Raw genomic sequence first — 55,161 nt, forward strand, 5'->3', positions numbered from 1 at the left:
ATTACAGCCTAGTTAGAATGCCGGAGGCACACCGAGCCCCTCAAGCGTCTTGCGCACATAGCTACTCGTGAGTGCTTTCTTGAGTGCCGCGATTTCCGGCGAATCGGCGTTGTCTTCGCGGGAGACCAGAGTGACCGCGAACTGCGGATCATCTTCCACGGCGAGCCCATTCTCCTCCGGAGTGAGGTCAAGCAGGCGCGCAAACGACGGCAGGTTGAATACGGCATCCGCTTCGTCGTAGGCCGTGTTTAACTGCAGCAGGTCCACCTGGGTAATCTTCAATTGGAGCGGGTTTTGAGTAATGTCGTCGACGGTGGAGGCGAAGCGCTCGACGCTCGGGTCCAGTGTGATGATGTCGTTGTCTGCCAGCATTTGCAGGGCGCGTGCGGCGTTTGATTTGTCGTTGGGAATGACGACGCTACCGTTGTCCGGCAGTTCCTTCAACGAGGAGAGATTCTTCGAGTAGAACGCTACGACCGTCGAGTACACCGGCTGCACGGTCACCAGTGTCGCATCGTTCTTCTCGTTGAAGTCCTCCATGAACCCGGGAAACTGTACGAGGTTCGCATCGATCTCGTCGTGCTGGAGTAAAACGTTTGGCTGTACATAGTCAGTGACAGGCACGAGCTCGACCGTGTAGCCGGGCCCGATAACCTTGGCGGCGGCCTCAACGGCGTCCGTCATGGGGGTGACTGTCGCTGCGACCTTGATGGTCACGATTCCGCTCGTCGCCGAGTCTTCGGCTTGAGCGCATCCGGTCGTAAGCAGAATGACGGATGCCACGGCGAGGGTAACAATGGGACGAAGTTTCATGGACAACTTTCTGTATGGATCAACGTTTGTCGAGCGCGGCCGACACTCTTTCACCGGCTACTTGGAGCAGCTGGACGCAGATGATGACGATCACGATCGTCGAGTACATCAGGGGATAGTCATACTCCTGGTAGCCATAGCGCAACGCGAAGTCGCCGAGGCCGCCGCCCCCCACGATGCCGAGCACCGTTGAGTATGAGATGAGGCTGATTGCGGCGGAGGTGAGCACGTAAACCAGTCCGGGACGCGCCTCGACCAGGAGGAAATGGATGACGATCTGCGTAGCATCCGCCCCCATCGACCGCGCCGCGGAGATCACACCGGGCGATACCTCCAGGAGGGTCTGCTCGACGAGGCGGGCGTAGAGTGCGACGCCCACGAAGCACAGGGGGAATGTTGCGGCGCCGGTACCGAAGGTCGTACCGAAAAGAAGACGGGTAAAAGGGATGAGGAAGACGACGAAGAGTAGGAACGGGAATGAGCGCACGATCGTGACATAAAGATTCGCGACTCTCCACACGTGGCGGTTCTCTCGAACGCCGCCGGGGCGAGTGAGGTAGATGAGTACGCCGAGCGGGAGGCCCAGTAGAACGGCCGCCGCGAGGGAGAAGGCGAGCATGTAACCGGTCTCAGCCAAGGCGATACCGATCTTGTCGGCGTTTCCGGTGAGGGAATCGATCAGGCCGTTCATGCGCCGAGTACCCGTCGGGCGTGGTCGAGGTAGCTGACCTCGTCGTCGCGCTGACGTTCGGCGCGAATGATGGGGATAATGTCCCTGAGTACGCCGCGTTCGAGTACCGCGGCCCGGTCGCAGATCGCCGCTACTGCGTTAAGTTGGTGCGTGACGAGCACGATTGTCGTGCCGAATTCGTCGCGGGTGTGAGCGAGCAGCTTCAGGATGTCGGCCGCCGTTCTCGTGTCGAGGGCGCTCGTTGGCTCGTCACAGAGCAGGAGTCCCGGTCGTGTGACGAGGGCACGTGCGATCGCGACGCGCTGCTTTTGGCCGCCGGAGAGTTGGGCGGGGTAGTTGTTGGCGCGGTCGTGGAGGTCGACGTAGTCCAGTAGCTGGTTCACCAGATCGGTATCTTTGCGGCGCTGGAGCCTGAGTGGCAGTGCTATGTTCTGTCGCACGGTGCGGTTGGAGAGCAGGTTGAAATCCTGGAAGATCATTCCGATGCGGCGGCGCAATAGGCGTCTCTCGCGGGCACCAATCGACTGAGGATCCGTGTCTTCGATGAGCACGCGACCGGAGGTCGGATGATCGACAGCATCAAGCAGGCCGAGCAAGGTCGATTTTCCCGCGCCGGATTCGCCGATGACGCCGATGATCTCGCCGCGTGCGATCGTGAGATTGATGCCCTCAAGTGCGGTCGTAGCACCATAGCGTACGGTGACATCGTCAAGTACGGCAACCGGGCCTGCCTCCGGCATGCGTCGCCCCGCTTTCGCATTCGAATGATTTCTGGGCTGAATCCAAGTATACGGTCGCAGCGGGAGTGTCGAATTACTTCGTCGGCCTCACTGTCGTTCCGTTGAACGTGTCCGTGTCGCTGACCGCGATTCTGGATTCAGACGAGGCATCGGTCGAAGAAATATGGTGATCAGTGGTGCAGTTAATCCGCACCAAGATCAGTTGATAATGGTTTTGACAATCATTATCAACAGGGCTAATCTCAAAATATGCACAAGAGATATTTCGCCATTCCCGCACTCTTCGCGTCCGCAGCCCTTGCCCTCTCCGGGTGCTCGGCCGGCACAACCGCCAGCGCCGACAGCGGGGCAGACGACCTCAAGGTCGTCGCCACAATGACCCAGGTCGCCGATTTCACCCGCAACGTGATCGGTGACGCGAGCAATGTCACGCTCACGCAGCTGATCCAGCCCAACCAAAGCGCCCACAGCTACGACCCCTCGGCGTCCGATCTCACCACGCTCGGTGCGGCTGATGTGCTCGTGATCAACGGTGTCGGCCTCGAAGAATGGCTCGATGACGCCATCGCGGCGTCCGGCTTCGACGGTGTCACGATCGATGGGGATACTGGCATCACCATCGCCGAGATTGGGGCCGGCGAGGAGCACGCCGAAGACGAGCATGCCGAAGACGAGCATGCCGAAGACGAGCACGCCGAAGAAGAGGATGCCCACGCTCACGAAGGTGGCGACCCGCACATCTGGACCGACGTGCACAACGCCGAGACCATCGTGCAGACGATCACCGACGGCCTGGCGAACGCCGACAGCGACAACGCTGCCACCTTCGAAGCCAATGCTGCCGCGTACACGGCGCAGCTGACTGCGCTCGATGAGTGGATTCGCACCAATGTCGACACCGTGCCAGAGAGCGAACGTTTGCTCGTGAGCAACCATGATGCCCTCGGCTACTTCACCGCCGCCTACCACATCGACTATGTCGGCTCAGTCATTCCAAGCTTTGACGATAACGCGGAGCCGAGCGCTGCCGAAATTGACTCCCTCGTTGCCGCGATCACGGCCGTCGGTGTCAAAGCCGTCTTCTCCGAGGCATCGATCAGCGCCAAAACCGCCGAGACGATCGCTACCGAAGCTGGTGTCACGGTTTATTCCGGTGACGATGCCCTCTACGTTGACTCGCTCGGCCCTGCTGAAAGCGACGGCGACACCTACATCAAGGCACAGCTGCACAACACGACGCTCATGCTCGAATCGTGGGGCGTCACCCCGTCTACCCTGCCCGCCAACCTGCAATAGTTAACCAGTGATTGAGAACACTTCCGTTGAAACACCGTCAATGAACGTTGCCGCCGCTCTTCGAGTGGCGGCAGCGTCGTTCGCGTACGGCGCAGAACCGGCGCTCACCGGAATCGACTTCACGGTGTTTCCCGGCCAAGCCGTCGCACTGATCGGCCCGAATGGCTCCGGCAAGTCCACGCTACTCAAGGGCATTCTCGGGCTCAACACCCGCACGACTGGCACCATTGAGGTGCTTGGGGCGTGGCCGGCTCCGGCCGGCTACATCGGCTACGTTCCGCAAACTGACCAGCTCGACCCGAATTTCCCGATCTCTCTCGAACAGGTCGTCATGATGGGGCGCTACCGCTCGCTTGGCTGGTGGCGCATGCCAGCTCAGGCCGATCGCCTGGCGGTCGCCGAGGCGCTTGAGACCGTTGGCCTGAGCAGTCGGGCAAAAACTCGTTTTGGTGAGCTGTCGGGCGGGCAGCAGCAGCGCGGTTTGCTCGCGCGCGCCGTGGCATCCGCCCCGCGGTTGCTTCTACTCGACGAACCGTTCAATGGCCTCGACCAAGTGAACCGGGACGCCCTGATTGAAACCGTGAAGCGGCTCAAGCAGGAGGGCGTCGCTGTGCTCGTATCAACGCATGACCTCGATCTCGCTCGCGCCGTCTGTGAAAGTGTGCTGCTGCTCAACGGTGCCCAGGTGGCCTTCGGCCCCCGTGACGAGGTATTGACCCTTGCCAATGTGCAGCAAGCCTTTGGCTCGGTCGGTGTGGAAATGGACACGCACACCATCGTGGTGCCCGGCCACGGGGGTCACTGAGTGGATGCCTTGATCACCGCGTTCGAGCTGCCATTCATGGCCAGGGCGCTGCTCATACTCGTCGTGCTGAGCCTGGTCGCCGGGCTAGTGGGCGTGCTGGTAAACCTGCGCGGCCTCGAGTTCATCAGCGACGGACTCACCCACGCTGTCTTTCCCGGTATCGTGATCGGATTCGTTTGGGGCGGCCGAGACGGCCTGTTCGTAGGCGCGATGGTGGCTGCCCTTGCCGCCGCCGTGGTTCTGACCGTGATCGTCAGACGCGCCGTCACTTCGGACGCTGCGATCGCCATCGTGTTTACGGCGATGTTCAGCGTGGGAATCATCGTGGTTTCACGGGAAACAAACTTTGTCGGCCAGTTGGACTCCCTGCTCTTCGGGCGGCTGCTCACCGTCAGTGACGTCGAGGTCGATCAGGCCGTAGTGGTGTGCCTGATTGCGCTGGCTATCGTGGGTTTCACGATTAAGGAGCAGGTGTTTCGAGCCTTCGATCTTGAGGGGGCCCGGGCTGCCGGGTACCGGCCACTGGTACTGGACATTCTGCTCAACGTCGCCATCGCACTGGTGGTGGTGGCCGCGAGTAATGCGGTCGGTAACCTGCTGGTGCTCGCTGTGCTGATCGTGCCGGGCGCTGTAGCCCGACTGGTCACGAATCGTCTGTGGCTGCTCTTTCCGGTGGCCGCCGGCTTTGCGATTCTCGCCGCCTGGGTGGGACTCGCGCTCGGCTATGCAGCCTCGGTGAATGGCGGCGTCGACCTGCCGAGCGGGGCAACCGTCGTGCTCCTGCTCGTCGCTGGCTACGTGCTGGCCTTGGGTGCTCGGCTCGGAATCGACCGGCTCGGTGTTGGCCGGATAGGCGGCCCGCGTCGGTCGAGACTTCGCGCTGAGCAGGGGGCACTCTGATGGGATACTTCGAACAGGCCCTTCTGGCGGCGTTATTGATCGGGGCGCTCAGCGGCCTGGTTGGCACCCTCGTTGTGCTGCGCCAGCGCACCTTCTTTGCGCAGGCACTCACTCACGCGACCTTCCCTGGAGCGGTGGGCGCAGCGATTCTTGGTGTCAGTATTCCGCTCGGGGCCGCCGTGGCGAGCGTGTTCATCGTGGGCATCATGACCATGATTGGGCGCGTCAAACGACAGGGAAATCAGGTGGCATCTGGCATTTTGCTGACAGCAGGGTTCGCCATCGGTGTTCTGCTTCAGGCGCTGAACCCCTCTCTGCCGGTGAGAGTGGATTCCTATCTGGTCGGTTCCATTCTCACGGTGACTACCAAGGACGTGACGCTGGTGATCACCGTGCTGGCCTTCGCCGTGCTGGCGATCGTGTTTTTTGGCAGACAGATCATGTTCTCTACCTTTGACGTGAACGGATACCGCGCCGCCGGTTACCGAGAATGGCCAATCGAAATGCTGACCCTGGTGCTGATCACCGCGACGGTCGTTAGTGCCATCCCGGCGGTCGGCGCCATCCTCGCGATCGCTTTGATCGCCGCCCCCGCGGCGGCCGCCCGTCTCATATCGCGCACAACCGCGCAGATGTTTGTGATCGCCCCCGTGCTCGGGGCGGTTTCAGGCGTGAGTGGTGTGCTGCTCTCCCGCGCGCTCAACGTGGCCGCCGGCCCGACCATCGCGCTGGTGGCGGCTGCGTTCTTTGTGGTTGCCCTCGTCGCCCGGCGAGTGCGGGGTGCCGTGCGAGCGCCCCGCCAAGGAGAAGCTCGCCGCACCGCGCGAACATCACTACGGTTGAAGACATGAAGCGAAACACCTGGCAGCGCGAGGCCGTGCGCGGCGCCCTCGACGGCAACGACGGATTCGTCAGCGCGCAGGGGCTGCACTCGGCACTGCACGCGGCCGGATCCCCGATCGGTCTCGCGACGGTCTACCGCGCCCTGGCCGACCTCGCTGTCACGGGCGAGGCAGACTCACTCCAATCGCCAGAGGGCGAAAGCCTGTATCGCGCCTGCAGTACCGATGAGCACCACCATCACCTGATCTGCCGCAACTGTGGCTTGACCGTCGAGATCGAAGCGGATGCCGTCGAAACGTGGGCGAAAGATGTCGCCGCCCAAAACGGCTTCACCGGAGCTGCCCACGTCGTGGACGTCTTCGGCCTCTGCGCCGAGTGCACGGCCAAGTTCGCCGCATCCGCTTAACAACTTTCGGGTGGATTTGCTCTAGGCGGGGAAGATCTAGTAGCGTGAATAGCTGCTACGCCTGTGTGCGTACATTGCGGGTGCACTCCCCAGCTTTGGCTGATGTGGGTTGCGCCCGTCGACAAGGGATCTTGGGAAGGGCATTCGCCCTTCGGTAATGGAGGAAACCATGGCATCTGTATGCCAGGTGACCGGAGCTGTTCCCGGCTTCGGACACAACATTTCACACTCGCACCGACGCACCAAGCGTCGTTTCGACCCGAACGTTCAGAAGAAGACGTACTACGTGCCGTCGCTTCGTCGCAAGGTCACACTGACCCTGTCCGCAAAGGGCATCAAGGTTATTGATGCTCGTGGTATCGAGAGTGTCGTCAAAGACGTTCTCGCTCGTGGGGTGAAGATCTAATGGCTAAGGCTCATGACGTACGTCCGATCATCAAGCTTCGTTCCACGGCTGGAACCGGTTACACCTATGTGACCAAGAAGAACCGCCGTAACGACCCCGACCGTCTGGTACTCAAGAAGTACGACCCGGTCATCCGTAAGCACGTTGACTTTCGTGAGGAGCGCTAAACATGGCGAAGAAGAGCATGATTGCCAAGAACAACCAGCGCAAGGTCATCGTCGAGCGCTACGCCGTCAAGCGCCTGGAGCTCAAGAAGGCTCTGGTTGACCCTGCTGGCACCGACGAGTCGCGTGAAGCCGCTCGCAAGGGCCTGCAGAAGCTGCCGCGCAACGCGAGCCCGGTGCGCCTGCGCAACCGTGACGCCGTTGACGGTCGTCCCCGTGGCCACCTCTCCAAGTTCGGCATCTCGCGTGTTCGTTTTCGCGACATGGCGCACCGCGGTGAGCTGCCCGGCATCACTAAGTCCAGCTGGTAACTCCTTCTGGCAGCCGCTGAAGCTTGTCTTCGGTGGCCTCTGAATCATCCAAATGGGATGTCGGCTTCGGCTGACATCCCATTGTGGTTTAACCTGCCTTGTCCCCTGGTCGGTCTGCTGCTTGGCCCTCGGCGGTTTCGCGGAGAGCGAAAATCGGGTGCTCCAGAGGGAGAAACTACCCGAAATGGCCCAAAAACGCCGTAAATCCGGGGATTTTGGCGGATCAATGCTAGATTTCAACTCGGTCGATCCGACCAGCGGGGCTTCTCTTCGAGGAGCATCCGTATTACGAATATCGCTGTTTTTACAGACGAAGGTCCGAGGAGGACACTCAATGGCTGACAAGTCGCTGAACAAGACCGAGCTCGTTGCCAAGGTTGCCGCTGACTCCGGACAGAGCCAGGCCGCCGTTGACGGCGTTCTGAACGCATTCTTTGCAACCCTGGCCGAGACCGTTGCCGCCGATGGCAAGGTCACCATCCCCGGGTGGTTGGGCGTCGAGCGCACCGCAACCGCTGCTCGCACCGGCCGCAACCCGCAGACCGGCGAAGAAATCGCCATCGCTGCCGGCCACCGCGTCAAGCTGACCGCCGGAAGCAAGCTCAAGGCTGCCGCTAAGTAGCTTTAGCAGTAAAAAAGGGGCGTCGACCACGGTCGGTGCCCCTTGTGCGTCCCCTCTGGGCATCCGTTCGCCGAGCCGTGAGTCGCGGTGTGAAACCTCGTAAACGGGCCACGACTCACGGGTCGACCTCGGTTCGGACCTTCGGCGCGACGGATGCCCAGAGTTGGGCGAATAAACTGGGCTGGTGCCCCGTCTCGTTCGCGTTCTTGGACCGGCAGCTCTGCTGCTGGTCGCTGTGCTGTCCATCCTTGTTGCCCTGGCCTATGGCGGCGGTGCTTCGGCGCAGTTGCTCGCCGACCCGGGGCCGGTTGTGCGGTGGGGGCTCCCGATCGCCAAGCTCGTGGTCAACATTGCGGCGGCGGGCACCATCGGCGCCCTCGTGCTCACTTTGTTCGCGCTCAGCCCCCAGGAACGCGAGTTCAACACTGCCTTGGACTTCGCCGCGGCATCGGCGGCACTGTTCGCCGTCGCATCCGCTGTTACTGGTTTTCTGACCTTTCTGCAGGTCACCAATGTGCCATTCGGCGTCAGCGACCAGTTCAGTGCCACACTCGGCCAGTTCTTCAGTCAGATCGAAATCGGGCAGGCCTGGCTTGCGACGACGCTGATCGCCGCCGGTGTCACCGTGCTGTGCTTCGCCGTGCGCAACCACACTGCGCTGATCTTCGTCACGGTGCTGGCCCTGTCCGCGCTGCTTCCGATGGCCCAGCAGGGCCACTCGGCCGGCGCATCTGGGCATAACGCCGCGATCACGGCGCTTGGCCTGCACCTGGTCTTCGCGGCCATCTGGCTGGGCGGCCTGCTGACCATCATCGTGCTCCGCACCCACCTCGACGGCGAACGCATCCGTCGGGTGATTGGTCGCTATTCTTCACTTGCGCTGGTTTCGTTCATCGTCGTGGCCGCCTCCGGCTATGTCAGCGCCGAACTGCGCATCGGTAGCTGGGACAACCTAGTCAGTCCCTACGGCCTCCTCGTGCTGGTCAAGGTCACAGCCCTCGTCGCCCTCGGCGGTTTCGGCATTCTGCAGCGCCAATTCTTCATCAAGCGGATGCAGCGGAGCGGGCCGGCGCGCGGCCGCTGGTTCTGGTGGCTCGTCGTGACCGAGCTCGGCTTCATGGGTCTGGCCTCTGGGGTGGCCGCAGCGCTCGCCCGCACGGCGACCCCCATCGTTCAGGTGGTCACGACCGAGATTCCGCAATCCACGCCCGCGCAGATTCTCACCGGCGAACTGCTGCCGCCCGAGCTGACCTTCTCGCGCTACTTCACCGAGTGGAACTTTGACCTCGCCTGGATTTTGTTTTGCGCCTTCGGCATCTTCTTCTACCTGGCCGGTGTCTGGCGGCTGCACCGTCGCGGCGACGCCTGGCCGATCTACCGGAGCGTGCTGTGGATCTTCGGCATGATCACCCTGTTCTACATCACCAACGGTGGCGTGAGCGTGTACGAGCAGTACCTGTTCTCCACCCATATGCTCGTGCACATGGTGCTGACCATGCTGGTGCCCCTGATGCTCGTGCCGGGCGCCCCGGTAACGCTGGCCGCCCGTGCCATTGCCAAGCGTCAAGACGGCAGCCGCGGAGCGCGCGAGTGGATCCTCACCGCGGTGCACTCGCGCTTCGCTGGCATCGTCGCCAACCCCATCGTTGCCGCCATATTGTTCGGTGTGTCACTGTGGATTTTCTACTACACCTCCATCTTCAGCTGGGCGACGACCGACCACATTGGCCATCAGTGGATGATCGTTCACTTTCTACTTACCGGCTATCTGTTCGTACAGTCCCTGATCGGCATCGACCCGGTGCCGTTCCGGCTGCCGTACGCATTCCGCCTGCTGCTGCTGCTGGTGACGATGGCGTTCCACGCGTTCTTTGGCCTCGCCTTGATGAGCGGTACCGGGCTTCTGCTGGCCGACTGGTACGGCGCGATGGGCCGCACCTGGGGCCTCTCTCCCCTCGCCGACCAGCAGATGGGCGGCGGCGTCGCTTGGGGAATCGGCGAGCTGCCCACCTTCGTGCTGGCCGTCGTCGTGGCGGTGCAATGGAGCCGTGACGACACCAAGGTGACGAAGAGGCTCGATCGCAAGGCCGACCGCAATGAGGATGCCGAGCTGATCGCGTACAACGCGAACCTGGCCAGGATCACCCAGCACGACGCCGAGAGCCCGCGAGGCTAATGCAGCTGGATGGCCAGGGCGCCGCTCGGCTGCACGGTGACACTGAGTCCCATGGTGAACGGCACGTCTTCGTCGCGGGTGTTGATATCGCCGTCGAAGAGCGACTGCACCTCCACCACGATGTGGGCTTGGCCGGCCGTCGCCACCATCTCAAATGAACGCTCGCCGGCGGTGAGTTCAACCACGGGATAGCCGGTGATCGACCACGCCGGCAGCCCCTCGATGCGGTCATCAATGGTGATTCCCCACGGGCAGCTGGTCGGTTGCAGCACGGTTTGGATGGCGCACTCATCGAGGAACTTGTTCAGCTCCGACTGCACCTGCGCAATCATCACGTCATTGGGCAGGGCGTCGATCTCGACGGCGGTGAGTCCGGAGGTAGTCACTGTGACGCTCGTCTTCTTCGCACTGAGCATGGTGGACGAGTGCTCAAACGTGTAACGGTTCGGGGCGAAGGCGAGATATGCGGCGGATGTCGAGAACGTGGCTGGAGCATCCGTTACAGCGTGCGCGCGGGTATCAAGCGTGAGGCCGTTGACCGTGAATGTTCGCTCGTGCAACACGGATACCTGCAGCACGGCGAGCGGGCTGACGGCGAAGCTCCAGGCATCGAACACGCCGCCGAAGGTGCCGGCCCGTTCTACCGTGAGAGCCATGCTCGAGGCTGTACCGTTCAGATCAAAGTCGAACACGACCGTGTGCGTCGTTCCATCGCCGGTCGGTGTGTCACTCGTGAGCTCGATCCCGCTCAGACCGTCGAGAACGGATGCCCGCAGCAGCGTCTTTGGCAGTTCTCCCGTCGTCGCCTGCTCCAGGTTTAGCGCAGCCAGCTCGGCCGTGGTCGGCATGACGCCGCCGAGCGCCAGGGCGCCGACGGTGTCGCCCCTGGCCAAGGCGTCGAGGTACTGCCGGGCAAAGCCGCCGGCGCTATAGACGGTGCTATTGAGGGCACCGATCGTCGCCACGAGCACGGCGGCCAGGAGCGCAACGACGACGAAAATGGCGATAACGGCCCGGAGCATTCTGCCGCGGCGCCCGCTCGCTCGCTTCGCTTCGGCCGGGATGGTCATTTCAATAGTGTACGGGGGTGGGTTGAGGAGGGCGCCAATGCCCTCGTCTCGCGCTCGGGCAGTTACAGTGGAATGTCCCCGTTGAGCCCTGTGCAGCATTCGCCTGCCAAAGAAAGTATGCCGTGTCCGAGATTCCGCTCAGCCGTGAACAGGCCTTGGTCTTCGCGGCAATCGAGGGCACCAAGCAGAACGTGTTCGTCACCGGTCGGGCCGGAACGGGTAAATCCACACTGCTGAACCACTTGTCGTGGAACACCAGCAAACAGATCGTGATCGCGGCACCCACCGGCGTTGCGGCCCTCAACGTCGGTGGCCAGACCATTCATTCGCTCTTTCGCCTGCCGATCGGGGTCATCGCCGACAGCCCGATCGACCAGAACGACCAGGTTCGCAAGCTCCTCAACACCATCGACACCCTCGTCATCGACGAGGTCTCTATGGTTAACGCCGACCTGATGGACGCGATCGATCGCAGTCTGCGCCAGGCTAGGCAGAAGCCGTTCGACGTGTTCGGCGGGGTGCAGATCGTACTGTTCGGCGACCCGTACCAGCTCGCCCCTGTACCGGGTGGCCCCGATGAGCGCGCCTACTTCGCCGATCATTACCGGTCCATGTGGTTCTTCGATGCCAAGGTCTGGCGTGACGCCGAGCTGCGCATCTTCGAGCTCACCGAAATTCACCGCCAGCGCGACAATGACTTCAAGCTCATGCTCAACGCCGTGCGCCACGGGCAGGTCACCGCCGAAATCGGTGGTGCGCTGAACGGTGCGGGGGCTCGAACTCCGCCGAGTGAAGGCGTGATCACCCTCGCGACGCGCAATGACGCTGTCAACCGCATCAACGCATCCGCATTAAAGAAGCTGTCGGGCAAATCGCTCACCGCGAAGGCCGACATCACCGGAGATTTCGGCGGCAAGCAATTTCCAGCCGACGAGGTACTCGAGCTCAAGGTGGGAGCGCAGGTGATGTTTTTGCGCAACGATTCCCCGCTCGATGGTGGACCGCGCTGGGTGAACGGCAGCATCGGCACGGTAACCAAGGTCACCTCGACGGTGTTCGTGAACATCGACGGTGATGTGCATGAGGTTGAGCCGACGGTGTGGGAGAAGTACAAGTACACCTACAACGCCGCGACCAAGAAGCTGAGCCGGGATGTCGTGGCGGAATTCACGCAGTTTCCGCTGCGGCTGGCGTGGGCGGTCACCATTCACAAGTCACAGGGTGCCACCTACGAGCGGGCCATCGTCGACCTCGGTGCACGGGTATTCAGCCCCGGCCAGACCTACGTGGCGCTGAGCCGGCTGACCAGCCTGGACGGGCTGTACCTGACCCGCCCGCTGCGGCCGAGTGACATCATCGTCGACGAGAACGTCAAACGGTTCATGAACATTGAGATCGTTCCGCCGGTGGCTGACCTGGCCGGGCTTGACACGTCGGGCCACGAGTCAACCGGCCCCGCAACCGGGCTGCCCGCCTGACCCGTGGTGTCGTGTGTTTTTGAGCTCCGCGAGGGACTCTAGTGTGCGTCGTGGCCGCCCGAGTTGGGGACGGTCGGTTCGGTCACTTTGTGCGAGCCGTGGGGCACGGCATGGGAGCCGACCTCCGTGGCGGCGAGGGCCGGGGTGGTGAGCGCCGAGATGAGAAAGCCTCCGACAATGAGGCCGGTGAGAAAACGCCAGCCGCTGGGTGTGGCAGCGCCGACTGCGGAAGTGCCGACTACGGAAGTGCCAAGGGTCGCGGGTGTGGGAAGCCCGGGCGGTGAGTGGCGCAGTGCGATGGCCACAGTGGCGGCCAAGAATATGTTGAACAGTGAAGCCACGGCCATCGGGTAGAGCAACAGACCGGTTTGGCTGCTGGTCACCCCGAGACCGCTGCCGAGGACGACGGTGGTACCCCACATGAAGACCGGGATGAGCGCCGCTCCGACGATGACCCGGGGCACGAGCACCCGGCCAGCGGCGAGGGTGGCGATTCCCCAACCGAGTTCGGCAACGCCGAACCCGAGCAGGAGAACCGACAAGGTAAGCGGAGCGGTCACACCCACGGCCAAATGGATCAGGGCGGCGCCGAGAGCAGCGAAACCGAGCCAGGTGCGAACGACCGGGGACATGATGCTCCTGCTATCTTGATGCGCGAAGGGATGGAGGGCGGTGCGTTGTGGTGGGTTAGACGCTGGTCGTACTGCGAACCGTTTTATCAGCGGTGAGACCGACACCGAGGAGCACGATCGCACTGGCGAGGTGCAGGAAGTGGTCGGCGGTGTTGAGCGCCAGGATGTTCAGCGAGGTGCTCGCAATGAAGAATCCGACGATGCCGAGGAGCAGATAGACGGCACCAATCGTGGTGTTGGTGGCCTTGGCCGCCATGACGTTGGAGAGGCCGGCGATGAGCAGCGCGGCGCCGATCAAGAGGTGCGCGATGTTGTGTAGCGGGTTGACCTCAAAGATGCCGAGGAGCAATCCGCCCTCGGTGGCAATAAAGCCGACACTGCCGGTGACGGCAAAGCCGAGTAGGCCGACGAGAACGTAGACCGCGCCGAAGACGGTGGCGATTAGGCGATTGGGTGATGTGCGCATTTCAGGTGCCTCCTATGTGATTCACGGCTAAGCGTGGTTGCTATGTGTTCGGAGCTCCATCTGCTTCGGATTGGTACTAATTGTGGCCCTGATCTCCCCGTTTGGGGGAAGCGGACATGGTGAGATAAAGAAAACAGCGCGTCACCCAAAAAAATTGGGTGACGCGCGGGCCGCGACTCGTGTTGAGACGGATCAGGCCTTGCGGCGGTTCGTGATCGCGCCGTAGATGAGCAGCACAATCAGCGAACCAACGATGGCCAGGGCCCACGTGGTCAGTGAGAAGAATTCGCCGAGGTTGACATTGAACAGCAGCCCGCCGAGCCACCCGCCGAGGAAGGCGCCGATGACTCCAAGCAGCAGGGTGATAAACCAACCACCACCCTGGCGGCCGGGGAGGATCGCCTTCGCGATGGCACCGGCGATAAGACCGAGCAGGAGGAATCCGAAGAAACTCATGAGATTACCTTTCCGTTTGTTGAGGTGCGGTCTGCACGCATGCCGTGCGAGTGAATTTACCCGCGGGCATCCGGGGCGTCAATGGCGTTGGCAGGCAGTCGCAATCAGCGGATGTTTAGTCCAGCCAGTAGTTGTCATCCAGGTACTGGGTGCTGGTTACCGTCGTGTCGTCGCCCAGATCGGGGAGGTCGATCGCGTTGATCGTTTCGATCTTGACCGTGGAGTGCGCGGTGATCAGCATTGAGACGTGCGACCGCATAGAACTGACCACGTCGACAAAGCCGCCCCCACTGTGCACGGCGGCGGAGAGCGCCGTCTTCAGGTCGGCAATGTTGTACTCCGTAGACAGGTAAAACCAGTCGTCATTGATCGTCAACCTGTAGCTCTGCATTGCATGGTCCATTTCATTGAGACAAGGGCGTAATCGCGCCGCCGGGTAGAGACTGCGGGTGGCTGTGATGCCATCGAACGAGTGCGCGTCGCTGGACCGGAGCGCGACATTCAATATACGGGATTTATCTCAAACAGTAAACTATTTAAAAATAAAGAAACTTACAAATTGATCTAGCCGCTACACTGACAAAACAGGATGCCCTAACGGGCGATTGTGCGCGCCTGAAGTTGGGCGAAACGGACAGGCCAGAGGTCAGGAGAACGAATGTACGGTCGGGACAGTTCCGGACGCACCCCAGACGCCTTGTCGGCATCCGCTTTAGCTTTTCTGCGCGCCCTGGATCGCAATCGAAACCGGGTCGCGACCGAGAGCGGCCTGACTGGTAGTGAGCTGCGGGCCGTGGCTCGGGTGGCCGAAGCGGGAAGTATCACCCCGAAATTGCTCGCGCTATCGATGGAAATGACCACCGGGGCCGTCACTGCCATCTCGAATCGCCTCGTGGCCTTGCAGCTGCTAACGCGCGAGGCTCACCCGCACGATCGGCGCAGCCTGCTGTTGACTTTGACGCCCACCGCAGTGCAGCTCACGCAGAGAATTTACGACGACTTTGAGGCGCTCATGGCCCACTCCATGCGCGATGTGAGTCCGGCGGATCAGGCGCGGCTGGGCGCCATGCTGGCCGCAATAGCGCAGACCGTGGATGCGGACGCCGATCTGAGCCTGGTCGTTTAGGCCACAGTCACGAGTGGCGGATAGCGTGCCCCTGCAGGATGGCGCGGTAGCCCTCCCGATAGGTCGGGTACGTGAAAGTGAAGCCGGTAGTCCGCAGTAGCTGGTTGCTCAGGAGCTTGTCGCCACCGCGCTGGCTTTCCCGGGTGGCTGATTCTCGGGCCGGCTTCTCCTTCAGGGTCGGTACTGCCAGGGTCGGTGCTGGCAGGCCGAGCTCGGCGGCCAGAAAGGTCAGCACCTCATTGCCGGTCGCCGGGGCGTTGTCCACGCCGAGATAGAGTGTCGCCGGCTGCTCGGAGCGCAGCAGCAGGTGCACGATCGCGGCGGCTGCGTCGTCCCGATGGATGCGGTTGGTGTGACGGGACTGGGCGGAGAGCTCGGCACCGGCTCGTACCTGCCTGATCAGGCGTTCACGGCCGGGGCCGTAGACGCCGGCCAGACGCAGAACGGTGGCGGCAGGGAGGCGCGAGTGGAGCATCCGTTCGGCATCGAGCACGATTGAATCGGTGCCTGGCCGAGGATTTGCCGGGGTGTGCTCGTCGACCCGGCTGCCATCGTTGACGTCGTAGACGGCCGTCGACGACACCAGCAGCACGCGGCGCGGCGTGACCTGAGCCTCATCGAGGGCGTCGAGCAGGTTGCGCAGGCCGTCGAGGTAGGCGGCGCGATACGCCGCGACCGTTGGGCTGTCGGCCGAAATGGCCACGACCACGAACTCGGTGTCCGGCGGAATGACCGGTTTCGTGAGGCTCAAATCGATCGATTGGCCGGTGATTTCTGCGGGGAGCACACTGGCGTTTCGGCGCAGGCCGACCACTCGGTGGCCCAGCCGGGCGAATCGCAGGCCAACCTCGGTGCCGAGGTCGCCGCATCCGGCAATTAGTACGGTCATCTGTCTCCTCTGCTGGCGCGGGCGTCTGTCGGACCCAAACCTCAATCTAGCTTCACGTTTGCCTTTGAGGTGACGCGTGTGCTGTGAACGTCAATTTTGAGATCGACGCGCGGAAAAATGTGGCCGGTACCATGAAGCCATGGCTATTGTTCCTGACACGTCTGACTGGACCTGGGTGCTCGAACGCCCCTGCCCCGACTGTGGATTTCGGGCGAGCGAGGTGGCCTTCGACGACCTGCCCCGCTTGATTCGCGAAAACGCCGCAGCCTGGAGCGCGGTGCTGGCGCGAGCGGATGTCGCGGTGCGCCCGAACGACCACACCTGGTCGCCCCTGGAATACGCGGCCCACGTGCGCGATGTTTGTCGTTTGTTCGATGAACGACTGCGCCTGGTGCTCACCGAGGAGAACCCGATGCTGGCGAACTGGGATCAGGACGCCACGGCTATTGCCAAGCGGTACGAGCTACAGGTGCCGGAAACGGTGGGCCGCGAGCTGGCTGCGGCTGCGGCATCCGTTTCTACGAGCTTTGCCGTTGTGCCAGCGGATGCCCGGCAGCGCACCGCGCGCCGCAGCGACGGTCCATCGTTTACCGCGGCGACGCTCGGGGCCTACTTTCTGCATGACATCGTGCATCACCGCCACGACGTGGGCGCCAACTAGCTGCGTCGTCGTCTCTTGACAGCACGATCGTGAGTGGCAGCATGTTGGCACAAGCCACATGACAGGAGGCCGACATGTCCGGGCGAATTCACATCGACCTGTTCACCACGCTCGACGGAGTTTCCCAGGCACCCGGTGGCCCCGACGAAGACAGCGACGGCGGATTCGCCTTCGGCGGCTGGCAGGCACCTCTGATGGACGAAACCGATGGTTCTCAGGTGGGCGAGGGGATACAGACCATGGATGCCCTGCTTCTGGGGCGGCGAACGTATGACATCTTCGCGGGATATTGGCCGCAGCACCTGGATGGCCCGGACGCTGACATTGCGCACAAGTTCGACGCGATTCCCAAGTACGTCGCATCGCGGGGTGCACCACAACTTGACTGGCGCGACTCGCACCTGCTCGGCAGTGATCTGGTATCGGAGCTGGCCGCACTTCGCGACCGGCACCACGAGATCCATGTGATCGGCAGCATCGACTTCGCTCGTACCCTCGTCGCTCACGGCTTGTTCGACCAGTTGAACCTGTGGGTATACCCGATCGTGGTCGGTGCCGGCAAGCGCCTGTTCCCCGCCGACGGCCCGCCTGCGTCGCTGGAGCTGATCGCTGCCGAGCGCGCGTCACAGAAGGGCGCAGTTCTGCTGCGGTACGGCTGGAAGGGCTCGGTGCCGGTGACGGACGACATGGGCTCAGCGGAGCGTGCCAACTGATACCAGCCGTCTGATCTGGCGACGCGACTGCTCTGTAGGGAGCGGATGACGGGAATCGAACCCGCGCTATCAGCTTGGGAAGCTGAAGTTCTACCATTGAACTACATCCGCGCGCCCGACCATGGCTGATCAACAATCGGAACCGTGCCAGCATATCAACTCACCGCCGCTAGGCTAAAACCGTGCTGCTCTCCGATCGCGATATCAAGGTTGAACTCGACGCTGGACGAATCGGTTTGGAGCCGCTCGACCCGGCGATGATCCAGCCATCAAGCATCGACGTGCGCCTCGACCGCCTGTTTCGACTGTTCGACAACCACAAGTACGCCTACATCGATCCGGCCGAGGACCAGCCAGAGCTGACCCGCCTGATCGAGACCAAGCCCGACGAACCGTTTATTCTGCATCCGGGCGAGTTTGTGCTCGGCGCCACCTACGAGCAGGTCACCCTGCCAGACAACGTGGCAGCACGGCTCGAGGGTAAGAGTTCACTCGGGCGCCTCGGTCTGCTCACGCACTCCACCGCCGGCTTCATTGATCCTGGCTTCTCTGGGCACGTCACGCTGGAGCTGAGCAACGTCGCGACGCTGCCGATCAAACTGTGGCCCGGAATGAAGATCGGCCAGTTGTGCTTCTTTCAGCTCAGCTCCCCGGCCGAAAAGCCATACGGCTCGAGCGAATACGGTTCCCGCTACCAGGGCCAGCGTGGCCCGACGGCCTCGCGCTCGTTCCAAAACTTTCACCGCACCACCATCGACCGCTGACCGGCCCCAGTAATCCGCACGTAACGTCGCATCGGGTAAAATCCGTATATGACCTCTATGCCCACCCGATTCGACGAGGCGCTCATTGCGCACGGTCCAACGCCGGAATATCCCGGGCGCATGCACCGTTTCGGCCAGCTGGTCGGTTCCTGGGCTGCCAAGGGCAGCCGGCTCGATGAGGCGACCGGTGAGTGGGTCGAACGCGACTTCGTCTGGATGGTCGCATTCATCCTCGACGGCCGGGCCGTGCAAGACGTCGAGATCGTTGCGAGCACGACGCATCCGTCTGGATTTGAAACCGTCGCCACCACCGTTCGCGTTTACGATTCCCTCGCTGGCGCCTGGCGGGTGAGCTACTTCGCTCCAGCGCAGGGCGAATACTGCCAGCTCGTGGCTACCCCATACCGGCACGGCGTGAGGCAAGAAGGCACTCGCACCGACGGCCGCCCGATCCGCTGGAATTTCACCGCCATCACGCCCGAGAGCTACAAGTGGGAGGGGTGGGTGTCGGCCGACGAGGGCGCGACCTGGCAGCTCGTCGCGCACAACGAGGCCACCCGCATCCGCTGAAAACGGATGACGATGGCCTCGATGCACGGGCGGCTTACAGGGCGAACGTGAACCCGAGGTCGGCCGGGTAGTCGCCGAGGGCGGTGAGGTTCGTGGCTGCGGCTTGCAAGGCCGCGAGGGTCAGAGCGAGGGTGCCAGGGCCAAAGCTGACTCGGCTGATCCCCAGCTCGGCGAGGCGCCTCAGGGGAACGAGACCCGGCGCGCCGATCACCGAGATTTTGCCCTTGACCTGTTCTATCGCGCGCGACACCTTGTCTTCGTCGGTTAGGCCGAGGAAGAAAATAACGTCGGCACCGGCGCCGAGGTAGGCGTTGGCGCGGGCGACGGCTTCGTCCCAATCGCCGCCTCCGGCCAACGTGTCGACGCGGGCATTGATAACGAGCGGAATGCCGCTCTGCTCGGCGCCGGCCCGGGCCGCGGCAACGCGGGCTGCTGCGGTCTCGATGTCGAACTGTGGGGCCTTCTCGGCGCCGATGGAGTCCTCAATATTGAGGCCGACGATGCCGGATTCCTCGATGAGGCGACGCACGTTGCGGGTCACGCCGGCAGCATCCGGTGCGTAGCCCTTCTCGAAGTCGGCCGAGACCGGCAGGTCAACGGCGCCGGCGATGACTGTGGCCGCACGGATTGCCTCGTCCAGCGAGATTCCCTCGCCATCTGGCAGGCCACGCACGTTCGAGATGGAATGGCTCGCGGTGGCGAGGGCCTTGACGCCGGGCGCAGCGGCCACGACCTTGGCAGTGATGGCATCCCACACGTTGGTCACGATGAGGGGCTCGCCGGGCACGTGCAGCGAGAGCAGGAGTTCGGCTTTCTGGAGCTGGGTAAGTGTCATGCGTTTCAGTCTGCCGGGCTTTTTACGCTTTGGCGAGGAAACTGTCTGCCGTTAGCGGATCTGCTGCTGCTTGGCCGAGACCGGAATGAGCAGCAACAGGCCGACGAGCAGCACGAGCATGATGCCGAGAATGCCCCAGTAAGTCTCGCCGAAGATCGTCACCGACAACGCGAAAGCAGCCGGCGCGAGAAAGCTCACGGCCCGGCCGGTCGTGGCATAGAGCCCAAAGACCTCGCCCTCGCGGCCGACCGGAATGAGTCGGGCCAGAAAGGTACGGCTGGCCGATTGGGCCGGGCCAACGAATAGGCAGAGGGCCAGACCCGCCGTCCAGAACACGATCTGCCCGCCATCGTGCAAGAAAAACACCAGCAGGCCGCTCACGAGAAGGCCGACCAGAGCGGTCATGATCACGGGCTTGGCCCCCAGCCGATCGTCGAGCGCGCCGACACTCATTGTCGCGATACCGGCGACCACATTGGCCGCGATCGCGAAGATAATGACCTCGCCGGGGGAGAAGCCGAAAACGGATGCTGCGAGCACGCCTCCGAAGGTAAATACGCCAGCCAGACCGTCGCGGAACACCGCGCTGGCAATGAGAAAGTAGACCGTCTGGCGGCTGGTCTTCCAGAGCCGGGCAATATCGTGGCCGAGCACGATGTAGCTGTGCAAGAAGCTGACTTTTTTGCGACGGGCGGCCCGGGGCGCTCGGTACTCGGGCACCCGCAGCAGCACGGGTAACGCGAACAGGCCGAACCAGACAGCCGCGAGCAGCATGGAGACCCGCACGGCGAGACCGTTCTCACCGGTCACGCCAAACAGACCGACCTCGGGCGAGATGAAACCGAAGTAGACGATGAGCAGCAGAACGATGCCACCGAGGTAGCCCATGCCCCAGCCGAATCCGCTGACCTTGCCGATCGTGCGTGGCGTCGACACCTGCGCGAGCATGGCGTTGTAGTTGACGCCTGCGAATTCGAAGAAGACGTTGCCGGCCGCAACCAGAAACAGCCCGAGCAACAGATAACTTGGGCTGGCCTGCACGAAAAACATGGCTGCGGTGAGCAGGACGACTATGAACGTATTGATGCCGAGCCAGAACTTGCGGCGGCCCGAGGTGTCTGAGCGTTGCCCGGTGATCGGGGCGAGGACTGCGATCACCAGGCCGGCAATCGCCAGCGCCCAGCCGAGCTGGGCTGAGATGACGTCTTCGTCGCCAAAGGAGGAGCCCGTGATGTACACGGTGAAAACGAAGGTCGTGACGACGGCGTTGAACGCCGCCGAACCCCAGTCCCAGAATGCCCAGGCCACCACCCGCCCGCGCCTGGGAGTGGTACCGGATTCTACGGCGACTGTCTCGATCATGTGCATAATCTACTGCTCAGTGGTAAACATCGGGATGCGTCGGGATGCGGCATCCGCTCGAACGAAACTTGAGCCACTCACACTCAACTTTCAGCCGCAGAAATTGACAGGGACGCTCGGGCGCTGAAATACTTGAGCCAACGAGACTCAAGTCTTGAAAATGCTTTGTTTGTGAATAAAAGGAGAACAACCCAGATGGCTCGTGCAGTAGGTATTGACCTCGGAACCACCAACTCTGTGGTGGCCGTGCTCGAAGGTGGAGAACCCACCGTCATCGCCAACGCTGAAGGCTTGCGCACCACCCCATCGGTGGTCGCGTTCACCAAGGACGGCGAGGTTCTCGTCGGAGAAACCGCCAAGCGTCAGAACGTCACTAACGTCGACCGCACCATCTCCAGCGTCAAGCGCCACATGGGCACCGACTGGAACGTCGCCATCGACGACAAGAAGTACACCCCGCAGGAGATCTCGGCGCGTATTCTCGCCAAGCTCAAGCGTGACGCCGAGCAGTACCTGGGCGAGAAGGTCACCGACGCCGTCGTGACCGTGCCCGCGTACTTCAACGACGCCGAGCGTCAGGCCACCAAGGAGGCCGGCGAGATCGCCGGACTCAACGTGCTGCGCATCATTAACGAGCCCACCGCGGCCGCACTGGCGTACGGCCTCGACCGGGGCAAGGAAGACGAGCTCATTCTGGTCTTCGACCTCGGAGGCGGAACCTTTGACGTGTCTCTGCTCGAGGTCGGTAAAGACGACGACTTCAGCACCATCCAGGTGCGTTCGACCGCCGGCGACAACCGCCTCGGCGGCGACGACTGGGACCAGCGCATCGTTGATCACCTGATCAAGCGCTTCAAGGAGACGACCGGCGTTGACGTGTCCAAGGACAAGATCGCCAAGCAGCGCCTCAAGGAAGCCGCCGAGCAGGCCAAGAAAGAACTCTCGAGCAGCATGTCGACGAGCATCCAGCTGCCCTACCTCTCGCTGACCGAAAACGGCCCGGCCAACCTCGATGAGACGCTGACCCGCGCCCAGTTCGAGAAGATGACCGAAGACCTGCTCGACCGCACCAAGAAGCCCTTCCAGGACGTCATCCGTGAGGCCGGCGTCAAGGTCGGCGACATCGCCCACGTCGTTCTCGTCGGTGGTTCCACCCGGATGCCCGCCGTCTACGAGCTCGTCAAGAGCGAGACCGGCGGCAAGGACCCGAACAAGGGCGTCAACCCCGACGAGGTCGTCGCCGTCGGCGCCGCTCTGCAGGCCGGCGTGCTGAAGGGCGAGCGCAAGGACGTTCTACTCATCGACGTCACCCCGCTCAGCCTCGGCATCGAGACCAAGGGCGGCATCATGACGCGCCTGATCGAGCGCAACACCGCCATCCCGACCAAGCGCAGCGAAACCTTCACAACGGCCGACGACAACCAGCCGTCCGTTGCGATTCAGGTATTCCAGGGCGAGCGCGAGTTCACCCGCGACAACAAAAACCTCGGAACCTTCGAGCTCACCGGCATCGCGCCGGCGCCGCGCGGAATTCCGCAGGTCGAGGTGACCTTCGACATCGACGCCAACGGCATCGTGCACGTGTCCGCCAAGGACAAGGGCACCGGAACCGAGCAGTCGATGACCATCACGGGCGGTTCCTCGCTCGCGAAGGAAGACATCGAGCGCATGGTGCGCGAGGGTGAAGAGCACGCCGCCGAAGACAAGCGTCTGCGCGAAGTCGCCGAGACCCGCAACACGGCCGAGCAGCTTGCCTACTCGATCGAGAAGCTGATCAAGGACAACGTCGACAAGCTTCCAGAAGACGTGAAGAACGAGGTGCAGGGCGATGTTGATGCCCTCAAGTCCGCTCTCGCTGGCGACGACGACGACGCGGTCAAGACCGCGTTCGACAAGCTCAACGAAAGCCAGGGCAAGCTCGGCGAAGCCATCTACAAGTCCAGCCAAGCGGATGCCGCAGCCGGCGCCGAGCAAACCGGCGCCGACGAAACTCCCGCCGAAGAGAACAAGGACGAAGACGTTGTCGACGCCGAGGTTGTTGACGACGACGAAGACGAGACGAAGAAGTAGGCCGCAACTATGGCTGACAAGAAACATCCGGGTAACGACGCGTCCGCTGCGGGGGTGCCCGATGACGGCGCCGCCGCGGCGGACGCGGCAGCGGCCGCATCTGTACCCGACAGTGCCGAAGCTGACGATTCGGCCGACGGGATCGAAGAAGATGAACTGACCGTTCAGGACATTCTCGACGCGGCAGAGCGCGAAGTTGCGGAGCCGACGAGCGAACACCTCGCCGACCTCAAGCGCGTTACGGCCGAGTACGCTAACTACCGTCGGCGCACCGAAGCCAACCGAGCGATCGAGAAAGAGCGCGTGACCGGGGATATCGTCAAGGTGCTCATTCCAGTCCTCGACGATATCTACCGTGCTGAGAAGCACGGCGACCTCGTGCCAGACTCGGCCTTCGCCACGATCGCGGCCAAACTGCGCTCGAGCGTTGAACGCCTCGGCCTGACCTCATTTGGCGCCGTGGGCGACCCCTTCGACCCGACCATGCACGAGGCGATCTTCCAACAGCCGAGCGCAACTGTCGATGTTGAAACCGTCGGCGACGTCGCGGAGACGGGGTACTACCTCGGTTCAACGCTGCTGCGCGCGGCCAAGGTCGTCGTTCAGGTACCGAGCGATGGCTAGCCAGGACTGGTTCGACAAGGACTTCTACAAGGTTCTCGGGGTGTCGAAAGATGTCACTGCGGCCGAGTTGAAGAAGGCGTACCGCAAGCTCGCGCGCAAGTACCACCCGGATTCCAATCCGGGCAACCCTGCAGCTGAGGCGAAGTTCAAAGAGCTGTCCGAGGCGCACTCGGTGCTGGCCGATGCCGCGCAGCGCAAGGAATATGACGCCGTGCGGGCCATGGGAAGCGGGGCGCGGTTCGCCGCGCCCGGCGGCCGGGCCCAGAGTGGTGGATTCGAGGACGCCTTCGGAGGCATGTTCGGCGGCGGAAGCCGTCAGCAGAGCTATTCCTACGAGCAGGGCGGCTTCGACGATATTCTCGGGGGTATGTTCGGCAGGGGTGGTGGCGGTGGTTTCGGCCACTCGACCGGCGGGTATCGCGGCTCGGGCGCTCCGACTCGCGGCCGCGACGTGATCGCGTCGACGACCGTCGACTTCATCACGGCCATTCAGGGCGACCAGATCAGTCTGCAAACCCAAGATGGCCGCCCGATCAAGGTGAAGATCCCTGCCGGAGTCGCCGACGGGCAGAAGATTCGCCTGCGTGGCAAGGGGCAGCCGAGCCCCGACGGCGGTGAAACCGGCGATATCGTGTTGACGATTACCGTGCGTAAGCATCCGGTTTTTGAACGAGAAGGGCTGAACCTGCGCGTGACCGTGCCGGTAACGTTCGTGGAGGCGAGCCTCGGTGCGACAATCGAGGTGCCAACACTCGGCGGCAGCCCGGTCAGGCTGCGCGTTACTCCGGGCACTCCGGGGGGCCGCGTGCTGCGAGTCAAGGGCCGGGGTGTTACAACGGCCAAGGGCGCTGGCGACCTGCTCGCCGTAGTACAGGTCGCGGTACCCTCGCACCTCTCGAAGGATGCGGAAGAAAAACTCGCCGCCTTCGCCGAGGCGCTACCCAAGGAGAATCCGCGTGATGACCTACTCAAGCGGGCACAGGACTGAGTATGGACGAGAACACCCGGGTCTTCGTGATTTCGACGGCGGCGGAGCTTGCGGGAATGCATCCGCAAACCCTGCGCCAATACGATCGCCTGGGCCTCGTCAGCCCGGAACGCACCCCCGGTAAGAGCCGCCGTTACTCCATGCTCGACGTGGCAAAGCTCCGTGAAATTGCGGAACTGGGCTCTGAAGGTGTGAGTTTGGAAGGCATCCGTCGTATCCTCGAACTCGAGGATCACGTGCGCGGGCTCGAAAATCGCGTACGCGAGTTGGAATCGACACTCGCTGACGAGCTACTGAACCGTCCGGGCCGCCGCGTTTTCGCGGCTGGCTCGGCCGGTGATGTTATTTCGATGAAGGCGGGCACTCGCACCAGACGTAGCAATCAGATTGTCATCTGGCGGCAGCCCAGACCATAGTTAGTTCCAACACATTTTTTTTCAGCTTGTTGCACCAGCACAACTGCACCACTCTCAGGGGGATCGATGTCCGAATCGGGCACACCAGCCAGTTCCGCACCGCGCAAAGACGACGCTAACGAATTTGATTTCGACCGTTTGCGGCGTCGCCCGGACATCGAAGCGGAGAATCTGTTCGCCGTCGACGCGAGCGACCGCCTCATTCTCGATGAGGCCGCCGGCGCGCTGGCCGCCTACCGTTCCGGTGGAGTCGTCGTGCTCGAGGACCGCTATGGCGCCCTCACCCTCGGCGCCGCCGCGCTGCACGATGCCCGCAGCATTCGCGTCTACCAAGACGCCCTCTCCGGCGAATACGCGCTCGACAGCAACGCCTCCGGCGTCAATTTGACGGATGCCTACCGATCACTTCCGCTCGGCGAAGAACTGTTGAAAGACGCCCACGTCGTGCTGCTGCAGCTGCCGAAAAGCCTCGACGCACTCGACGAGATCGCCGGCGCCATCGCCAAGTACGCCGCCCCCGACGTGATCGTCTTTGCCGGCGGTCGGATCAAGCACATGACCGTGAGCATGAACGAGGTGCTGCGCCGCCACTTTGGCGCGCTCAACGTGCGCCCAGCCCGCCAGAAGTCCCGCGTGCTCATTGCCTCCGCGCCGCTCGCCGCCGAGGCCACGGATCGGCCGCACACCGGCTGGCCCCACACAGAACGCCACGACGATGTCGACCTGACCGTGCGCGGACACGGCGGAGTCTTCGCCGGCACCAGTATTGACATCGGCACCCGGGCGTTGCTCGAGGTGCTCGACCGCATGAAGCCCGACGCCGAGCGCGCCATTGATCTTGGTTGCGGCACCGGCGTGCTCGCCGCGGCTCTCGCGGCGCAGCGTCCGCTACTGCGGGTACTCGCGACGGACCAGTCAGCCGTGGCCGTCGCATCCGCTCGGGCGACGATCGATGCCAACGCGCTCGCCGAACGGGTGACCGTGGTACGTGCCGATGGCCTGTCTGGTCAAGCGGATGACTCGGCCGACCTGATTCTGCTCAACCCGCCGTTTCATATTGGTGCCTCCGTGCACGCTGGCCTGGCCGAGAAGCTGTTCATCGACGCGGCGCGGGTGCTCGCGCCCGGCGGGGAGCTGTGGACGGTATGGAACACGCACCTCGGCTACCGCCCAATGCTTACCCGCATCGTCGGCTCGACCCGTCAGGTCGGCCGCAACACCAAGTTCACGGTGACGGTGTCGACCGGTCGGTAGCTTTTTCGGGGCGGCTTGCGGCGGTTCTCTGGTGATCTCGGTGGGCTCGATCAGTGCATGGGGGCCTTTTCGGCACCGGGTGCGGATCTAGCGGGGCCGCGGCATCCGTTTGTCGACGTCGTGTGCGCGGAAGTCAGACTCGAACGAGGGCTTCACCGTTGAGCAGGTCGAGCTGCCAAGCGACCTGGCCATCGGCGTGTGCGCGATGATGTTGAACGAGGTTGAGCGAGGCGTTGCTGATGCTGCCGATGGGCTGGTCAAGGGCGTTTTCCAGGCTCAATCGAATGAGCGTGCCGTGGGCGACCACGATGATGCGGGCTCCGGGGTGTTCGCGAGCAAGCTCGCGTAGGGCGTCGACGCCACGAGTGGCGACGGCCTGTTCGGTCTCGGCGCCGTGGAATCCGCCGGGAAAACGCAGGGCATCAAGGTCAGCGCCGGCACTTAAGCCCTCAGCCGGACCGTAGTTGCGCTCGACCAGTGCTGGCAGGCGTCGCGTCGCGGCCAGGCCGAGTTGCGCGCCGATCAGGTCGGCGGTTTCGGCGGCGCGGGAGAGCGGGGATGACACGATGAAGTCCCAGTCGTAGCGATTGAGGGGAGCGACGGCATCCGCTGCCTGGCCGCGTCCCACGTCGTTGAGCGGGATGTCGGTGGCGCCCTGGATACGCGCGGCGGCGTTCCAATCGGTTTGGCCGTGGCGAATGAGGGCGAAGGTAGTCGTCGTGGTCACCCCTCTATTCTGCCTTGGCTGACGGGGAGTGCGCGCCGGGCCGGTGCGACGGCCGCGCGCCGCGGCGCGGCCCAGACCAATTGGGCAAGCGCCATAACGGTCCAGCCGAGCAGCACGATGAGCAGTGTATTCCGTGCCGTGAGCAGCAGCAGCGAAAACAGATCGCCGTCGATGAGCGGGAGGTAGAAGATGGGAAAGACCAGGGTGGTCAGGGCCGAGATGGCCAGCATCAGCATGGCGGGCACCCGCCATACCGACCAGCTGCGGCCAACGCCGACCGCGACAATCGGCACGAGCCAGAGCATGTATTGCGGGGACCCGACCTTGTTGAAGACGATGAATGCGCCCACCAGGGCGAGGGATCCAAGAAGTAGCAGCTGAGCGGTATCCGCTTGCCAACGGTGAGCAATGACCATGAGAACGAAGATCGCCGCGATGGCGGCAAACATGACCGGCGTCATGAGCGAGGCGACCAGACCGGTACCGGGGCCGCTCACCTCGCGGGTCGCGATGGCGAAGTTTTCGTAAATGACCGTGTCGTGCTGGCCGAGCGTGGCCAGCCACACCCACGGGGTGGTAATGGGCGCTTCGAGTTGCAGGGTGCGGTCGGTCTGTTCGGTCACGAATCCGGTGAGGTATTGCACACCGCCCAGCAGCCACACGGATGCCGCTACCCCGGCCGACACGACCGCCCCGGTGAGCACCACCGTGCGTCGGCGTGGCGACACGGTAACCACGGCCAGGAATACGGCGGCCGGCCAGACCTTGATCCAGGTGGCGAGGGTCAGCACTGCTGCAGCGACGATGGGGCGACGCGCGAGCAGTACGAGCCCGACGATAACCAGCGGGGCGGTGAGTCCTTCCAGGCGCAGCAGCCCGACCGGGCTCAGCAGGAACGAGGCGAGCAGCCAATACCAGGCCGACTTGTAGCCGCCGCGACGGCGACCCCAGTCGGTGAGAGCCCCGACGGCGACGCCGTTCAGCGCGGCCGTCATCAGAAACCAGAGCAGTTGGTAGAGCAGGGGACCTGCAATGCCGGCGAAGGCGATCGGCAGCATCGCGCCGATCGGGTAGACCCACACGGTGTCGATGCCCTGCCAGAACCCGTGCTCGAGGCCAAGTTCGGCCCAGGTGCGGTAGAGCGGCAGATCGCCGAGCACGCGGCCGGTGAGGATGGTGGGGAGCAGGGCGATGAGAAAAACGGCGTGCAGGCTGAGAAACCCCAGCGCGAGGGTACGCGGACGTTGCAGGGCGAGACGGCGGCCTGGGGTGAGTGTCCGAGTCAGGCGGGCGTCAACGCGTTCGACGATTGTGGACATGTTACCTTTTCTGCAGGGCGCGGGGCGGGCTGTCGCCTGCAGTGTAGGCGTGATGGGTAAACCTTGGGTGTCGAGTGGGGCGCTCGTGCACGGGGCCCATGTTCGGAACACGCCTGCTGGCTTATGGGCGCGGGTTTTCACGCCCGGCACGGAAGCTTAGAAGTGGATGCCGGTGCGTTCGCGGTCGACGGGTGAATCCGGGCAATGCAGCGGCTGGTTAGGCGAGGAGTTCGCGGATGTCGGCGGCGGTGAGGGCTGTGCCTTGGGGGGCGCCGTCGGTCATGACGCTTTCGAATAGGCGGGCCTTGGTGGCTTTGAGGGCCATGACCTTTTCTTCAATGGTGTCTTTGGAGACGAGGCGGTAGACCATGACGTTTTTGGTTTGGCCGATACGGTGCACGCGGTCGACGGCCTGCGCCTCGGTCGCCGGGTTCCACCACGGGTCGAGCAAAATGACGTAGTCGGCTTCGGTGAGGTTGAGGCCGAAACCGCCAGCCTTGAGGCTGATCAGAAAGACCGAGCTCGAGCCTTCCTTGAAGTCGCTAATGGCCTTGGCCCGGTTGCGGGTCTTGCCATCGAGGTACGAGTAGCTGATGCCGGCCGCGTCGAGCCGGTCGCGGGCCTTGCCGAGGTACTGGGTGAATTGGCTGAAGATGAGGGTGCGGTGCCCCTCGGCGACGGTGTCCTCGAGTAGTTCAAGCAACGCGTCGAGCTTGGTCGAGGGAATGGCGTCGTACTTCTTGTCGTACAGGCTCGCGTCGAGGCTCAGCTGGCGCAGCATGGTGAGCGAGCGAAAGATTTCAAACCGGTTCGCGTTCATGTCCTCGATCAGACCGAGCACCTTCTGGCGTTCCCGGGCGAGGTGCATGTCATAGACCTTGCGGTGTCGGGGGTGCAGGGTGAGTTCGAGGACCTGCTCCTGCTTCTCGGGTAGGTCGCTGGCCACCTGGGCTTTGGTGCGTCGCAGCATAAAGGGACGGATGCGGCGGCGCAGCTGCGCGAGCCGGTCGCTGTCGGCATCCGTCTCAATGGGTTTGCGATAGTAGTCGGCGAAACGGCTGGGGCTCGGGAACAAGCCGGGCGCGGTGATGGAGAGCAGCGACCACAGTTCCATCAGGTTGTTTTCCATCGGGGTGCCGGTGATGGCGAGCTTGAACGGGGTGCGCAGGCGGCGGGCGCAGACGTGCGCCTTGCTCTGGTGGTTCTTGACGAACTGGGCCTCGTCGAGCAGTAGTCCGGCCCAGTCCTGGGCGTTGTACTCCTCGAAATCGAGCCGAAAGAGCGTGTATGAGGTGATTACGACATCCGCTTCACCCATTACGTCTTGCAGGCCGGTGCCGCGCTTGCCGGCGGTCTGCGTGATGGCTGCTGTCGCCAGCTCGGGAGCGAACCGGGCGCACTCGGTGGCCCAATTCGAGACCACGCTGGTGGGTGCGACGACGAGGAACGGCTTGCGGGCGGCGCCATCCACGGCGCGTTGGCTGTCGCGGGCATGAACGATCAGCGCGATGGCCTGCAGCGTCTTGCCGAGCCCCATGTCGTCGGCGAGAATGCCGCCGAGCTGGTGGTCGTAGAGAAAGCTGAGCCAGTCGAAACCGGACTGCTGGTATGGCCGCAGGGTGGCGTGCACGGCCGGCGGGAGTGGGCGCTCGGCGATAGGCGCGGCCTCCGACAGCCCTTCGACGGCGCTCCGCCAGGTCGCGGCCTGTTCGGCGACGACACCGAGCAGCTGCAGTTCGTCCCAGAGGTCGGCCTGAAAACGGCTGAGACCGAGCGTACCGGCGTTGCTCTCTTGCAGGCCGCGCGCCTCTTCGATCAGGCGCCGCAACTGCTGCAGTTCCGGCCGGTCGAGGCTGAAATAGGTTCCGCTGTCGAGGATCATCAGGTCCTGATCGGTGGCCAGCGCCCGAAACAGGTCGTCGAAGGGAATGTCTTCGCCCTCGATTGTTACGGTGACGGCGAGATCGAACCAGTCCCGAGTGTCGGTGCTTTCGGTCGTGGCGAGGCTGATCACGGGCGCTTCGTCGGCCTCGCGATAGCTGGGCGCGTCGGCCGAGACCTGCACGACGATGCCTTCCTCGGTGAGCTTCGGCACGGCTTCACCGAGGAAGGAGATCATGACGGCGCCCTGCAGCTCGGAGTGTTCGAGCAATCGGGCGGTGCTGATCGGCGTGGCGAGTTGCCAGAGCTGTTCGAACGAATGGATCGTGCGTTCGGCGTCTCGCAGCGTGTCGCGCTCTCGGGTGGCATCGCGAAAGCGGGTGTCTCCGGGGGTGGGGCGCAGGGGGTGGCGGTAGAGCACGGGAGTGGGGGCGATTTCGGTCGCTGGGGCCGGGTCGACTTCGGCAGCGGATGCCGCGGCCGCGCTCACCGAGGCGGCCGCGGCCTGGTCGGTGGGCGCGACATACTGCCATTCCCAAGCCAGGGTAATGCGGGCATCCGTTAGATGGGTGATGGCGAGGTGGAGCTGCGGGCGTGCGGTCTTGGGCAGCTCGAATGAAGCATCGTGGCTGGTCAGGGCGAGCTTCTGCTGCAGAAAGGGGTAGAAATCCGCGAGGAATGCTGGCTCGTCGTCGGCCGGAATGTCGAAGCCCCCGGTCACGGCGAGGGCACGAATCTCGGAACTTACCGGGGTACCCAGCGGCGCGAGGGTGAGCTGCATGCCAGAGGCCAGCGGATCGGCGGGGTTTGTGAAGGTGTACGCGCCGTGCGCCGGATCACCGATGAAACCAAATTCGGCGCCGCGGTGGAGCTTCTCGTTCAGCACGAGCAGCGGGGTCAGCTGAAGGCCAGCGTCGTCCCGCCGGATGTCGACTTCGAGCGAGGCCGGCGACGGGGAGAGGAGAACGGGATTCTGGGCATCCGTTGCGCAGACCATCGGCAGGCCGCTCAGCTGGGCTTCGTGCAGCAGATCCCAGAGGGCCTTGTTTTCGAAGTGGTCGAGGTAGAGCCAGTGGTCGGTGTAGCTGTAATAGCGCTGCCCGGTGGCCGAGAGGGCGTAGAGGGCGTTGAGAATTTTGCGGTGCCCGCGATTGTAGGTGCCGGGGGTCCAGGACAGGTTGTCCCAGGTGAGGTTGCCGCGAATCCACTTGCCCTTTTTGCCCATGACCATGGGACGCGCGCCGAGGCGACGGGGTCCGGGTCGTCGGCTGGGGCTGTATGCGGGGTCGAGCAGGTCGAATTGCAGCGCGAGGGCCGTGCTCGTTGCCGTCTCGCCGCCGGTCGGCTTGGCGAGCGGGGTCAGGGCTGCACGCCAGGCGGGTACCGGTGGGCGGATGGGGATGACGGGGGCGGGGCTTGGTGGTTGGTAAGCGGACGGCACGAAGGTCGACTCGAAGACGGGGGTGCGACGGTCACCAATAGCGCGCACGTTGGAGGCGGTGCGCTCGGCGTTCAACTCGGCGGGGGTGCTGCGGCTGGCGAGAAGCAGGGCGGCGACGTGCTTGCAATTGCTGCCCATCGGGCAGGTGCAGGTTCCGCTGGCCCGAACCGCCTGGCCAGCGGCATTGAGCGTGAAGGAGACGAGCACGGTGTAGGGCTGTGGACTGGTACCGCTGACGCGTCCGGTGAGCTGTGTTCCCGACGGGGCCCAGGACTGTTCGGTGACGTGTCCGTTGCGGGCGTATCGTTCACCGCGCGAGAACGACTGGCTGCCGACGATGCGGGCGATCTCGTGGGTGCTGAGGGAATGGGCCATAGGTGGGGGAGCTCCGTAGGAAAAAGGGACCAACCCTCAGTGTCTCACGCGAGGCTGAATGGCCTCGCTGAACATGGTGTCGCCCCGCCGCCGCTCTCGCGGCACTCCTTGGCGATGGCGGCACTCCGAACTAGGAGTGCCCCGAACTCTAACGAGTGCCGCGATACTGGTGGGGCGAAGTGCGAGGCCTGCTCGGCCGCTAGTAGGCGGCGCCGTTGGCGTATAGAACCTGGCCGTTGACCCAGCGGCCGGGGCCGGCGAGAAAAGCGGTCGCCTCAGCGATCTCACCGGGGTGCCGAGGCGTTGCATGGGGATAGGGGCGAGCGCAGTGACCCTAATATCACGACCATGAAACAGGGAAGGCGATCTCGAATGCTGCGCAGGGCGGACCACCGGTGGGGACCACCGCGGCTGAATTCCAGGTGGACGGTGGCACTATCCCCACCGTTTAGGCAATGCCAGTAAGTCGACCCGGCTGGGGAACGCGTCTTTAGTCGGCAAGGCCGCTACGGAATGAGTACCGCGCGGCCGGTGATGCGCCCAGCTTCGAGATCGTCGAAGGCTCGTTGAAAGTCACTGAGCGGGTATTCGTTTATTTCAACACCAAGCTTGCCCTGCTGGGCGAGCGCGATAACTTGCTGCTGGTCGGAACGTGTTCCACCGTACGACATCTGCACATCCATGCCCCAGGGCATCGATTGGCCGATACCGACCGAAAAGGTGAATTCACCGCCACCGAGGCCGACGAAACGCAGCGCACCGCCGGGAGCGATAACAGCCCTGGCGAGGTCAACGGTTGGCTGAATTCCCACGAAGTCGAATACCGCGTCGGCGCCATACTGGTCGGTCTCGTCAAGAATGCGCTGGGCTGCACTGCCATCGCTCTTCAGTACGAGGTCAGCGCCGAGCCCTTTCGCGAGTTCAAGCTTGGAGTCATCGCTGTCGAGCGCAATAATGCGCACGCCGCTGGTAGCTTTCAGAATCTGCAGTCCGAGGTGACCGAGGCCACCAACACCGATGACAACCGCGGTTGAGCCGGGGGTGAGACGCGCGCGTGCGGTGTTGATGGCGTGCATCGGGGTCACACCGGCATCCGCAAGCGGGGCCGCTTTGACGGGATCGAGGCCACCGATCTTATCGACGTGGCGTGCCTTCACGACCAGGTATTCCGCCATCGCACCGTCGGGGCCGATGCCAGGCGTAGTGGGGAATTGGAGTCGACTTCCATTTACCTGGCATTCATTGTCGCGCCCCTGAATGCAGGCGCGGCAGTGGCCACAGGACCAGATAACACTGACGAGTACAGCGTCGCCCTTGGCGTAGCCTTCGACGGCAGATCCAACTTCCTCCACCCAGCCGGCACCCTCATGACCGACGGTGTTGCCAAAGAATGGCCAATCGTCGCCTGCGTGCAGAAGATGGAGGTCGGAGTGGCATAGCCCAGCGCCGGCGACTTTCATCAGAATGTCTTCAGGCCCGAACTCAGGCAGCGCAACGTCTTGGAGTTCCATCTTTCCGGAGCTTACGAGCTTCAGTGCTTGCATTTGCTAAATCCTCTCAAGGTCGAGGCTGAGGTGTGCAGCCTCTCTTTCACCCTACGCTTATCTGACACTTGTCAGATAAGTGCTGTCGGATAAAATTCACACATGGACGCCCGTACTCGTCGCTCGCGCAACGCACTTGTTGCCACCGCCTACGCGCTGGCCGAGCAGCGAGACATCGGCGAAATCACTGTCACCGACATCACGAAAGCGTCGGGCATCAGCAGAGACACGTTCTACCGTCACGCGAGCGATCCGGTTGATCTGATCGCGACGGCCTTGCACACCGAGTTGGCAGATGCCCTTGGACAGTTCGGTGATCTTCTGAACTCAGCAACGGCCCACTCCGAGCCGAGGCCTCTGAGTTCAGATAACCACGTTTTTGCGGGACCCACTCGCATCTTTCTGACCCACGTGCGCACACACGCAACGCTGTATCGGATGGCAGCAAGCGGAAGCCTCAGTGGTCGCCTCCGATCCGTACTCATTGAACCGGTGCGGGAAATGCTCGCGGTCCACCTCCGTCGCCATCCCGAAATCATTCCCGTCGATCTCGCTCCACTCTCTGCGTCAGCCTTTGAAATGGCGGTCGCTTACGCGGCCGGCGGAACCGTGGCTGCAGCCGAAGCGTGGCTCACCTCCGGTGGTCTTGACGACCTCGACGGCGCGGTAGATATCGTGCTCGCGGTGAGCCCGCAGTGGTGGGATTCATGGGATTGATATCACAGGAGCCACCCTCTCGTCCAACACTCCACGATAGGGTTTCTAGCGTGCCGAGTGCACAAAACGTCGGCTTGGCTCTAGCCGGTCGGCTGCTACCCGAGCAGCGCCCGATCGTCGAGGGACGCGCCCTTGATCTTCGCGAACTCGGCGAGGAGGTCTGGCACAGTCATCACGGCCTTGCGCTCGGCATCGACGTCGAGAATGATCTGGCCCTCGTGCATCATGATGAGCCGGTTGCCGAGGCGCAGAGCCTGTTCCATGTTGTGCGTGACCATGAGGGTGGTCAGGTGGTGCTTGTCGACGATGCTCTTGGTGAGCGTCGTGACCAGTTCCGCCCGCTGCGGGTCGAGGGCGGCAGTGTGCTCGTCGAGCAGCAGAATGCGCGGCTGGGTGAAGCTTGCCATGAGCAGCGACAGGGCCTGGCGCTGGCCGCCGGAGAGCAGCCCGACCCGGGCCTTGAGCCGGTTTTCGAGGCCGAGTTCGAGCGAGAGTAGTTCCGAGCGAAAAAAGGCGCGGCGCTTGTGCGTGACGCCCCAGGACAGTCCGCGCCGCTGGCCGCGGCGCAGCGCGAGTGCGAGGTTCTGCTCGATGCTCAGGTCGGGCGCTGTGCCGGCCATCGGGTCTTGGAACACGCGGCCGACGTAGGCGGCGCGCGCGTAGTCGGGCATCCGCTTGACGGAACTGCCGTCGATTGACACGTCGCCGGAATCGATGGGCAACTTGCCACTGATCATGTTGAGCAGGGTGGATTTGCCGGCGCCGTTGCTGCCGATGACGGTGACGAAATCGCCGGTGTTTAGATGCAGCGACACGTCGTTGAGGGCGACGCGTTCGTTGACCGTGCCGGGAAAGAAGGTCTTGGTGATGTTCTGGATGAGCAGCATGAAACTCCTAGTTGGCTTTGACGGCGGCAGCGGAACGCATGTGGCGCAGCGATGGCACGCGTTTCAAGAAGCCCCAGCGCGGCAGCAGCAGCGCGGCGACGACGAGCAGCGCCGAGATGAGCTTCATGTCGTTGGGGTTGAGGCCGGCACCGAGGGCGAAGAAGATCACTAGACGGTAGATAACGGCGCCGCCGATGACGGCGAGCGAGGCGAGAAAGATGGTGCGACGCCCGAAGACGGCCTGGCCGACAATGACCGAGGCGAGTCCGACCAGAATGAGGCCAATGCCCATGCTGACGTCGGCGAAGCCCTGATACTGCGCAATCAGCGCGCCGCAGAGGGCAACGAGTCCGTTAGAGATCGCGAGCGTGAGAATCGTCGTGCGGTGGGTGTTCACGCCGAGGCTGCGGATCATTTGTTCGTTGTTGCCGGTCGCCTGAATGGACAGGCCGAGGTCGGTGCTGAGAAACCAGTCGATGGCGAACTTGATGACGAGGGCTGCGACGGCGAAGATCAGGATGCTCCACACCCCGCCGAGCAGACCGGCGTCACGCAGCGGGGTCATCATGGTGTCCTCGCGGAGCAGCGGCAGGTTCGATTTGCCCATGATGCGGAGATTGATCGACCAGAGGGCGATCATGGTGAGGATGCCAGCGAGCAGGCCGTCGATGCGGCCTTTGGTGTACAGCACGCCGGTGACCAGGCCAGCCACAGCTCCCGACGCCGCCCCGGCGAGGGTGGCGAGGGGAGCTGGCACGCCGTTGATGATGAGTGATGCGGCCACCGCGGCTCCGGTCGTGAAACTTCCATCGACCGTGAGATCGGGAAAGTTGAGGATTCGAAACGTCAGGTAGACACCCAACGCCATGATTCCGTAGAGCAGGCCGAGTTCGAGAGCCGCGTTCATCTGGTCAGTCCCTCTATTCGATGATTCGGTCGGCTTTGGCGATGAGTTCCTCGGTGAGGGTCACTCCCATGCGCTTCGCAGCGGCCGGGTTGAGGATGAACTCGATCGTGTCGAGGGTCTCGACCGGCATCTCGGCGGGGTCTTCGCCGTCTTCCAGGATGCGGATGGCCATCTGGCCGGTTTGGTAGCCGAGGTCGGTGTAGCTGATGCCGTAGGTGGCGATGGCGCCGCGCTCGACCTGGCCGTTTTCGGCACCGAACAGCGGAATCTGGTTCGCCTCGGAGTACTGGATGACGGCTTCCAGGCCCTCGGTGACACGGTTGTCGGTGGGAATGTAGATAGCGTCGACGTCGCCGAGCGACACGGTGGCCTGGGCGACCTCGCTCGAGTTGGTGACGGTGGCTTCCGTGATGGTCAGGCCGAGGTCGTCGGCCGCTTCCTTGGCGAGTTCGACCTGTACGTCGGAGTTGACCTCACCCGAGCTGTAGATGATGCCGACCGACTTCGCATCCGGCAGAATCTCCTGAATCAGTTCGAGCTGTTCCTTGACCGGGTTGAGGTCGCTGGTGCCGGTGATGTTGCTACCCGGCGTCTCCCAGCTCTCGACCAGTCCGGCTTCCTCTGGCTCGGTGACCGCGGTGAACAAGACCGGAATGTCGATGATGGTTTGGGCCGCGGCCTGCGCGGTTGGTGTGGCGATGGCGAGTACGAGGTCGACCTTGTCGGCGACGAACTTGGCCGCAATGGTGCTCGCAGTGGCCTGCTCGCCCTGCGCGTTCTGCTCGTCGAAGGCAATGTCGGTGCCCTCGACGTAGCCGGCATCGGCAAAAGCCTTCTTAAAGCCTTCACGGGCGTCGTCGAGCGCCTGGTGCTGCACGATCTGGCTGATGCCGATCGTGATCATCTCGTCTGAAGTGGATGCTGCCGGCTCGGTGGGTGCGCAGCCGCTCAGCGCAAGGGCGCCCGCGGTGACCAGGGTGAGGGCTGACAATGATTTCGTGTGCTTCATGCTGGAAAATTCTCCTTTAAATGTTGGTAACAGAGCTGTTAGACGGCGGTCGGTTCGAGGGCTGCTGCCGCTGCGGCCAGGAATCGGTTGTTCTGCTCGGCCGTGCCGATGGTCACGCGTAATCCCTCGCCGGGAAAAGCCCGGGCCAGGATGCCGTCCCGAATGAACACGGCGTTTACCCGGTCGGTGTCGACATCGGTGCGCAGCCAGACGAAGTTTCCCTGCGAGTCGGCGACGCGCCATCCGCTCGCCCGCAGTGCAGCAAGCACCCGGGTGCGTTCGATGACGATCTCATCAATGCGCAGGGTGAGCTCGGCCTCGGCGTCGAGGGAGGCGAGAGCTGCGCGCTGGGCGAGCGCGGTGACGCCAAATGGCAGGGCCACCCGACGCAGGTTGGTGGCGACGGCGGTGGGTGCGACCGCGTAGCCGATTCGCAGCCCCGCCAGGCCGTAAGCCTTGGAGAAGGTGTGCAGCACGGCCACGTTGGGGTAGCGGTGAAAGAAGTCGATGCCAACAGCCGAGGAGGGATCGCGGTTGAAGTGCACGTAGGCCTCATCGATGACGACGAGAACGGTGGCTGGCACCCGCGCCAGAAAGGCATGCAATTCGTCGGTGGTGACGAAGGCACCGGTCGGGTTGTTCGGGTTGCAAACCAAAATGAGTCGGGTTTTCGCGGTGATCGCGCTGGCCATGGCATCCAGGTCGTGGCGTTCATCGGCAGTGAGGGCGATCGGAACGGGCGTTGCACCGGCGACCTGAATGAGAATGGGGTAGGCCTCGAACGAGCGCCAGGCGAAGATGACCTCGTCGCCGGCCCCGGCGCTCGCGTGAATGATCTGCGACAGCACCTCGACCGAGCCAGCGCCAAAGGCCACGTTTGAGGCGTCAACATCAAACCGGGCGGCAATGCGGTCGGTGACCTCGGCGACGGCCATGCTCGGGTACAACTGAATGTCCCCCAGAGTGGATGCGATGGCGTCGATCACCGAGGCGAGCGGCGGAAATGGATTCTCGTTCGAGGACAGCTTGAATGCTCCCGAATCGCCCGCTGCAGCGCCCTGCTTGTAGGCGGGCAGCCAGCTCATGGCTTCGCGTTGTTGCACCATAACTACAGAACCTCACTCTTAACCGGCGTGCCAGACATGCTCGGCGAGTAAAGCGTCGGCAATGACGGGTCTGATTCAGAGCGTAGTGATCCCGCAGAAGTTTGACAATTCGATCAATCAACACGTCACAAACTGCATTATCTGACCGGTGTGTTGCGCGCTTTGCCAAACAAATTGCTCAGTTTTCGCCGACTCACCGGCTTTGCCCGGTGGCCAGCTATCGGGTACTAAACTTGAGTCTGCAAGGCTCAACTTTAGAGGAGACAGCTCATGCAGGCCGGTCAGCAACCACCGCAGAACGACGCCAAGACGGCCCTCGAGCTCTACGGGGTGAACCTCACCGACATTGCTCGCAGCGGCAAGCTCGACCCGGTGATCGGGCGTGACGCCGAAATTCGCCGGATCAGCCAGGTGCTTACCCGGCGAACCAAGAACAATCCGGTGCTGATCGGCGAACCCGGGGTCGGAAAGACCGCTGTCGTCGAGGGTCTCGCCCAGCGCATCGTGGCTGGCGACGTGGCCGACTCGCTCAAAGACAAACAATTGGTCTCGCTCGACCTGGCCGCACTTGTGGCTGGAGCCAAGTATCGCGGCGAGTTCGAGGAGAGGCTGAAGGCCGTACTCAAGCAGATCAACGACGCCGACGGCCAGATCATCACCTTCGTGGACGAACTGCACACCCTGATGGGTGCTGGCGGCGGCGAAGGCTCCGTCGCGGCGTCAAACATGCTCAAGCCCATGCTCGCCCGCGGTGAACTGCGCCTGATCGGAGCCACGACTCTGAACGAGTACCGCGAATTCATTGAAAAGGATGCCGCGCTCGAGCGCCGCTTTCAGCCGGTGCTCGTCGACGAGCCATCGGTCGAAGACACCGTCGCTATTCTGCGCGGCCTCAAGGAACGCTACGAAGCCCACCATAAGGTGACGATTGCCGATTCTGCCCTCGTGGCCGCGGCATCCCTCTCGAATCGGTATATCACCGCGCGGCAGCTGCCGGATAAGGCGATTGACCTCATCGACGAAGCCGCGAGCCGGCTGCGAATGGAAATTGACTCCTCACCGGTAGAGATCGACGAGCTGCGGCGCAGCGTCGACCGGCTCAAGCTCGAAGAGCTTGCGTTAAAGAAGGAGAAGGACGACGCTTCGAAGGCGCGGTTGGTGAAACTGCGCAGCGATCTGGTGGAGCGCCAGGCCAATCTCGCGGAACTGCAGGCGCGCTGGGACCAGGAACGTGCCTCGCTCAACCGGGTCGGCGAGCTGCGCGAACGGCTCGATACCGCCCGTATCGAGTCCGACCGGGCTCAGCGCGAGGGCGACCTAGAGAAGGCATCGCGGCTGCTCTACGGTGACATTCCGATCATGGAGCGGGCGCTCGCCGACGCCGAAAAAGAGGAATCCGTTGGCCCGCGCATGGTCAACGATCAGGTAGCGAGCGAGGATATCGCCGCCGTTGTCGCTGCCTGGACTGGCATTCCGGTGGGACGCCTATTGCAGGGCGAAACCGAGAAGCTGCTCAACCTCGAAAATGAGCTCGGCCACCGTCTGATCGGCCAGAAGCGCGCCGTGCGCGCGGTCGCCGATGCCGTGCGTCGTTCGCGCGCTGGAATCTCCGACCCCGACCGGCCGACCGGATCGTTTCTGTTTCTCGGGCCGACCGGCGTTGGCAAGACCGAGCTGGCCAAGGCGCTCGCCGAGTTTCTGTTCGACGATGAAAAAGCCATGGTGCGCATCGACATGAGCGAGTACGGCGAGAAGTTTTCGGTCAGCCGCCTGGTCGGGGCGCCTCCGGGCTACGTCGGCTATGAGCAGGGCGGGCAGTTGACCGAGGCCGTGCGGCGTCGTCCATACTCGGTGATTTTGTTTGACGAGGTCGAGAAGGCGCACCCCGAGATCTTCGACGTGCTGTTGCAGGTGCTCGACGACGGCCGGCTCACCGACGGCCAGGGCCGCACCGTGGATTTTCGCAACGCCATCCTGGTGCTCACGTCCAACCTCGGTTCGCAGTTCCTGGTCGACCAGAGCCTCACGGTGGCGCAGAAGGAAGAGGCCGTGCAGCTGCTCGTGCGGCAGTCCTTCAAGCCCGAGTTTGTCAACCGACTCGACGATATCGTGGTGTTCTCCTCGCTCACCACCGATGAGCTCGGAGAGATCGTCGAGCTCGACGTCGACCGTCTGCAGAGGCGTCTGGCCGAGCGGCGGCTCGAGCTTGCCGTGACACCGGATGCCCGCCGATGGCTGGCCGAGCGCGGTTACGATCCGATCTACGGCGCGCGTCCACTGCGGCGCCTAATGCAGCGCGAAATCGACGACCGCCTCGCACGGGCGGTGCTCTCGGGGGACATTCGTGACGGAGACACGGTGCTGGTGGCGCTCGCCGAAGGCGGTGACGCACTCACCGTGGCATCCGCCCCCGCCCTGCGCGACGTTCCCCTCGAGGAGGATCTGCTCTAGACCATTTACTCGCTCTCGCGGAAAATATGCACCCCGAAAGGGGGTATATTCTGGATCGTCGGGTTAGGGTTATGGAATGCTTGCTACCGTAATTTACGGCGAACGGGATGTTCGCCTTGAAGAAGTTCCTAACCCTGTACTCTCGACCGGTGGCGACGCTATCGTTCGCGTGGTCGCGGCCTGCGTTTGCGGGTCTGACCTGTGGCCCTACCGCGGCGTGAGTGCCACCAAGGAGCCGCACCGCATCGGCCACGAATTCGTCGGCATCGTCGAAGAAATCGGCCCCGACGTTTCCACCATCAAGGTGGGAGACTTCGTCATCGCCCCGTTCTACGACTGCGACAACACCTGTGTCAACTGCCGCAACGGCGTGAGTTTTTCCTGCCTTCACGTCGTTCCGTGGGGCGCGAACGACGACATGGGCGGCTTCGCTGACGGCGCCCAGGGCGAGCGAGTGCGCGTTCCTCACGCCGATGGTTCGCTCGTGGCTACGCCAGAAATGCCCGACGACAGCCAGATTCCGGGACTGTTGACCCTTTCCGACGTCTTAGGCACCGGGCACCACGCGGCCGTGTCGGCCGGCGTCACCGCCGGAAGCACCGTTGTTGTCGTCGGCGACGGAGCCGTCGGGCTCTGCGCCATCCTTGCGAGCAAGCGCCTCGGCGCGAGCCGCATCGTCGCCATGTCCCGTCACGCCGACCGCCAGGCCGTGGCCCGTGAATTCGGTGCGACGGACATCATCGAAGAGCGCGGCGATGCGGGTGTTGCAGCCGTGCAAGCAATGTTTGACGGAATCGGCGCTGACTTTGTGCTCGAGTGCGTCGGTACCAAGGAATCCATGGATCAGGCCATCCGGTCGACCAGGCCTGGTGGAATGGTCGGCTACGTCGGCGTGCCCAACGGTGGCGCCGAGCTGCCCATTCGCTCGCTGTTCGGACGCAACGTCGGCGTGAACGGCGGGGTTGCATCCGTTCGCGGCTATATCGAGGAGTTGCTGCCCGAGGTACTCTCTGGTCAGATCAACCCCGGCCGCGTCTTCGACCTTGAGCTCCCCCTCGCCGAGGTAGCCGAGGCCTACGCCGCCATGGATGAACGCCGAGCCATCAAGGTGCTCCTGCGCCCGTGATCCTCCCGCGAGAGCGCAAAAAGTGCGCGATTGGCTCGTTCAATCGGGCACTTTTTGCGCTCTCGACGACCTAGTCGTTCGTGAGGAGCAGGTCACTGAGGGGCTTGCGGGTTCGCGGGGCGACTTCGCGCTTGCGCAGCTCTGGGGTGAGATCTTCCGGCCTGCCGAGCACTCCGAGCGCGGTGACCGAGACGACGGTGTGGTCGTCGGTGAGGTTGAACGCTCCGGCGATCGCGGCGGCGTCGAATCCACCCATCTGGTGCGTGTGCAATCCCTCATGCTGGGCCTGAATGGACAGGTGAGCAACGGCCTGGCCGAGGTCGTAACGCGCCCACGGGTTTTCGCGGGTCTCATCGATCGACAGCTTGGCAACGTTTGCGATGAGAACGGATGCCGTATCGGCCCAGACTTGGTTGAACCCCATGAGGGCATCGTGGATCGTGGCGAAACTCGCCGAACCGCGCCGGGCCACAATGAACCGGGCGGGCTGCATGTTGCTCGCCGACGGGGCCCAGCGCGCGGCTTCGAGCACGGTGGTGAGGGTGGCTTCGTCGATGACGGCGGTCTTGTCGTAGGCGCGGGGACTCCAACGCTCGGCCAGAATATTTATCAGCGGCGACTCGGTGTCTGCGAGGCGGCTGGCGTCAGCTGTGAGGTTCACGGGCGAATCCTTTGATTGAAGAATGTAGGCGGGGCTGCGTTGGCCCACGATCTTTAACGATGTAGCTGGAACACTATTTCGCAGAGTGCATTGTTCGCCGTGCCGGGCTACTGGCCCTGCAACCGATTGCGTACCTCGCGGCGCAGCACCTTGCCCAGGAGGCTGCGCGGCAGGTCGTCGACCTCCACGATTCGCTTGGGCACCTTGTAGGCCGACAACCGGGTGCGGCAGTACTCGCGCACCGCCGCCACATCGAGTTCGACACCGGGGGTCAGCACGACCACGGCCACAATGTCTTCGCCACCACTCGCGCTCGGCAGGCCGACCGCCGCGGCATCAACAATGTCGGGGTGCGAGAGCATGGCCGCTTCAACCTCGGACGGCGACACGTTGAAACCGCCGGTAATGATGAGTTCCTTCATGCGGTCGACGACGGTGATGAACCCGTCGGCCGAGACCCGCACAATGTCGCCGGTACGCAGCCAGCCGCCCGGCAACAGCACCTCGGCGCTTTCGCTCGGGCGGTCCCAATAGCCAGAGAACACCTGCGGGCCGCGCACGAGCAGCTCACCCTCCTCGTCGAAACCGCGCTCGATCGTGGGGTCTTCCGGGTCGACCACGCGAATGTCGGTACTCGGAAATGGCACACCGACCGTTCCGGGGCGTCGGCTCGCACCGATCGGATTTCCGGCCACGATCGGTGAGGCCTCGGTCATTCCGTAGCCCTCGACCAGCAGCCCACCGGTCGCTTCTTCCCAGCGTTCCACGATCGAGACCGGCAGGTTCATGGCACCAGAAATAGCAAAGCGGATGCCGGCCAGGCTCACCTTTTTCTTCGCCGCGGCCGTGACCAGGCGGTCGTAAATAGGCGGAACGGCCGGCAAGAAAGTGGGCGGTGCGTGCTTGGTGGCGTCGAGTACGAGCTTTTCGTCGAACTTGGGAAACAGCACTAAACGGGCACCAATGCTCATGGCGAAGGTGAGGCACAGGGTGAGTCCGTAGGCGTGAAACATGGGGAGAACGCCATAGACGGTTTCTTCGCCGGGGCGAAGGCCCGCTACCCAGGCGGCGCCCTGGGCGGCGTTAGCGCGCAGGTTGGAGTGGCTCAAAATGGCCCCCTTGGGAGCACCGGTCGTTCCGCTGGTGTACTGCAGCACCGCGGTGTCGGTGAGTTGCGGTCGCTGATGCGAGGGGTGCAGCTTGCGGGCGCCAACGATGGATTGCCAGCTGATCGCGCCGCTTCCTGGTCCCGCGGTGAGGGAGGCACGAGCATCCCTGGCCTTCTTGATCGGCAGCGTGAGAGCCAAGCGTTTGGCGAACGGCATGGCGCGGGTGAGATCGACGGTGACGACATCCGTTACGCCCATGTCTTTGGGAAAAGCACGCACGGCGTCGTAGACCTTGTCCCAGACGATCGCGACGTGGGCGCCGTGGTCTTCAAACTGGTGGCGCAGCTCCCGGGCGGTGTAGAGCGGATTGTGCTCGACCACGATCGCACCCAGGCGCAGCACCGCGTAAAACGCGACGACGTGCTGCGGGCAGTTCGGCAGCACGATGGCCACCCGGTCGCCCGGGGTGACGCCGAGTTTGCGCAGCCCGTTCGCGGCCCGCACGATCTGCTCGCCGAGCTCGCCATAGGTGGTGGTGGAGCCGAAGAAGTCGAGCGCTATGTTCGGCGCGAAGGTCTTCGCCGAGGCCTCCATCATGTCGGTCAGGGTTTGGGTGGTCTCGTCGATCGTGCCGGGAACGCCGGGCGCGTACGAGGCGAGCCAGGGCTGATCTGTGAAGGTCACGACAATTCCCGGGTGATTGCGGCCACGAACTGATCGATGTCGTTTTCGGTCGTGTCGAATCCGCACATCCAGCGCACCTCGTTTTTGGTGGCGTCCCAGTCGTAGAAGCGGAACGATTCGCGCAGCCGGTCGGCGACTCCGGCGGGCAGCGTGGCGAAGATGGCGTTGGCCTGGGTAGCCTGGCTGAAGGCCAGCCCGGTGATCGTTCCCGTGATGAGCTCACTCTCGAGTGCGCCGCGTAGCCGGGCGGCCATCGCGTTGGCGTGGCTCGCGTTTCGCAGCCACAGGTCGCCGCCCAACAGCGCAATCAGCTGCGCCGAGATGAAACGCATCTTGCTGGCGAGTTGCATATTCGACTTGCGCAAAAACTTCAGACCAGTGGATGCCGCCGGGTTCAGCACCACGATGCACTCGCCGAGCATCATGCCGTTCTTGGTGCCACCAAAGCTCAGCACGTCAACGCCGGCGTCGCGAGTGAAGGCGCGAAGCGGCACTTTGAGGCTCGCGGCCGCGTTGGAGATGCGGGCACCGTCCATGTGCAGGGTCATTCCCTTGGAATGGACGTGATCGGCGATGGCGCGTACCTCGTCAACCGTGTAGGCGGTGCCGAGCTCTGTGGTCTGGGTGATCGACACGACGAGCGGTTGCGCGCGGTGCTCATCTCCCCAGCCCCAGGCTTCCTGGTCGATCAGTTCGGGGGTGAGTTTGCCATCGGGGGTAACTACCGGCAGCAATTTGAAGCCGCCGACGTGCTCGGGGGCACCGCCCTCATCGTTATGAATGTGTGCGGTAGCGGCGCAGATCACGGCGCCCCAGCGCGGCAACATTGACTGAAGCCCGGTGACGTTGGCGCCGGTGCCATTGAATACGGGAAAAGCTTCAACGCCGTCGCCGAACTGTTCAACGAAGACTTGCTGCAGCCGTGCCGTGTAGACGTCTTCGCCGTAGGCGATTTGGTGAGCGCCATTTGCCTGGGTTATCGCCTCCAGTATCTCCGGATGAATTCCGGAGTAATTGTCGGAGGCGAAACCGCGGGTGCTGAGATCATGGAGTTGGGTCACTCGACTATCCTCCCGCATTCGGCTGGCCGTCTGCGCAATCGACCTACCGGTGCAGGGCGTCCCGCAGCGAGACGCGGGCGCCCATGCGCAGCAGCGCATTGGAGTAAATGCGCGACCCGATCACAATCATCACCATCGTCGATAGGGCGAGCACGATCAGGGAGAGCACAGGTTCCCACCACTCGGCCTGTCCCAGGAAGATGCGCACCGGCATCCCGACCGGTGCTGAGAACGGCACATACGACATGATCGCCAGCACGAGTGGGTTGTCGTTGAAAAAGACCACCATGAAATAGGGAATCATCACGAGAAACAACACCGGCGAGGTCGCCGAGCCTACGTCTTCCTGCCGGGACACCATCGATGCCGTGGCCGCGTAGAGCGCGGCGAGCAGCACGAATCCAGAGGCGAAGAACACCGCGAACCACACGATCGCCGGGCCGACATCGGCCAGCAGCACGCGTTGCCCGGTGGCCGCCAGGCCGATTGACACCAGCAGGCTAATCGACACGATTTGCGCGAACGCCATCAGGCTGTTGCCGAGTACCTTGCCGGCGAGCAGGGCGCGCACCGAAATGGTCGACAAAAGAATTTCAACGATGCGGGTCTGCTTCTCTTCGACGACGCTCTGCGCGATCGTGGCACCAAAGGTAGTCGCCGACATGAGAAAGATGATGCCGAACCCGATCGCGACGAGGTAGGCGAGAAAACCGTCTTGCTCGGCCGGGTTGAGAATTTTCAGGTCGGGTCTCACACTGAGCGCGCCGAGAACCTCGCTCGGCGGTGAATCCAGGGCGATCACGGTGAGGCCGAGCAGGGAGTCGGCGTCGGTCGACGGCACGACGGCCGCATCGACCGTGCCATCACGCACGAGAGCCTCGGCGCCTTCGACAGTGCCGGATTCGACGATGTCGAAGACTTGGGTTTGTTCGACGACGCTGATGGCCGTGCCGACCACGGCGACCTTGGTCAGGCTCTCGTTCTGGCTCATGATGCTGCCGACGACAACGGATGACATCGAGATGAGCAGCAGAATTCCGGTCGCGATCAGAAACGACTTGCTGCGCAGTCGCGCCCCAATCTCGCGGTTGGAGACCAGCCACACACTCTGCGCGAAGGTGGGCGCGGTGTGCACCGGGCGGATGGTGGTGCTCACGCGATGACCTCTTTGAAGATTGCGGCGAGGGTGGGTCGCTGCTGGCTGAATGTGTATACCGCCCCGAGCGCGACTGCACGGTGCAGAACCGCTTGGCTGGCGGCATCCGTTTCGCTTTCGAAGACGGCGAAGTCGCCGTCGAAGTCGATCACGGTGATGCCGGGTACGTCGCGGATCCAGCCGGTGTCGCCCGCGGTGCGAATCTCAAATCGGGGGCTGCTGTGCTGCTCTTGCAAGGCTTCGCGGGAGCCGTTGGCACGAATCTTACCGTCGGCGATAATAACAAGGTCGTCGCAGAGCCGCTCGACGATGTCGAGCTGGTGTGAGGAAAACAGCACGGGCGTGCCCTGCGCGGCGTAACCGGCGAGTACGCTCATCACGACCTCCACGGCGATCGGGTCGAGGCCGGAGAACGGTTCGTCGAGCACGAGAAACTCGGGGTCATGCACGAGCGCGGCGGCGATTTGGGCGCGTTGCTGGTTGCCGAGTGAGAGTGACTCGACGGTATCGCCGGCGCGTGCGGTGAGGCCGAGGCGCTCGAGCAGATCATCGGCGTTGTGGCGAGCGGATGCCGGTGACAGCCCATGCAGGCGGGCCAGATACACCAGTTGCTTGGCGACCTTCATCTTGGGATAGAGGCCGCGTTCCTCTGGCATGTAGCCGAACCGGCGGCGGTCGCTCGCGGTGACCGGCACGCCGTCGATCCGCACGTTGCCAAAATTGGGCGTGAGCACGCCGAGAATGATGCGCATCGTCGTGGTCTTGCCGGCGCCGTTTGCACCGACGAAGCCGGTCATCCGGCCGTCTCCAACGGTGAAACTCACGTCGGTGAGTACCTGCCGGGTTCCGTAGCTCTTGGTGACTCCCCGAATGTCGAGCATGCCCGCCCTTTCGTTGTGCGTGCCTCCACGGTAGCGTGAGCACACAAAGAGGGGGCGCAGCCGGTTGGCCGCGCCCCCTCAGAATGTGCTGGTTAGACGAGCGTACGGCGGTGACGCACGACGACGAGCGCGGCACCGAGCAGAAGCAGTAGCGCGGCAGAACCGAGCGGAACGATGGTCTCGACGCCGGTCGCAGCGAGGGTCTTGCTGAGGCTGAACGCAACGGCTTGCACGGCGCCCGAGGACTGCCCCGAGATGACGAGCGTGTGCGTTCCGGCGGCAAGTGAGCTGAGCATGGCGGGGCTCAGAACGACCTGCACCTTGCCGTTGACGACCGGGAAGGTGCCGACCAGGGTCGGGGTGGAGTACGCGTAAACGTCGACGAAGCCGTCGGCGCCGGCCCAGTCCACGGTGGCCGTGTAGGGCTTGGTTACGTCGAGGCCGGTGGCGGGCAGTCCAGCGGATGCTGCCGTGCCGATTTCGACGCGGGCAGCGGTGAGGAAAGCGGCCAACTCGGCCGAGGTAGAGACTGGTGCGGTAGCTGCGGTAGCTGCGGTGGCTGCGGGAGCCTGGGTTGCGGGCGCGGTGGCGACCGGGGTGATGGGGGGCACGATGCCGGTGAATGCATAGGCGACTGACGGCTCGAAGTTGGCGACGGTGGCTTCGATGGAAACGTAAATCTGCAGGCCTACTCGATCAGCAGGCACCGTGAACGTTGTGTCTGTTGCGCCTTCAATTCCGTCTCCGATCTCGCCATTGCTCCATCCCCAGTAGTACGAAAGTACTGCTCCCTCAGGCCAGTCGTCACCCGGCGTGGCCGTGAGTGCGCTGCCGACGACTGCGGAGCCGGAAATGGAAACAGTGCCCGAGGGGAAGGCTGGCCGAAGGATACGACCGGACCGGGGCGAGGTGACCTCCTGTGAACCAGACAGGGTTCCAGTCACCGTGACCTCGATATTGTCGTAGCGCTGGGCGTCGGTCAGCGTGAATGAATCCGTGGTTGCACCCGCGATGTCAGCACCACCCCACGCATAGTGCCACTGATACGTGAAGGTCGTCCCTGCGGCCCACTCACCTTTATCCACCCTCAGGGTGTTCCCAATGATCGGGTCGCCGACAATGGTGACGGGTCCAGCCTGGGAGTTGGCGCGGACAAGCAAGACCTGGTTTGTGGCTTTACTCGTGGACCTAGTTGTACCGTCGTAGACGTGGACCCGAATGTACGAGCCGATATCGTCATTCGTGACCGTATAAGACTTATCGGTGGCGTTCGTAATTTCGACGCCGTCAGACGACCAGTCGGCAGGAACACGCAGCCAAATGTATCCGAGATCCGAGGTGTCACCCCAGGTGGCCAGATCGACCTCGGCGGTTAGCGTCTCTCCGACGATGACGTCGGACGCGTGAAAGGGGCGCGTGGAGTCTGTGTCGACGGCCTGCGCGGGCGCGGCGAACAGCGTGCCGAATGCGAGTACGGCCGCGATGGTCAGGGCCACGGCAGACCCGCGAAATCGAAAACGTGCAGAGGTCATTGGTGCCAATCCTGATGTCACAGCGTGAGGAGCACGCTGGTGGCGAAACCGCCGATTGAAAAAAGTCGACTGAAAGTGGGGGTTCTACCCGATCGCTGAATCACGTATTGGTCTACAAAAATTTGTGCTGCTGCAAGGCCCCCGGCTCTCAGACTAGGGCAGAGTCTTTGCGCCGCACGACGTTCGGGCGAACTGGGGGGCAACAGGGTTCTTCTCACGTAGTTCGTTAGGTCGAGGGGGTGTCCGATGCCAGACTGACCCGACTGCCATTAGCGGATGCCGTCTCCTCGTCCCACAGCCCCGTCACGCGAGTCGCCAGCTCGGCTTCGAGCCCGTCGAGCGAACGCACGATGAAAATCGCAGCCGCGGCGGTGTCGCCGGCTTTCGCGAATCCCGCACCGACCGCGCGTATCCACGTTTCGGCCGCGGACTTCGCGGCCGCGTAGTTCGCGCCGCCAGCGGACGGCCGGTCTACCGAGACGCTTGAGACGATCGCGAGGCGCCCGGCAGCCGAAGCCAGCAGGTCGGCGTTGAACGCCCGAGTGGTGTTGCGCAGCGTGGTGACCACGTGCGAGTGCAGAAAGTCCCAGTCCTCGTCGGTCTGCCCGGCGAGACCGCCGCCGCCGCGCCAGCCGCCCACCAGGTGAATCAAACCGTCGATGGGGGAGATCTGAGCGGCCAGCGCCGTGACGGCGGCGAAATTCGTCAGGTCGCACTCATGCAGCGCTGCCTCGGGCGCGACCGCGAGCACCGACTGGAGGCGTGCGAGATTGGATCCGACGGCGATGACTCGCGCGCCGGCATCCGCTAGTGACGACGCCACAGCCAGACCGGCCGTGCTGGTCGCGCCGGCGATGAGCACGGTGCGGCCAGCGACGGCCTTGAGCTCGGTCATCAGTCGACCGCGCTGCCGGTGATGCCTGCGGTGGACTCGATGACCGTGCGCATCTTCTTCTCGAGCGCTTCGAAGAACATCGACAGCGGGAATTCATCGTCGAGGACCTGGTCGGTGTAGCCCTTGGGTGCTCCAGCGAGCAGCTCGAGCGGCAACCCGCGGGCCCAGGTCGAGGCCGGATTCGGCGTGAGGGTCTTCGAGATCATCGCGTAGGCCGCGAGCCAGTGCGCCTTCTTCGGCCGGTCAATCGACGCCCAGTAGAGCTCGTCGATCTGCGCTCCGAGCGCGATGACCACCTCGGGCACGGCGTCCCAATCGAAGGTGAGCCGGGTGTCGGTCCAGTGCAGCACACCGTGCTGGTGCATCCAGGCAAACAGCAGCTGACCGCCGAGACCGTCATAGTTGCGCACCCGGTTGCCGGTGATCGCGAACCGAAAGATGCGGTCGAAGATGACCGCGTACTGCACCAGTTTCGCGTGCTGGCGGGCCTCGGGGCTCGCCAGCTCACTGTGCTCGATCGTGACCGATTCGCGAAAAGCGGTCAGGTCGCAGCGCAACTCCTCGAGCGAATAGAGAAAGAACGGCATGCGCTGCTTGATCATGAACGGGTCAAACGGCAGATCCCCGCGCATGTGCGTGCGGTCGTGGATGAGGTCCCACATCACGAAGGTTTCTTCGGTGAGGTGCTGGTCGTCCAGCAGTAAGGCCGCATCGGCTGGCAGCTCGAGCCGGGTGATCTCGGCGGCCGCGCGCACGACGCGGCGAAAACGGGCGGCTTCGCGGTCGGCGAAGATCGCCCCCCAGGTGAACGTGGGAATCTCGCGCATCGCGACCGTCTCGGGAAACAACACGGCCGAGTTGGTGTCGTAGCCGGGGGTGAAATCCAGAAAACGAATCGGAACGAACAGCTTGTTTGTATAGCCGGCCTCGAGTTCGCCGATGAATTCCGGCCAGATCACCTCGATCAGCACGGCTTCGACCAGGCGATTGGCGCTGCCGTTTTGCGTGTACATCGGAAAGACCACGAGGTGGCGCAGCCCATTCACCCGGTGCTGCTGCGGCTGGAAAGCCAGCAGAGAGTCGTAGAAGTCGGGTACGCCGAATCCGTCGGCCGCCCAGCGGTCGAAGTCCACGATGAGGGCCGCCAGATACGCGGCGTCGTGCGCAAAGTGCGGCGTGAGGTCGGTGACGGCTGCAGTGATGCGCGCAACGGATGCCGCGGCATCCGCGTGCTGGTTGACGTCGGTAATCGACCCGTTCTGCGACTGCATAGCCTGCAGCGAGGTCGCCGCTGCCTTGAGCCTGAGCCAGGAGGGGTGCTGCGCGAGGCCGTCTTCGAGAACCTCGGGCTCTCCGACCAAAGCGTTAGCTACGTGTGTTTTTTCAACAGATATCGACATGGGAACCTCCGATTCGAATGAGTGTCGCGGTTGCGGCGGGCGTGCTATTTCAGCGTATCGGGCGATGCCCGGCGTTTTCTTGCGATTTTTTGCAATAAATCATCGCTCGTGGGGTGTAGTGGCGCGCGAATTCACCGCGGCCGGTCGCATTTCGAGCCGGGACACAGCGACGGTATTCGATGGTGACCAGCAATCGGGGCAACGGGTCACTTTTCATGCGTGCAGCGAATCGCCCCAGCAAGTTTTCTACAAGGCCGTCAGGGCATTCTTCGTTATGTCCCCATATCGATGCACCACTCTGGAGTGATTATGACCACGCGTAGGGAAGTACTGCAGTTGGGCGCAGTGGGGGCAGTCGGCGCGATGAGCGCCCTTGGCATGGCGAAGATGGCGGACCCGGTTCCGAGCGTGCTGGCGCCTGCGAACACGCCCGTCCCTTATCGGGGTGTATTCCGTCGCCCGCCTGAGCTGGTGCCGTACGCCACGGGCTTCGATGACGGTGACCCGGCTCGGCCATTCGCCAAATTCGCCCTCACCGCGAAGGTCGGACAGGCCCAGATCCTTCCGGGGCTCTCCACCACGCTGGCAGGATACAACGGTGTTTTTCCCGGTCCGACCATTCGGGTGCGGCAGGGAACCCGATCCGAGATACGCATCCGCAACGCTTTGCCGGCTACGGGGCTCCTGCACGCGTCGGCGTTCAACTCCGTCACCCACCTGCACGGCTCAGCGTCGTTGCCCCAGTACGACGGGTATGCCAACGACTTCACTGCTCCGGGCAAAGTCAAGAACTACCAGTACCCCAACTGGCAGTCCGCGCGCACACTGTGGTACCACGACCACGACCACCTGGTCACGAGCCAGAACGTGCATTCAGGGCTCGCAGGTTTCTACCCGATGTCGGACCAGTTCGAGCAGGCGTAGCTGCCTCAGGGCGAGTTCGACGTGCCGCTGATGATTTCGGACGCAACGTTCAATGCCGACGGCTCTTTGGGATTCAACGACAACGGCCACGCGGGTCTGTGGGGTGACGTGATCATGGTTAATGGGGTTCCGTGGCCGACGATGAAGGTCAAGCCGCGCATCTATCGCTTCCGCGTGCTCGTGGCCTCGATCACGCGCTCCTATCGACCCACCCTGTCCACCGGTGACCCGTTCTACATCGTCGGCACTGACGGCGGAATGACGCCCAAGGTGGAGGCGGTGCAGTCTTGGCGGCAGGGCACGGCGGAGCGCTACGAGATCCTGATCGACTTTCGCAAGTACAAGGTCGGCCAGATGATCGAGATGCGCAACCTGAGTAACAAGAACAACGTCAACTACGCCAACACGAACAAGATCATGCGGTTCCAGGTGGTGGCCGACTCAGGTTCCATGGCCGGATCGATCTCCGCCATCCCGACCACTCTCGACGACGGCGGCTCGCCGAATCCCGAGCTCGGCGGCCTCGACGTGATGAAGCTGACCCCGGACATGGCGGTGGCGAAGCGGATACTTCGGGTGAAGCGCCAGAACGGAGAGTGGACCATCAACGATGAGACCTGGGAAGACGTGGAAGCCTCCGGATTCTCCCGGTGCTTCGCCAACACTCAGCCATACTCCGTTGAGCAGTGGACCATCACAAACGAGTCGGGAGGTTGGTTCCATCCGCTACACATTCACCTGATCGACGGCAAGATCATCGACCGAAACACCAACGGTGGCAAGCCGTTCCCTTGGGAGGGTGGGCCGAAAGACGTCTTCTATGCGGGAGAGAATGAATCCGTCACCGTGCTGATGCAGTTCAACACCGGTGCCCACAATGGTGGGCGGTACATGGTGCACTGCCACAACCTGGTGCACGAAGATCACGACATGATGGTGCAGTTCTCGGTGGGCGACTCGCAAAACAACGACCCGGTCAGCTCGGACTATCCGGTCGTGGACACGACCCCGATGAATTCGTATCCGCCGGTGTACCGGCCGGGGCTTGCCGCGGGAACCTGAGATGACCAACGCCACCAGAATTGTCACGGCGGTACTCATCGCGTTCGCACTGAGCGGATGCACCGCCGTGGCTACGCCCCTTACCGGCACTCCGGTCGCGACCGGATTGATCGGCTCCGCTGAGAGGGGTACCGATGCGGGCAACGACCGACCTATCGTGACCTACGACGGGCTGATGGTTCGACGTCGAGTAGTGATCGCAATCCACTCGACTCCCGACGCCGATGTGACCGCGCTCCGCGCGGTGCTGGACACAGCGGCCAACCAGAGCCAGCTAAACCTGTCCGATATCTCCCCCGACGTGCTCGACCCCGCCTCGCTCGAGCACTTCGTGCCGGAGCTGATCGTGGCGCTGCCGGCGGGGGGTACCGTTGCCGAAGCTGGGGAACTGGTCAATCGTGCCTACTTCCAAGACCCAGCGGTTTCCGGGGTGGACCATTACCACGTCGACGAGGTGCTGGTGCACGATCTCCGGTTCGCGGTTCGAACGACCAGCCCTGTCGCACTGGAGGAGTCCATCGCCAGGGAAGGCATCTTGTCGGACGCGCTCGGCAACTACTCCACCACTTTCCGCACGGGTGAGTTCGACGTCACCTACACCGGCCCGCTGCTGAGCGATGAGCTGATACATTCGGTTCAAAACGGCATGGCGCGCGCGGCGCACACTAAGCCGGAAGCAGTCACCGTTTCCTCCCGCTCGACTGCCGGGGTTGGCGTGGACATGGCAAACGAGCCGGCACCCTCGCCCGGAGCCACCGAAGCTCCTTCGGGTCATAGCCACGATGACGCGTCCGATGACGCGCACGACACGGCGCACGATCCAGCGCACGACGTCAGCGACGCTCCGGATGACAGCGACGCTCCGGATGACAGCGGCGGAGGACAGTAAGGCAGCAACTCCGACCCCGATGCCGGTGGTAACAGCGGCTGCTCCGAATTTGGCAACAGAAACAGAAACGGAAGCAACGATGGCCAGCGCCGAGATGCGTCAGAGCGGGCTATCGACTCAGACGAGTCGGTGGCCCGCTCTGCGTTCTGTCTTGAGGAGCCTGTCCTGCGCTGGGTCCGCAGGTCTCCCACCGAGACAATCATCTTCTTGTCTGGGCAGACCATTGTGAACGCTCGCGCGCGGATGGCCGCTCGTCTGCTCAGGCACCGGTGAGCACAACCCCGCCGGTGACGTGCACCGGAATCTTTTCCAGTGGCGAGGGCGCGGGGCCATCGAGTACCTCACCGGTGGCCGTGTCGAAGCGTGACTGATGGCACGGGCAATCGAATCCACCGTTCCCGAGTTTGACGACACAGCCCTGGTGCGTGCAAATAGCGCTGAAGGCAATGACGCTGCCTTCGTTCGGCTGGGAAACCAGAATCGGTTTCCCGTCCAGGGTGGCTGAGATGGAGCCGCCGACCGGGATGTCGGCAAGTTTGGCGACCTCTTGGGGCACACTCCCGTCTGGGGTCGTCGCCGTCTGGCCGCCAGCATCCACTCCGGCGGATGCGTCGGTCGAGCAACCGGCAAGCGCAGCAGCGGTACCCGCGCTTCCGATCAAAAGAAGGGCGCGGCGGGAGAGATCGGTGGCCGGTGTCATGGTCGTCCTCGAATTCGGCATAGTGATGAGATGAACAATGCTCGATAGAGCAACAAAATGGATCATATTACCGGTAGCGGCAGTATCACTCGGAGATGCCCCGATACGGCTTGGTCCTGCTCCTGGGTGGAGGAGCGGGACCAAACCGTATCATTCTCTCGAGTGATCTG

General features: G+C 63.3%; 55 protein-coding genes and 1 tRNA gene. 27 read left to right on the forward strand and 29 right to left on the reverse strand.

The window, feature by feature from the left end; all coding sequences use genetic code 11:
* Positions 1–12 precede the first annotated feature (12 nt).
* From CXY75_RS14000 to CXY75_RS14010, 3 genes are read right to left on the reverse strand one after another with little or no spacing between them, the layout of a single operon-like run.
* Positions 13–813: a MetQ/NlpA family ABC transporter substrate-binding protein gene (locus CXY75_RS14000; RefSeq protein ID WP_104083428.1), complete on the reverse strand. Its 801-nt coding sequence runs from the start codon at positions 811–813 to the stop codon at positions 13–15.
* Between the two features lie 19 nt (positions 814–832).
* Positions 833–1,504: a methionine ABC transporter permease gene (locus CXY75_RS14005; protein ID WP_104083429.1), complete on the reverse strand. Its 672-nt coding sequence runs from the start codon at positions 1,502–1,504 to the stop codon at positions 833–835.
* Positions 1,501–2,244 carry an ATP-binding cassette domain-containing protein gene (locus CXY75_RS14010; protein WP_104083430.1) on the reverse strand — a complete coding sequence of 248 codons (744 nt, stop codon included), beginning with the start codon at positions 2,242–2,244 and terminating at the stop codon, positions 1,501–1,503. Before CXY75_RS14010 ends, CXY75_RS14005 begins: the two co-directional genes overlap by 4 nt.
* 249 nt (positions 2,245–2,493) lie before the next feature.
* On the opposite strand from CXY75_RS14010, the gene CXY75_RS14015 reads away from it, so the two are divergent.
* The 10 genes from CXY75_RS14015 to CXY75_RS14060 all read left to right on the forward strand — a co-directional run bounded on the left by CXY75_RS14015 (position 2,494) and on the right by CXY75_RS14060 (position 10,173).
* Positions 2,494–3,540 carry a metal ABC transporter substrate-binding protein gene (locus CXY75_RS14015; RefSeq protein WP_104083431.1) on the forward strand — a complete coding sequence of 349 codons (1,047 nt, stop codon included), beginning with the start codon at positions 2,494–2,496 and terminating at the stop codon, positions 3,538–3,540.
* 7 nt (positions 3,541–3,547) lie between these two features.
* A complete protein-coding gene (locus CXY75_RS14020; RefSeq protein WP_233201920.1) occupies positions 3,548–4,345 on the forward strand; it encodes a metal ABC transporter ATP-binding protein in 798 nt (265 codons plus the stop codon).
* Positions 4,346–5,245: a metal ABC transporter permease gene (locus CXY75_RS14025; RefSeq protein ID WP_233201921.1), complete on the forward strand. Its 900-nt coding sequence runs from the start codon at positions 4,346–4,348 to the stop codon at positions 5,243–5,245. It begins immediately after the preceding gene.
* Entirely contained in the window at positions 5,245–6,096 is an 852-nt protein-coding gene (locus CXY75_RS14030) for a metal ABC transporter permease (RefSeq protein ID WP_104083433.1), read from the forward strand. Before CXY75_RS14025 ends, CXY75_RS14030 begins: the two co-directional genes overlap by 1 nt.
* The gene (locus tag CXY75_RS14035) at positions 6,093–6,494 is read left to right on the forward strand and encodes a Fur family transcriptional regulator (RefSeq protein ID WP_104083434.1); all 402 of its coding nucleotides are present in this window, start codon (positions 6,093–6,095) and stop codon (positions 6,492–6,494) included. The genes CXY75_RS14030 and CXY75_RS14035 overlap by 4 nt, the downstream gene beginning before the upstream one ends.
* 169 nt (positions 6,495–6,663) lie before the next feature.
* A complete protein-coding gene (gene rpmB / locus CXY75_RS14040) occupies positions 6,664–6,900 on the forward strand; it encodes a 50S ribosomal protein L28 (RefSeq protein WP_035835252.1) in 237 nt (78 codons plus the stop codon).
* Positions 6,900–7,067: a 50S ribosomal protein L33 gene (gene rpmG, locus CXY75_RS14045; RefSeq protein WP_035880539.1), complete on the forward strand. Its 168-nt coding sequence runs from the start codon at positions 6,900–6,902 to the stop codon at positions 7,065–7,067. The genes rpmB and rpmG overlap by 1 nt, the downstream gene beginning before the upstream one ends.
* 2 nt (positions 7,068–7,069) lie before the next feature.
* Entirely contained in the window at positions 7,070–7,375 is a 306-nt protein-coding gene (gene rpsN / locus CXY75_RS14050) for a 30S ribosomal protein S14 (protein ID WP_092110538.1), read from the forward strand.
* A 334-nt stretch (positions 7,376–7,709) separates the two neighbouring features.
* Positions 7,710–7,997, forward strand: coding sequence for an HU family DNA-binding protein (locus CXY75_RS14055; protein WP_035835256.1), 288 nt, complete (start codon positions 7,710–7,712; stop codon positions 7,995–7,997).
* Between the two features lie 184 nt (positions 7,998–8,181).
* Positions 8,182–10,173, forward strand: a complete 1,992-nt coding sequence (locus CXY75_RS14060; protein WP_104083435.1) for a cytochrome c oxidase assembly protein — start codon at positions 8,182–8,184, stop codon at positions 10,171–10,173.
* Here the strand turns inward: CXY75_RS14060 and CXY75_RS14065 are convergent.
* On the reverse strand, positions 10,170–11,243 hold the full coding sequence (locus tag CXY75_RS14065) for a hypothetical protein (protein ID WP_104083436.1): 1,074 nt from the start codon (positions 11,241–11,243) through the stop codon (positions 10,170–10,172). The two genes, CXY75_RS14060 and CXY75_RS14065, sit on opposite strands and share 4 nt — an antisense overlap.
* A gap of 122 nt (positions 11,244–11,365) precedes the next feature.
* Between CXY75_RS14065 and CXY75_RS14070 the strand changes: the two genes are divergently transcribed.
* A complete protein-coding gene (locus tag CXY75_RS14070) occupies positions 11,366–12,721 on the forward strand; it encodes an ATP-dependent RecD-like DNA helicase (RefSeq protein WP_104083437.1) in 1,356 nt (451 codons plus the stop codon).
* Between the two features lie 38 nt (positions 12,722–12,759).
* On the opposite strand, the gene CXY75_RS14075 is transcribed toward CXY75_RS14070, so the two are convergent.
* The 4 genes from CXY75_RS14075 to CXY75_RS14090 form a co-directional block, all read right to left on the reverse strand.
* Complete coding sequence (locus CXY75_RS14075) at positions 12,760–13,353, reverse strand: hypothetical protein (protein WP_104083438.1); 594 nt, start codon at positions 13,351–13,353, stop codon at positions 12,760–12,762.
* A 55-nt stretch (positions 13,354–13,408) separates the two neighbouring features.
* Positions 13,409–13,819, reverse strand: a complete 411-nt coding sequence (locus CXY75_RS14080; RefSeq protein ID WP_104083439.1) for a DUF4383 domain-containing protein — start codon at positions 13,817–13,819, stop codon at positions 13,409–13,411.
* Positions 13,820–14,011: 192 nt separating this feature from the next.
* Complete coding sequence (locus tag CXY75_RS14085; protein WP_104083440.1) at positions 14,012–14,275, reverse strand: GlsB/YeaQ/YmgE family stress response membrane protein; 264 nt, start codon at positions 14,273–14,275, stop codon at positions 14,012–14,014.
* Between the two features lie 115 nt (positions 14,276–14,390).
* Entirely contained in the window at positions 14,391–14,666 is a 276-nt protein-coding gene (locus CXY75_RS14090) for a hypothetical protein (protein WP_104083441.1), read from the reverse strand.
* A 267-nt stretch (positions 14,667–14,933) separates the two neighbouring features.
* Here CXY75_RS14090 and CXY75_RS14095 point away from each other — a divergent pair, with 267 nt between their 5' ends.
* Positions 14,934–15,401 carry a MarR family winged helix-turn-helix transcriptional regulator gene (locus CXY75_RS14095; RefSeq protein ID WP_104083442.1) on the forward strand — a complete coding sequence of 156 codons (468 nt, stop codon included), beginning with the start codon at positions 14,934–14,936 and terminating at the stop codon, positions 15,399–15,401.
* Between the two features lie 7 nt (positions 15,402–15,408).
* On the opposite strand, the gene CXY75_RS14100 is transcribed toward CXY75_RS14095, so the two are convergent.
* A complete protein-coding gene (locus CXY75_RS14100) occupies positions 15,409–16,290 on the reverse strand; it encodes an NAD-dependent epimerase/dehydratase family protein (protein WP_104083443.1) in 882 nt (293 codons plus the stop codon).
* A 139-nt stretch (positions 16,291–16,429) separates the two neighbouring features.
* Between CXY75_RS14100 and CXY75_RS14105 the strand changes: the two genes are divergently transcribed.
* Together CXY75_RS14105 and CXY75_RS14110 are read left to right on the forward strand one after the other, a co-directional pair.
* A complete protein-coding gene (locus CXY75_RS14105) occupies positions 16,430–16,951 on the forward strand; it encodes a methyltransferase type 12 (RefSeq protein WP_104083444.1) in 522 nt (173 codons plus the stop codon).
* Positions 16,952–17,025: 74 nt separating this feature from the next.
* Complete coding sequence (locus CXY75_RS14110) at positions 17,026–17,664, forward strand: dihydrofolate reductase family protein (protein ID WP_104083445.1); 639 nt, start codon at positions 17,026–17,028, stop codon at positions 17,662–17,664.
* Positions 17,665–17,704: 40 nt separating this feature from the next.
* Here CXY75_RS14110 and CXY75_RS14115 read toward each other — a convergent pair.
* A tRNA-Gly gene (locus CXY75_RS14115) sits at positions 17,705–17,775 on the reverse strand.
* Between the two features lie 71 nt (positions 17,776–17,846).
* On the opposite strand from CXY75_RS14115, the gene dcd reads away from it, so the two are divergent.
* Both dcd and CXY75_RS14125 read left to right on the forward strand, forming a co-directional pair.
* A complete protein-coding gene (dcd, locus tag CXY75_RS14120) occupies positions 17,847–18,428 on the forward strand; it encodes a dCTP deaminase (protein ID WP_104083446.1) in 582 nt (193 codons plus the stop codon).
* Positions 18,429–18,476: 48 nt separating this feature from the next.
* Positions 18,477–18,998, forward strand: a complete 522-nt coding sequence (locus tag CXY75_RS14125) for a hypothetical protein (protein ID WP_104083447.1) — start codon at positions 18,477–18,479, stop codon at positions 18,996–18,998.
* A 34-nt stretch (positions 18,999–19,032) separates the two neighbouring features.
* On the opposite strand, the gene CXY75_RS14130 is transcribed toward CXY75_RS14125, so the two are convergent.
* Together CXY75_RS14130 and CXY75_RS14135 are read right to left on the reverse strand one after the other, a co-directional pair.
* Positions 19,033–19,833 carry an isocitrate lyase/phosphoenolpyruvate mutase family protein gene (locus CXY75_RS14130; protein ID WP_104083448.1) on the reverse strand — a complete coding sequence of 267 codons (801 nt, stop codon included), beginning with the start codon at positions 19,831–19,833 and terminating at the stop codon, positions 19,033–19,035.
* Positions 19,834–19,884: 51 nt separating this feature from the next.
* Positions 19,885–21,195: an MFS transporter gene (locus CXY75_RS14135; protein ID WP_233201922.1), complete on the reverse strand. Its 1,311-nt coding sequence runs from the start codon at positions 21,193–21,195 to the stop codon at positions 19,885–19,887.
* Positions 21,196–21,390: 195 nt separating this feature from the next.
* Between CXY75_RS14135 and dnaK the strand changes: the two genes are divergently transcribed.
* The 5 genes from dnaK to CXY75_RS14160 all read left to right on the forward strand — a co-directional run bounded on the left by dnaK (position 21,391) and on the right by CXY75_RS14160 (position 26,547).
* On the forward strand, positions 21,391–23,265 hold the full coding sequence (gene dnaK, locus CXY75_RS14140; protein ID WP_104083450.1) for a molecular chaperone DnaK: 1,875 nt from the start codon (positions 21,391–21,393) through the stop codon (positions 23,263–23,265).
* Between the two features lie 9 nt (positions 23,266–23,274).
* Positions 23,275–23,889 carry a nucleotide exchange factor GrpE gene (locus CXY75_RS14145; RefSeq protein WP_104083451.1) on the forward strand — a complete coding sequence of 205 codons (615 nt, stop codon included), beginning with the start codon at positions 23,275–23,277 and terminating at the stop codon, positions 23,887–23,889.
* On the forward strand, positions 23,882–24,877 hold the full coding sequence (locus CXY75_RS14150; protein ID WP_104083452.1) for a DnaJ C-terminal domain-containing protein: 996 nt from the start codon (positions 23,882–23,884) through the stop codon (positions 24,875–24,877). Before CXY75_RS14145 ends, CXY75_RS14150 begins: the two co-directional genes overlap by 8 nt.
* A 2-nt stretch (positions 24,878–24,879) precedes the next feature.
* Entirely contained in the window at positions 24,880–25,293 is a 414-nt protein-coding gene (locus CXY75_RS14155) for a heat shock protein transcriptional repressor HspR (RefSeq protein ID WP_104083453.1), read from the forward strand.
* Between the two features lie 66 nt (positions 25,294–25,359).
* Complete coding sequence (locus CXY75_RS14160) at positions 25,360–26,547, forward strand: class I SAM-dependent methyltransferase (protein WP_104083454.1); 1,188 nt, start codon at positions 25,360–25,362, stop codon at positions 26,545–26,547.
* A gap of 133 nt (positions 26,548–26,680) precedes the next feature.
* On the opposite strand, the gene CXY75_RS14165 is transcribed toward CXY75_RS14160, so the two are convergent.
* The 4 genes from CXY75_RS14165 to CXY75_RS14185 all read right to left on the reverse strand — a co-directional run bounded on the left by CXY75_RS14165 (position 26,681) and on the right by CXY75_RS14185 (position 33,834).
* A complete protein-coding gene (locus CXY75_RS14165) occupies positions 26,681–27,274 on the reverse strand; it encodes a histidine phosphatase family protein (protein ID WP_233201923.1) in 594 nt (197 codons plus the stop codon).
* On the reverse strand, positions 27,271–28,593 hold the full coding sequence (locus CXY75_RS20565) for a glycosyltransferase 87 family protein (RefSeq protein ID WP_104083456.1): 1,323 nt from the start codon (positions 28,591–28,593) through the stop codon (positions 27,271–27,273). Before CXY75_RS20565 ends, CXY75_RS14165 begins: the two co-directional genes overlap by 4 nt.
* 217 nt (positions 28,594–28,810) lie before the next feature.
* The gene (locus tag CXY75_RS14175; protein WP_104083457.1) at positions 28,811–32,290 is read right to left on the reverse strand and encodes a DEAD/DEAH box helicase; all 3,480 of its coding nucleotides are present in this window, start codon (positions 32,288–32,290) and stop codon (positions 28,811–28,813) included.
* Positions 32,291–32,796: 506 nt separating this feature from the next.
* On the reverse strand, positions 32,797–33,834 hold the full coding sequence (locus CXY75_RS14185; protein WP_104083458.1) for an NAD(P)-dependent alcohol dehydrogenase: 1,038 nt from the start codon (positions 33,832–33,834) through the stop codon (positions 32,797–32,799).
* Positions 33,835–33,936: 102 nt separating this feature from the next.
* On the opposite strand from CXY75_RS14185, the gene CXY75_RS14190 reads away from it, so the two are divergent.
* Complete coding sequence (locus CXY75_RS14190) at positions 33,937–34,551, forward strand: TetR/AcrR family transcriptional regulator (RefSeq protein WP_104083459.1); 615 nt, start codon at positions 33,937–33,939, stop codon at positions 34,549–34,551.
* A gap of 95 nt (positions 34,552–34,646) precedes the next feature.
* Here the strand turns inward: CXY75_RS14190 and CXY75_RS14195 are convergent, their stop codons facing one another.
* From CXY75_RS14195 to hisC, 4 genes are read right to left on the reverse strand one after another with little or no spacing between them, the layout of a single operon-like run.
* A complete protein-coding gene (locus CXY75_RS14195; protein WP_104083460.1) occupies positions 34,647–35,438 on the reverse strand; it encodes an ABC transporter ATP-binding protein in 792 nt (263 codons plus the stop codon).
* Positions 35,439–35,445: 7 nt separating this feature from the next.
* The gene (locus CXY75_RS14200) at positions 35,446–36,345 is read right to left on the reverse strand and encodes an ABC transporter permease (protein ID WP_104083461.1); all 900 of its coding nucleotides are present in this window, start codon (positions 36,343–36,345) and stop codon (positions 35,446–35,448) included.
* A 13-nt stretch (positions 36,346–36,358) separates the two neighbouring features.
* Entirely contained in the window at positions 36,359–37,354 is a 996-nt protein-coding gene (locus tag CXY75_RS14205) for an ABC transporter substrate-binding protein (protein WP_104083462.1), read from the reverse strand.
* 38 nt (positions 37,355–37,392) lie between these two features.
* Complete coding sequence (hisC, locus tag CXY75_RS14210) at positions 37,393–38,460, reverse strand: histidinol-phosphate transaminase (RefSeq protein WP_104083463.1); 1,068 nt, start codon at positions 38,458–38,460, stop codon at positions 37,393–37,395.
* Between the two features lie 270 nt (positions 38,461–38,730).
* Here hisC and CXY75_RS14215 point away from each other — a divergent pair, with 270 nt between their 5' ends.
* Positions 38,731–40,911 (forward strand): ATP-dependent Clp protease ATP-binding subunit, encoded by a 2,181-nt coding sequence (locus CXY75_RS14215; protein WP_104083464.1) that lies wholly within the window; start codon positions 38,731–38,733, stop codon positions 40,909–40,911.
* Positions 40,912–40,987: 76 nt separating this feature from the next.
* Positions 40,988–42,037 (forward strand): zinc-dependent alcohol dehydrogenase family protein, encoded by a 1,050-nt coding sequence (locus CXY75_RS14220; protein WP_104083465.1) that lies wholly within the window; start codon positions 40,988–40,990, stop codon positions 42,035–42,037.
* A gap of 70 nt (positions 42,038–42,107) precedes the next feature.
* Here the strand turns inward: CXY75_RS14220 and CXY75_RS14225 are convergent, their stop codons facing one another.
* The 8 genes from CXY75_RS14225 to CXY75_RS14260 form a co-directional block, all read right to left on the reverse strand.
* Entirely contained in the window at positions 42,108–42,698 is a 591-nt protein-coding gene (locus CXY75_RS14225; RefSeq protein WP_104083466.1) for a nitroreductase family protein, read from the reverse strand.
* 107 nt (positions 42,699–42,805) lie between these two features.
* Positions 42,806–44,491, reverse strand: a complete 1,686-nt coding sequence (locus CXY75_RS14230; protein WP_233201924.1) for a long-chain-fatty-acid--CoA ligase — start codon at positions 44,489–44,491, stop codon at positions 42,806–42,808.
* A complete protein-coding gene (locus CXY75_RS14235; protein ID WP_104083467.1) occupies positions 44,488–45,570 on the reverse strand; it encodes a low specificity L-threonine aldolase in 1,083 nt (360 codons plus the stop codon). Before CXY75_RS14235 ends, CXY75_RS14230 begins: the two co-directional genes overlap by 4 nt.
* 25 nt (positions 45,571–45,595) lie before the next feature.
* Positions 45,596–46,708: an ABC transporter permease gene (locus CXY75_RS14240; RefSeq protein WP_104083468.1), complete on the reverse strand. Its 1,113-nt coding sequence runs from the start codon at positions 46,706–46,708 to the stop codon at positions 45,596–45,598.
* Entirely contained in the window at positions 46,705–47,589 is an 885-nt protein-coding gene (locus CXY75_RS14245; protein WP_104083469.1) for an ABC transporter ATP-binding protein, read from the reverse strand. The genes CXY75_RS14240 and CXY75_RS14245 overlap by 4 nt, the downstream gene beginning before the upstream one ends.
* A 92-nt stretch (positions 47,590–47,681) precedes the next feature.
* Entirely contained in the window at positions 47,682–49,121 is a 1,440-nt protein-coding gene (locus CXY75_RS14250) for a hypothetical protein (protein WP_104083470.1), read from the reverse strand.
* Between the two features lie 226 nt (positions 49,122–49,347).
* Positions 49,348–50,016 carry an SDR family NAD(P)-dependent oxidoreductase gene (locus CXY75_RS14255; protein ID WP_104083471.1) on the reverse strand — a complete coding sequence of 223 codons (669 nt, stop codon included), beginning with the start codon at positions 50,014–50,016 and terminating at the stop codon, positions 49,348–49,350.
* On the reverse strand, positions 50,016–51,416 hold the full coding sequence (locus CXY75_RS14260; RefSeq protein WP_104083472.1) for a DUF6421 family protein: 1,401 nt from the start codon (positions 51,414–51,416) through the stop codon (positions 50,016–50,018). The genes CXY75_RS14255 and CXY75_RS14260 overlap by 1 nt, the downstream gene beginning before the upstream one ends.
* 309 nt (positions 51,417–51,725) lie before the next feature.
* Between CXY75_RS14260 and CXY75_RS21080 the strand changes: the two genes are divergently transcribed.
* Genes CXY75_RS21080 through CXY75_RS14270 form a run of 3 tightly spaced genes read left to right on the forward strand, consistent with a single transcriptional unit; the run spans position 51,726 to position 54,291 of the window.
* Positions 51,726–52,340, forward strand: coding sequence for a multicopper oxidase domain-containing protein (locus CXY75_RS21080; protein WP_369826729.1), 615 nt, complete (start codon positions 51,726–51,728; stop codon positions 52,338–52,340).
* A gap of 30 nt (positions 52,341–52,370) precedes the next feature.
* Complete coding sequence (locus tag CXY75_RS21085) at positions 52,371–53,402, forward strand: multicopper oxidase family protein (RefSeq protein ID WP_369826730.1); 1,032 nt, start codon at positions 52,371–52,373, stop codon at positions 53,400–53,402.
* A gap of 1 nt (position 53,403) precedes the next feature.
* Positions 53,404–54,291 carry a hypothetical protein gene (locus CXY75_RS14270; protein ID WP_104083473.1) on the forward strand — a complete coding sequence of 296 codons (888 nt, stop codon included), beginning with the start codon at positions 53,404–53,406 and terminating at the stop codon, positions 54,289–54,291.
* Between the two features lie 259 nt (positions 54,292–54,550).
* On the opposite strand, the gene CXY75_RS14275 is transcribed toward CXY75_RS14270, so the two are convergent.
* Positions 54,551–54,991, reverse strand: a complete 441-nt coding sequence (locus tag CXY75_RS14275; protein ID WP_104083474.1) for a ubiquinol-cytochrome c reductase iron-sulfur subunit — start codon at positions 54,989–54,991, stop codon at positions 54,551–54,553.
* Positions 54,992–55,161 lie beyond the last annotated feature (170 nt).

The sequence above is a fragment of the Cryobacterium sp. Y11 genome, assembly GCF_002929535.1.
Lineage (GTDB): Bacteria > Actinomycetota > Actinomycetes > Actinomycetales > Microbacteriaceae > Cryobacterium.

Bases quoted from the DNA above. Each gene is read 5' to 3' on its own strand.
- CXY75_RS14015 (WP_104083431.1), top strand. From the start codon at position 2,494: ATGCACAAGAGATATTTCGCCATTCCCGCACTCTTCGCGTCCGCAGCC.
- CXY75_RS14035 (WP_104083434.1), top strand. From the start codon at position 6,093: ATGAAGCGAAACACCTGGCAGCGCGAGGCCGTGCGCGGCGCCCTCGAC.
- CXY75_RS14065 (WP_104083436.1), bottom strand. From the start codon at position 11,243: ATGACCATCCCGGCCGAAGCGAAGCGAGCGAGCGGGCGCCGCGGCAGA.
- CXY75_RS14105 (WP_104083444.1), top strand. From the start codon at position 16,430: ATGGCTATTGTTCCTGACACGTCTGACTGGACCTGGGTGCTCGAACGC.
- CXY75_RS14215 (WP_104083464.1), top strand. From the start codon at position 38,731: ATGCAGGCCGGTCAGCAACCACCGCAGAACGACGCCAAGACGGCCCTC.
- CXY75_RS14220 (WP_104083465.1), top strand. From the start codon at position 40,988: ATGCTTGCTACCGTAATTTACGGCGAACGGGATGTTCGCCTTGAAGAA.
- CXY75_RS14245 (WP_104083469.1), bottom strand. From the start codon at position 47,589: ATGCTCGACATTCGGGGAGTCACCAAGAGCTACGGAACCCGGCAGGTA.
- CXY75_RS14250 (WP_104083470.1), bottom strand. From the start codon at position 49,121: ATGACCTCTGCACGTTTTCGATTTCGCGGGTCTGCCGTGGCCCTGACC.
- CXY75_RS20565 (WP_104083456.1), bottom strand. From the start codon at position 28,593: ATGTCCACAATCGTCGAACGCGTTGACGCCCGCCTGACTCGGACACTC.
- CXY75_RS14145 (WP_104083451.1), top strand. From the start codon at position 23,275: ATGGCTGACAAGAAACATCCGGGTAACGACGCGTCCGCTGCGGGGGTG.
- CXY75_RS14185 (WP_104083458.1), bottom strand. From the start codon at position 33,834: ATGCAAGCACTGAAGCTCGTAAGCTCCGGAAAGATGGAACTCCAAGAC.
- CXY75_RS14270 (WP_104083473.1), top strand. From the start codon at position 53,404: ATGACCAACGCCACCAGAATTGTCACGGCGGTACTCATCGCGTTCGCA.
- CXY75_RS14255 (WP_104083471.1), bottom strand. From the start codon at position 50,016: ATGACCGAGCTCAAGGCCGTCGCTGGCCGCACCGTGCTCATCGCCGGC.
- CXY75_RS14190 (WP_104083459.1), top strand. From the start codon at position 33,937: ATGGACGCCCGTACTCGTCGCTCGCGCAACGCACTTGTTGCCACCGCC.
- CXY75_RS14235 (WP_104083467.1), bottom strand. From the start codon at position 45,570: ATGCGGGAGGATAGTCGAGTGACCCAACTCCATGATCTCAGCACCCGC.
- CXY75_RS14150 (WP_104083452.1), top strand. From the start codon at position 23,882: ATGGCTAGCCAGGACTGGTTCGACAAGGACTTCTACAAGGTTCTCGGG.
- CXY75_RS14100 (WP_104083443.1), bottom strand. From the start codon at position 16,290: ATGACCGTACTAATTGCCGGATGCGGCGACCTCGGCACCGAGGTTGGC.
- CXY75_RS14085 (WP_104083440.1), bottom strand. From the start codon at position 14,275: ATGAGTTTCTTCGGATTCCTCCTGCTCGGTCTTATCGCCGGTGCCATC.
- CXY75_RS21085 (WP_369826730.1), top strand. From the start codon at position 52,371: ATGATTTCGGACGCAACGTTCAATGCCGACGGCTCTTTGGGATTCAAC.
- CXY75_RS21080 (WP_369826729.1), top strand. From the start codon at position 51,726: ATGACCACGCGTAGGGAAGTACTGCAGTTGGGCGCAGTGGGGGCAGTC.
- CXY75_RS14205 (WP_104083462.1), bottom strand. From the start codon at position 37,354: ATGAAGCACACGAAATCATTGTCAGCCCTCACCCTGGTCACCGCGGGC.
- CXY75_RS14275 (WP_104083474.1), bottom strand. From the start codon at position 54,991: ATGACACCGGCCACCGATCTCTCCCGCCGCGCCCTTCTTTTGATCGGA.
- CXY75_RS14030 (WP_104083433.1), top strand. From the start codon at position 5,245: ATGGGATACTTCGAACAGGCCCTTCTGGCGGCGTTATTGATCGGGGCG.
- CXY75_RS14175 (WP_104083457.1), bottom strand. From the start codon at position 32,290: ATGGCCCATTCCCTCAGCACCCACGAGATCGCCCGCATCGTCGGCAGC.
- rpmG (WP_035880539.1), top strand. From the start codon at position 6,900: ATGGCTAAGGCTCATGACGTACGTCCGATCATCAAGCTTCGTTCCACG.
- CXY75_RS14110 (WP_104083445.1), top strand. From the start codon at position 17,026: ATGTCCGGGCGAATTCACATCGACCTGTTCACCACGCTCGACGGAGTT.
- hisC (WP_104083463.1), bottom strand. From the start codon at position 38,460: ATGGTGCAACAACGCGAAGCCATGAGCTGGCTGCCCGCCTACAAGCAG.
- CXY75_RS14000 (WP_104083428.1), bottom strand. From the start codon at position 813: ATGAAACTTCGTCCCATTGTTACCCTCGCCGTGGCATCCGTCATTCTG.
- CXY75_RS14010 (WP_104083430.1), bottom strand. From the start codon at position 2,244: ATGCCGGAGGCAGGCCCGGTTGCCGTACTTGACGATGTCACCGTACGC.
- rpmB (WP_035835252.1), top strand. From the start codon at position 6,664: ATGGCATCTGTATGCCAGGTGACCGGAGCTGTTCCCGGCTTCGGACAC.
- CXY75_RS14260 (WP_104083472.1), bottom strand. From the start codon at position 51,416: ATGTCGATATCTGTTGAAAAAACACACGTAGCTAACGCTTTGGTCGGA.
- rpsN (WP_092110538.1), top strand. From the start codon at position 7,070: ATGGCGAAGAAGAGCATGATTGCCAAGAACAACCAGCGCAAGGTCATC.
- CXY75_RS14095 (WP_104083442.1), top strand. From the start codon at position 14,934: ATGTACGGTCGGGACAGTTCCGGACGCACCCCAGACGCCTTGTCGGCA.
- CXY75_RS14125 (WP_104083447.1), top strand. From the start codon at position 18,477: ATGACCTCTATGCCCACCCGATTCGACGAGGCGCTCATTGCGCACGGT.
- CXY75_RS14080 (WP_104083439.1), bottom strand. From the start codon at position 13,819: ATGCGCACATCACCCAATCGCCTAATCGCCACCGTCTTCGGCGCGGTC.
- CXY75_RS14155 (WP_104083453.1), top strand. From the start codon at position 24,880: ATGGACGAGAACACCCGGGTCTTCGTGATTTCGACGGCGGCGGAGCTT.
- CXY75_RS14005 (WP_104083429.1), bottom strand. From the start codon at position 1,504: ATGAACGGCCTGATCGATTCCCTCACCGGAAACGCCGACAAGATCGGT.
- CXY75_RS14200 (WP_104083461.1), bottom strand. From the start codon at position 36,345: ATGAACGCGGCTCTCGAACTCGGCCTGCTCTACGGAATCATGGCGTTG.
- CXY75_RS14090 (WP_104083441.1), bottom strand. From the start codon at position 14,666: ATGCAGAGCTACAGGTTGACGATCAATGACGACTGGTTTTACCTGTCT.
- CXY75_RS14160 (WP_104083454.1), top strand. From the start codon at position 25,360: ATGTCCGAATCGGGCACACCAGCCAGTTCCGCACCGCGCAAAGACGAC.
- CXY75_RS14135 (WP_233201922.1), bottom strand. From the start codon at position 21,195: ATGATCGAGACAGTCGCCGTAGAATCCGGTACCACTCCCAGGCGCGGG.
- CXY75_RS14075 (WP_104083438.1), bottom strand. From the start codon at position 13,353: ATGTCCCCGGTCGTTCGCACCTGGCTCGGTTTCGCTGCTCTCGGCGCC.
- dnaK (WP_104083450.1), top strand. From the start codon at position 21,391: ATGGCTCGTGCAGTAGGTATTGACCTCGGAACCACCAACTCTGTGGTG.
- CXY75_RS14055 (WP_035835256.1), top strand. From the start codon at position 7,710: ATGGCTGACAAGTCGCTGAACAAGACCGAGCTCGTTGCCAAGGTTGCC.
- CXY75_RS14195 (WP_104083460.1), bottom strand. From the start codon at position 35,438: ATGCTGCTCATCCAGAACATCACCAAGACCTTCTTTCCCGGCACGGTC.
- CXY75_RS14130 (WP_104083448.1), bottom strand. From the start codon at position 19,833: ATGACACTTACCCAGCTCCAGAAAGCCGAACTCCTGCTCTCGCTGCAC.